This window comes from Nocardia sp. NPDC051570, assembly GCF_044454005.1.
In the GTDB taxonomy this organism is placed as follows: domain Bacteria; phylum Actinomycetota; class Actinomycetes; order Mycobacteriales; family Mycobacteriaceae; genus Nocardia.
Map to the genome: position 1 here is coordinate 1 of NZ_JBITDI010000030.1, position 54,673 is coordinate 54,673.

The 54,673-nt window shown below is 66.3% G+C and carries 70 protein-coding genes and 1 pseudogene (1 of these 71 cut by a window edge); 22 read left to right on the plus strand and 49 right to left on the minus strand.

All coding sequences use genetic code 11. From position 1 onward, the window contains the following. Together ACIA76_RS40745 and ACIA76_RS40750 are read left to right on the plus strand one after the other, a co-directional pair. Positions 1 to 851 (plus strand): lipase family protein (locus ACIA76_RS40745; RefSeq protein ID WP_397160449.1); only part of this gene is annotated, 851 nt, incomplete at its 5' end. 62 nt (positions 852 to 913) lie between these two features. Beyond that, positions 914 to 1,123 (plus strand): hypothetical protein, encoded by a 210-nt coding sequence (locus ACIA76_RS40750; RefSeq protein WP_397160451.1) that lies wholly within the window; start codon positions 914 to 916, stop codon positions 1,121 to 1,123. Here the strand turns inward: ACIA76_RS40750 and ACIA76_RS40755 are convergent. The 11 genes and pseudogenes from ACIA76_RS40755 to ACIA76_RS40805 all read right to left on the minus strand — a co-directional run. Next, positions 1,124 to 1,330: pseudogene (locus ACIA76_RS40755) on the minus strand (Fe-S cluster assembly protein HesB); the annotation flags it as partial. It lies immediately after the preceding gene. 25 nt (positions 1,331 to 1,355) lie between these two features. Further along, entirely contained in the window at positions 1,356 to 1,973 is a 618-nt protein-coding gene (locus ACIA76_RS40760; protein WP_397160453.1) for a hypothetical protein, read from the minus strand. After that, entirely contained in the window at positions 1,957 to 2,601 is a 645-nt protein-coding gene (locus tag ACIA76_RS40765; RefSeq protein ID WP_397160455.1) for a hypothetical protein, read from the minus strand. Before ACIA76_RS40765 ends, ACIA76_RS40760 begins: the two co-directional genes overlap by 17 nt. Positions 2,602 to 2,644: 43 nt before the next feature. Then, positions 2,645 to 3,751, minus strand: a complete 1,107-nt coding sequence (locus ACIA76_RS40770; protein WP_397160457.1) for an LGFP repeat-containing protein — start codon at positions 3,749 to 3,751, stop codon at positions 2,645 to 2,647. 34 nt (positions 3,752 to 3,785) lie between these two features. Beyond that, entirely contained in the window at positions 3,786 to 4,088 is a 303-nt protein-coding gene (locus ACIA76_RS40775; protein WP_397160459.1) for a hypothetical protein, read from the minus strand. Positions 4,089 to 4,679: 591 nt separating this feature from the next. Continuing rightward, a complete protein-coding gene (locus ACIA76_RS40780) occupies positions 4,680 to 5,537 on the minus strand; it encodes a hypothetical protein (RefSeq protein WP_397160462.1) in 858 nt (285 codons plus the stop codon). A gap of 82 nt (positions 5,538 to 5,619) precedes the next feature. After that, a complete protein-coding gene (locus tag ACIA76_RS40785) occupies positions 5,620 to 6,030 on the minus strand; it encodes a hypothetical protein (RefSeq protein ID WP_397160464.1) in 411 nt (136 codons plus the stop codon). After that, positions 6,027 to 6,290 carry a hypothetical protein gene (locus tag ACIA76_RS40790; RefSeq protein WP_397160466.1) on the minus strand — a complete coding sequence of 88 codons (264 nt, stop codon included), beginning with the start codon at positions 6,288 to 6,290 and terminating at the stop codon, positions 6,027 to 6,029. Before ACIA76_RS40790 ends, ACIA76_RS40785 begins: the two co-directional genes overlap by 4 nt. A gap of 5 nt (positions 6,291 to 6,295) precedes the next feature. Continuing rightward, the gene (locus ACIA76_RS40795; RefSeq protein WP_397160468.1) at positions 6,296 to 6,658 is read right to left on the minus strand and encodes a hypothetical protein; all 363 of its coding nucleotides are present in this window, start codon (positions 6,656 to 6,658) and stop codon (positions 6,296 to 6,298) included. Beyond that, positions 6,655 to 7,224, minus strand: coding sequence for a hypothetical protein (locus tag ACIA76_RS40800; protein WP_397160470.1), 570 nt, complete (start codon positions 7,222 to 7,224; stop codon positions 6,655 to 6,657). Before ACIA76_RS40800 ends, ACIA76_RS40795 begins: the two co-directional genes overlap by 4 nt. Beyond that, the gene (locus ACIA76_RS40805; RefSeq protein WP_397160473.1) at positions 7,221 to 7,469 is read right to left on the minus strand and encodes a hypothetical protein; all 249 of its coding nucleotides are present in this window, start codon (positions 7,467 to 7,469) and stop codon (positions 7,221 to 7,223) included. The genes ACIA76_RS40800 and ACIA76_RS40805 overlap by 4 nt, the downstream gene beginning before the upstream one ends. A gap of 352 nt (positions 7,470 to 7,821) precedes the next feature. On the opposite strand from ACIA76_RS40805, the gene ACIA76_RS40810 reads away from it, so the two are divergent. Beyond that, positions 7,822 to 8,280 (plus strand): hypothetical protein, encoded by a 459-nt coding sequence (locus tag ACIA76_RS40810; RefSeq protein ID WP_397160476.1) that lies wholly within the window; start codon positions 7,822 to 7,824, stop codon positions 8,278 to 8,280. 23 nt (positions 8,281 to 8,303) lie between these two features. On the opposite strand, the gene ACIA76_RS40815 is transcribed toward ACIA76_RS40810, so the two are convergent. From ACIA76_RS40815 to ACIA76_RS40855, 9 genes are all read right to left on the minus strand, one after another. Then, positions 8,304 to 8,657 (minus strand): hypothetical protein, encoded by a 354-nt coding sequence (locus ACIA76_RS40815; RefSeq protein ID WP_397160478.1) that lies wholly within the window; start codon positions 8,655 to 8,657, stop codon positions 8,304 to 8,306. A gap of 165 nt (positions 8,658 to 8,822) precedes the next feature. Next, positions 8,823 to 9,200 carry a hypothetical protein gene (locus ACIA76_RS40820; RefSeq protein WP_397160480.1) on the minus strand — a complete coding sequence of 126 codons (378 nt, stop codon included), beginning with the start codon at positions 9,198 to 9,200 and terminating at the stop codon, positions 8,823 to 8,825. A gap of 82 nt (positions 9,201 to 9,282) precedes the next feature. Beyond that, entirely contained in the window at positions 9,283 to 10,665 is a 1,383-nt protein-coding gene (locus tag ACIA76_RS40825) for a phage major capsid protein (RefSeq protein ID WP_397160483.1), read from the minus strand. Positions 10,666 to 10,823: 158 nt separating this feature from the next. Then, positions 10,824 to 11,621: an HK97 family phage prohead protease gene (locus ACIA76_RS40830; RefSeq protein WP_397160485.1), complete on the minus strand. Its 798-nt coding sequence runs from the start codon at positions 11,619 to 11,621 to the stop codon at positions 10,824 to 10,826. After that, on the minus strand, positions 11,608 to 12,858 hold the full coding sequence (locus ACIA76_RS40835; RefSeq protein WP_397160487.1) for a phage portal protein: 1,251 nt from the start codon (positions 12,856 to 12,858) through the stop codon (positions 11,608 to 11,610). The genes ACIA76_RS40830 and ACIA76_RS40835 overlap by 14 nt, the downstream gene beginning before the upstream one ends. Beyond that, positions 12,855 to 13,022, minus strand: coding sequence for a hypothetical protein (locus ACIA76_RS40840; RefSeq protein ID WP_397160489.1), 168 nt, complete (start codon positions 13,020 to 13,022; stop codon positions 12,855 to 12,857). The genes ACIA76_RS40835 and ACIA76_RS40840 overlap by 4 nt, the downstream gene beginning before the upstream one ends. Then, complete coding sequence (locus tag ACIA76_RS40845; protein ID WP_397160491.1) at positions 13,019 to 14,467, minus strand: terminase large subunit domain-containing protein; 1,449 nt, start codon at positions 14,465 to 14,467, stop codon at positions 13,019 to 13,021. The genes ACIA76_RS40840 and ACIA76_RS40845 overlap by 4 nt, the downstream gene beginning before the upstream one ends. Positions 14,468 to 14,540: 73 nt before the next feature. Continuing rightward, complete coding sequence (locus ACIA76_RS40850; protein ID WP_397160493.1) at positions 14,541 to 14,837, minus strand: hypothetical protein; 297 nt, start codon at positions 14,835 to 14,837, stop codon at positions 14,541 to 14,543. Beyond that, positions 14,837 to 15,265, minus strand: a complete 429-nt coding sequence (locus ACIA76_RS40855) for a hypothetical protein (RefSeq protein WP_397160495.1) — start codon at positions 15,263 to 15,265, stop codon at positions 14,837 to 14,839. The genes ACIA76_RS40850 and ACIA76_RS40855 overlap by 1 nt, the downstream gene beginning before the upstream one ends. Positions 15,266 to 16,028: 763 nt before the next feature. On the opposite strand from ACIA76_RS40855, the gene ACIA76_RS40860 reads away from it, so the two are divergent. From ACIA76_RS40860 to ACIA76_RS40875, 4 genes are all read left to right on the plus strand, one after another. Further along, on the plus strand, positions 16,029 to 16,310 hold the full coding sequence (locus tag ACIA76_RS40860; RefSeq protein WP_397160497.1) for a hypothetical protein: 282 nt from the start codon (positions 16,029 to 16,031) through the stop codon (positions 16,308 to 16,310). Positions 16,311 to 16,337: 27 nt separating this feature from the next. Beyond that, positions 16,338 to 16,646 carry a hypothetical protein gene (locus ACIA76_RS40865; RefSeq protein WP_397160499.1) on the plus strand — a complete coding sequence of 103 codons (309 nt, stop codon included), beginning with the start codon at positions 16,338 to 16,340 and terminating at the stop codon, positions 16,644 to 16,646. Positions 16,647 to 16,984: 338 nt separating this feature from the next. Further along, positions 16,985 to 17,206 carry a hypothetical protein gene (locus ACIA76_RS40870; protein ID WP_397160501.1) on the plus strand — a complete coding sequence of 74 codons (222 nt, stop codon included), beginning with the start codon at positions 16,985 to 16,987 and terminating at the stop codon, positions 17,204 to 17,206. Between the two features lie 234 nt (positions 17,207 to 17,440). Further along, positions 17,441 to 18,013, plus strand: coding sequence for a hypothetical protein (locus tag ACIA76_RS40875; protein ID WP_397160503.1), 573 nt, complete (start codon positions 17,441 to 17,443; stop codon positions 18,011 to 18,013). A gap of 326 nt (positions 18,014 to 18,339) precedes the next feature. On the opposite strand, the gene ACIA76_RS40880 is transcribed toward ACIA76_RS40875, so the two are convergent. From ACIA76_RS40880 to ACIA76_RS40970, 19 genes are all read right to left on the minus strand, one after another. Then, a complete protein-coding gene (locus tag ACIA76_RS40880; RefSeq protein ID WP_397160505.1) occupies positions 18,340 to 19,590 on the minus strand; it encodes a DNA modification methylase in 1,251 nt (416 codons plus the stop codon). Between the two features lie 166 nt (positions 19,591 to 19,756). After that, a complete protein-coding gene (locus tag ACIA76_RS40885; RefSeq protein ID WP_397160506.1) occupies positions 19,757 to 20,035 on the minus strand; it encodes an HNH endonuclease in 279 nt (92 codons plus the stop codon). An 894-nt stretch (positions 20,036 to 20,929) separates the two neighbouring features. Beyond that, entirely contained in the window at positions 20,930 to 21,526 is a 597-nt protein-coding gene (locus ACIA76_RS40890) for an ABC transporter ATP-binding protein (RefSeq protein ID WP_397160508.1), read from the minus strand. 129 nt (positions 21,527 to 21,655) lie between these two features. Continuing rightward, on the minus strand, positions 21,656 to 23,716 hold the full coding sequence (locus ACIA76_RS40895) for a hypothetical protein (protein WP_397160510.1): 2,061 nt from the start codon (positions 23,714 to 23,716) through the stop codon (positions 21,656 to 21,658). A gap of 269 nt (positions 23,717 to 23,985) precedes the next feature. Beyond that, positions 23,986 to 24,249, minus strand: a complete 264-nt coding sequence (locus tag ACIA76_RS40900) for a lactococcin 972 family bacteriocin (protein ID WP_397160512.1) — start codon at positions 24,247 to 24,249, stop codon at positions 23,986 to 23,988. Positions 24,250 to 24,363: 114 nt separating this feature from the next. Continuing rightward, positions 24,364 to 25,179, minus strand: coding sequence for an ATP-binding protein (locus tag ACIA76_RS40905; RefSeq protein WP_397160513.1), 816 nt, complete (start codon positions 25,177 to 25,179; stop codon positions 24,364 to 24,366). Further along, positions 25,176 to 26,726, minus strand: a complete 1,551-nt coding sequence (gene istA, locus ACIA76_RS40910) for an IS21 family transposase (protein ID WP_397160515.1) — start codon at positions 26,724 to 26,726, stop codon at positions 25,176 to 25,178. The genes ACIA76_RS40905 and istA overlap by 4 nt, the downstream gene beginning before the upstream one ends. A 618-nt stretch (positions 26,727 to 27,344) precedes the next feature. Beyond that, positions 27,345 to 27,710, minus strand: coding sequence for a hypothetical protein (locus tag ACIA76_RS40915; protein ID WP_397160517.1), 366 nt, complete (start codon positions 27,708 to 27,710; stop codon positions 27,345 to 27,347). Beyond that, positions 27,707 to 28,456 carry a hypothetical protein gene (locus tag ACIA76_RS40920; protein ID WP_397160519.1) on the minus strand — a complete coding sequence of 250 codons (750 nt, stop codon included), beginning with the start codon at positions 28,454 to 28,456 and terminating at the stop codon, positions 27,707 to 27,709. Before ACIA76_RS40920 ends, ACIA76_RS40915 begins: the two co-directional genes overlap by 4 nt. 64 nt (positions 28,457 to 28,520) lie before the next feature. Then, positions 28,521 to 29,360 (minus strand): BRO family protein, encoded by an 840-nt coding sequence (locus ACIA76_RS40925; RefSeq protein WP_397160521.1) that lies wholly within the window; start codon positions 29,358 to 29,360, stop codon positions 28,521 to 28,523. Positions 29,361 to 29,498: 138 nt separating this feature from the next. Beyond that, the gene (locus ACIA76_RS40930) at positions 29,499 to 30,011 is read right to left on the minus strand and encodes a hypothetical protein (protein WP_397160523.1); all 513 of its coding nucleotides are present in this window, start codon (positions 30,009 to 30,011) and stop codon (positions 29,499 to 29,501) included. Next, positions 30,008 to 30,916 (minus strand): hypothetical protein, encoded by a 909-nt coding sequence (locus tag ACIA76_RS40935; RefSeq protein ID WP_397160525.1) that lies wholly within the window; start codon positions 30,914 to 30,916, stop codon positions 30,008 to 30,010. The genes ACIA76_RS40930 and ACIA76_RS40935 overlap by 4 nt, the downstream gene beginning before the upstream one ends. Next, on the minus strand, positions 30,916 to 31,074 hold the full coding sequence (locus ACIA76_RS40940; RefSeq protein WP_397160527.1) for a hypothetical protein: 159 nt from the start codon (positions 31,072 to 31,074) through the stop codon (positions 30,916 to 30,918). The genes ACIA76_RS40935 and ACIA76_RS40940 overlap by 1 nt, the downstream gene beginning before the upstream one ends. Next, a complete protein-coding gene (locus ACIA76_RS40945; protein WP_397160529.1) occupies positions 31,071 to 32,405 on the minus strand; it encodes a DNA cytosine methyltransferase in 1,335 nt (444 codons plus the stop codon). The genes ACIA76_RS40940 and ACIA76_RS40945 overlap by 4 nt, the downstream gene beginning before the upstream one ends. 141 nt (positions 32,406 to 32,546) lie before the next feature. Beyond that, positions 32,547 to 33,452, minus strand: a complete 906-nt coding sequence (locus ACIA76_RS40950; protein ID WP_397160531.1) for a hypothetical protein — start codon at positions 33,450 to 33,452, stop codon at positions 32,547 to 32,549. Further along, positions 33,449 to 33,826 carry a hypothetical protein gene (locus ACIA76_RS40955; protein WP_397160533.1) on the minus strand — a complete coding sequence of 126 codons (378 nt, stop codon included), beginning with the start codon at positions 33,824 to 33,826 and terminating at the stop codon, positions 33,449 to 33,451. Before ACIA76_RS40955 ends, ACIA76_RS40950 begins: the two co-directional genes overlap by 4 nt. Next, the gene (locus ACIA76_RS40960) at positions 33,823 to 33,987 is read right to left on the minus strand and encodes a hypothetical protein (protein ID WP_397160535.1); all 165 of its coding nucleotides are present in this window, start codon (positions 33,985 to 33,987) and stop codon (positions 33,823 to 33,825) included. Before ACIA76_RS40960 ends, ACIA76_RS40955 begins: the two co-directional genes overlap by 4 nt. Positions 33,988 to 34,165: 178 nt before the next feature. After that, positions 34,166 to 34,489 (minus strand): helix-turn-helix domain-containing protein, encoded by a 324-nt coding sequence (locus ACIA76_RS40965; RefSeq protein WP_397160537.1) that lies wholly within the window; start codon positions 34,487 to 34,489, stop codon positions 34,166 to 34,168. A 3-nt stretch (positions 34,490 to 34,492) separates the two neighbouring features. After that, the gene (locus ACIA76_RS40970; protein WP_397160539.1) at positions 34,493 to 34,762 is read right to left on the minus strand and encodes a helix-turn-helix domain-containing protein; all 270 of its coding nucleotides are present in this window, start codon (positions 34,760 to 34,762) and stop codon (positions 34,493 to 34,495) included. Positions 34,763 to 35,067: 305 nt separating this feature from the next. On the opposite strand from ACIA76_RS40970, the gene ACIA76_RS40975 reads away from it, so the two are divergent. The 4 genes from ACIA76_RS40975 to ACIA76_RS40990 all read left to right on the plus strand — a co-directional run bounded on the left by ACIA76_RS40975 (position 35,068) and on the right by ACIA76_RS40990 (position 39,293). Beyond that, positions 35,068 to 35,586 (plus strand): hypothetical protein, encoded by a 519-nt coding sequence (locus ACIA76_RS40975; protein ID WP_397160541.1) that lies wholly within the window; start codon positions 35,068 to 35,070, stop codon positions 35,584 to 35,586. Between the two features lie 22 nt (positions 35,587 to 35,608). After that, a complete protein-coding gene (locus ACIA76_RS40980) occupies positions 35,609 to 36,121 on the plus strand; it encodes a DUF6932 family protein (RefSeq protein WP_397160543.1) in 513 nt (170 codons plus the stop codon). Further along, positions 36,115 to 37,029: a hypothetical protein gene (locus ACIA76_RS40985; protein ID WP_397160545.1), complete on the plus strand. Its 915-nt coding sequence runs from the start codon at positions 36,115 to 36,117 to the stop codon at positions 37,027 to 37,029. Before ACIA76_RS40980 ends, ACIA76_RS40985 begins: the two co-directional genes overlap by 7 nt. A gap of 683 nt (positions 37,030 to 37,712) precedes the next feature. Further along, positions 37,713 to 39,293, plus strand: a complete 1,581-nt coding sequence (locus tag ACIA76_RS40990; RefSeq protein WP_397160547.1) for an AMP-binding protein — start codon at positions 37,713 to 37,715, stop codon at positions 39,291 to 39,293. Here ACIA76_RS40990 and ACIA76_RS40995 read toward each other — a convergent pair. The 6 genes from ACIA76_RS40995 to ACIA76_RS41020 form a co-directional block, all read right to left on the minus strand. Next, positions 39,248 to 40,054, minus strand: coding sequence for a hypothetical protein (locus ACIA76_RS40995; protein WP_397160549.1), 807 nt, complete (start codon positions 40,052 to 40,054; stop codon positions 39,248 to 39,250). The genes ACIA76_RS40990 and ACIA76_RS40995 overlap by 46 nt on opposite strands. 55 nt (positions 40,055 to 40,109) lie before the next feature. Beyond that, positions 40,110 to 40,532: a hypothetical protein gene (locus ACIA76_RS41000; RefSeq protein ID WP_397160551.1), complete on the minus strand. Its 423-nt coding sequence runs from the start codon at positions 40,530 to 40,532 to the stop codon at positions 40,110 to 40,112. Between the two features lie 18 nt (positions 40,533 to 40,550). Next, entirely contained in the window at positions 40,551 to 40,952 is a 402-nt protein-coding gene (locus ACIA76_RS41005) for a hypothetical protein (RefSeq protein WP_397160554.1), read from the minus strand. A 203-nt stretch (positions 40,953 to 41,155) separates the two neighbouring features. Further along, entirely contained in the window at positions 41,156 to 41,413 is a 258-nt protein-coding gene (locus ACIA76_RS41010; protein WP_397160556.1) for a YlcI/YnfO family protein, read from the minus strand. Between the two features lie 119 nt (positions 41,414 to 41,532). After that, positions 41,533 to 41,841, minus strand: a complete 309-nt coding sequence (locus tag ACIA76_RS41015) for a hypothetical protein (protein ID WP_397160558.1) — start codon at positions 41,839 to 41,841, stop codon at positions 41,533 to 41,535. A gap of 239 nt (positions 41,842 to 42,080) precedes the next feature. Next, the gene (locus ACIA76_RS41020) at positions 42,081 to 42,407 is read right to left on the minus strand and encodes a hypothetical protein (RefSeq protein WP_397160560.1); all 327 of its coding nucleotides are present in this window, start codon (positions 42,405 to 42,407) and stop codon (positions 42,081 to 42,083) included. A gap of 202 nt (positions 42,408 to 42,609) precedes the next feature. On the opposite strand from ACIA76_RS41020, the gene ACIA76_RS41025 reads away from it, so the two are divergent. From ACIA76_RS41025 to ACIA76_RS41040, 4 genes are all read left to right on the plus strand, one after another. Then, on the plus strand, positions 42,610 to 43,107 hold the full coding sequence (locus ACIA76_RS41025; RefSeq protein WP_397160562.1) for a hypothetical protein: 498 nt from the start codon (positions 42,610 to 42,612) through the stop codon (positions 43,105 to 43,107). Between the two features lie 395 nt (positions 43,108 to 43,502). Then, positions 43,503 to 43,787: a hypothetical protein gene (locus ACIA76_RS41030; RefSeq protein WP_397160563.1), complete on the plus strand. Its 285-nt coding sequence runs from the start codon at positions 43,503 to 43,505 to the stop codon at positions 43,785 to 43,787. 287 nt (positions 43,788 to 44,074) lie between these two features. Then, positions 44,075 to 44,392, plus strand: coding sequence for a hypothetical protein (locus ACIA76_RS41035; RefSeq protein WP_397160565.1), 318 nt, complete (start codon positions 44,075 to 44,077; stop codon positions 44,390 to 44,392). Between the two features lie 73 nt (positions 44,393 to 44,465). Then, positions 44,466 to 44,750 (plus strand): hypothetical protein, encoded by a 285-nt coding sequence (locus ACIA76_RS41040; RefSeq protein ID WP_397160567.1) that lies wholly within the window; start codon positions 44,466 to 44,468, stop codon positions 44,748 to 44,750. A 105-nt stretch (positions 44,751 to 44,855) separates the two neighbouring features. Here ACIA76_RS41040 and ACIA76_RS41045 read toward each other — a convergent pair whose 3' ends face one another. The 3 genes from ACIA76_RS41045 to ACIA76_RS41055 all read right to left on the minus strand — a co-directional run bounded on the left by ACIA76_RS41045 (position 44,856) and on the right by ACIA76_RS41055 (position 47,294). Continuing rightward, positions 44,856 to 45,350: a hypothetical protein gene (locus ACIA76_RS41045; RefSeq protein WP_397160570.1), complete on the minus strand. Its 495-nt coding sequence runs from the start codon at positions 45,348 to 45,350 to the stop codon at positions 44,856 to 44,858. 35 nt (positions 45,351 to 45,385) lie between these two features. Next, positions 45,386 to 46,309, minus strand: coding sequence for a hypothetical protein (locus ACIA76_RS41050; protein ID WP_397160572.1), 924 nt, complete (start codon positions 46,307 to 46,309; stop codon positions 45,386 to 45,388). Positions 46,310 to 46,475: 166 nt separating this feature from the next. Beyond that, positions 46,476 to 47,294 carry a serine protease gene (locus tag ACIA76_RS41055; RefSeq protein ID WP_397160574.1) on the minus strand — a complete coding sequence of 273 codons (819 nt, stop codon included), beginning with the start codon at positions 47,292 to 47,294 and terminating at the stop codon, positions 46,476 to 46,478. A gap of 299 nt (positions 47,295 to 47,593) precedes the next feature. Between ACIA76_RS41055 and ACIA76_RS41060 the strand changes: the two genes are divergently transcribed. Beyond that, positions 47,594 to 47,995 carry a VOC family protein gene (locus ACIA76_RS41060; protein ID WP_397160577.1) on the plus strand — a complete coding sequence of 134 codons (402 nt, stop codon included), beginning with the start codon at positions 47,594 to 47,596 and terminating at the stop codon, positions 47,993 to 47,995. Positions 47,996 to 48,025: 30 nt separating this feature from the next. On the opposite strand, the gene ACIA76_RS41065 is transcribed toward ACIA76_RS41060, so the two are convergent. Beyond that, complete coding sequence (locus ACIA76_RS41065; RefSeq protein ID WP_397160579.1) at positions 48,026 to 50,728, minus strand: helix-turn-helix domain-containing protein; 2,703 nt, start codon at positions 50,726 to 50,728, stop codon at positions 48,026 to 48,028. A 21-nt stretch (positions 50,729 to 50,749) separates the two neighbouring features. Here ACIA76_RS41065 and ACIA76_RS41070 point away from each other — a divergent pair, with 21 nt between their 5' ends. The 6 genes from ACIA76_RS41070 to ACIA76_RS41095 form a co-directional block, all read left to right on the plus strand. Then, complete coding sequence (locus ACIA76_RS41070) at positions 50,750 to 50,935, plus strand: hypothetical protein (protein WP_397160581.1); 186 nt, start codon at positions 50,750 to 50,752, stop codon at positions 50,933 to 50,935. 585 nt (positions 50,936 to 51,520) lie between these two features. Then, the gene (locus tag ACIA76_RS41075) at positions 51,521 to 51,940 is read left to right on the plus strand and encodes a hypothetical protein (RefSeq protein ID WP_397160583.1); all 420 of its coding nucleotides are present in this window, start codon (positions 51,521 to 51,523) and stop codon (positions 51,938 to 51,940) included. A 293-nt stretch (positions 51,941 to 52,233) separates the two neighbouring features. After that, positions 52,234 to 52,452, plus strand: a complete 219-nt coding sequence (locus ACIA76_RS41080) for a hypothetical protein (RefSeq protein WP_397160585.1) — start codon at positions 52,234 to 52,236, stop codon at positions 52,450 to 52,452. A gap of 85 nt (positions 52,453 to 52,537) precedes the next feature. Further along, entirely contained in the window at positions 52,538 to 53,398 is an 861-nt protein-coding gene (locus tag ACIA76_RS41085) for a hypothetical protein (RefSeq protein WP_397160587.1), read from the plus strand. 551 nt (positions 53,399 to 53,949) lie between these two features. Next, complete coding sequence (locus ACIA76_RS41090) at positions 53,950 to 54,423, plus strand: transcriptional regulator (RefSeq protein ID WP_397160590.1); 474 nt, start codon at positions 53,950 to 53,952, stop codon at positions 54,421 to 54,423. Beyond that, positions 54,420 to 54,673, plus strand: partial view of a hypothetical protein gene (locus ACIA76_RS41095; protein WP_397160591.1) — the start only. The gene runs 304 nt beyond the window's last position; 254 of the gene's 558 nt are visible here — the first part of the coding sequence; it begins with the start codon at positions 54,420 to 54,422; its stop codon lies off the right edge, out of view. The genes ACIA76_RS41090 and ACIA76_RS41095 overlap by 4 nt, the downstream gene beginning before the upstream one ends.

Below are 54,673 nucleotides of genomic sequence, written 5' to 3' on the forward strand. Positions count from 1 at the left end.
CCGACATGGCGTTCGGATCGGGCCCGCTGAACGCACGGATCACCCTGGACAGCATTCGCGCGGTGGAGAACTTCGCGCCGATGGGCTTGAACGGGGCCGGCACGAAGGTCGCGCTGGCCGGATACTCCGGCGGCGCGATCGCGACCGGTCACGCCGCGGAGCTGCATGCCTCCTATGCGCCCGAGCTGAACATCGTCGGAACCTCGGAGGGAGGAATCCCCGCCGATCTGCGGGCCATGGTGCATCTGGCCAACGGCAACCTCGGCTCGGGAGTGGTGCTGGCCGGAGTGTTCGGCGCCGCACGCGAATACCCGGAACTCGGCGCCTATCTGGACCAGCACATGAGCCCGGTACTGAAGGCGCTGCGACCGGTGAACACCTCGCTGTGTCAGGTATGGCAAGGACTCGTGCTGCCGTTCCTGCCCTACGAGCAGATGTTCGACGTTCCCGATCCCTTGCACGACACGGTGCCGAGTCAGGTGTTCGACCAGATCCGCATGGGCCATGCGGTGCCGGATATGCCGATGTTCATGTACAACGCCAATCCGGACTGGATCGTCCCCGTGGGCCCGGTCAACGACCTGGTGAACACCTACTGCCGCGATCCGAAGGCGAGGGTGCAGTACACCCGCGACCACTTCAGTGAGCACGTCACACTGTTGTTCGTCGGCATGGCGCAGGAATTCATCTGGCTGAAGGACCGCTTCGACGGGGTCCCGGTGCAACCGGGATGCGATATCCGCGACGAAGGATCAATGCTGCTGGACCCCAAGAGCTGGCCGGTCTGGCTGCAGGTCGCCGGCACCGCGCTCGCCGCGGCCGTTCAACAACCCATCGGCCACCACTACTGATTTAGCAGTCGCTATGTCGTCACACGAAACGGTCGGTCAATGTCAACGCGGCCGCCTACGTCATGTGCCTGAAGGGCGTCACGCACTTCACCCCGTTCGACGACGTGGCGCACAACGCCACCTCCGGCATCAGTCTGGCCTGGCTGCGCTACCTCGTCGACGGCGACCCCACGGCCGCGAGCTACTCCGTCGGCCCGGACTGGAAGCTGCGCACCGACCCGGACGTCGACTACGCCCTGCGCAACGTCCGCGCCGCCCAACTGCCCGCCTGATCAGCCCTTCTTCGCGGCGGCCTTGGCCTGCTTCTTGAATTCGCGGACCTGGGACAAGGATTCGGTGTCGCGCACATCGGCGACCGAGCGGCGCGAACCCTGCTCGCCGTACGCGCCCGCGGCCTCGCGCCAGCCGTTCGGTTCGACGCCGAGCTGTTTACCCAACAGTGCCAGGAAGATTCGCGCCTTCGGATCACCGAAACCGGGTTACTCGACCGACTATCGCCAAAAGTCATGACATTCGCCGGACGTGGTTCCACGAAACTGTGTGTGCGAGTTCGCGGGCGGCTGCCTCCACCTCATACCGCTGAGCTCTATCTTCGAGCCAAAGCTGGTAGAGCCGGTTGCTTTCTGCGATAGCCGTGACTTCGGTTGTGATGGTGTCATCGTCGCGTACCACTGGATGTTTCATCATCGAGAGCCCAATGATGGGATGGACGATGTCGTCTCGGATGCGAGCTGTTATGACGCGGGCGTGAAGTGCCAGCGACTGCGCGCGTTCCGTCGGTGTCGGTCCTCCGAGTTCGTGAAGTACAGCTTTGGCACGGTCGTAACGATTTGAGAGGCCGTAACCTTCGGCGGTGACAGTCAGGATCTGGGCAACCGGCGTGGCCAGGTCCCGGATGGCTGCGTGTGGCTCACGGTCACGCGCCCGCACGAACGCCCCGAACATGGCCGCGAAGGCGTCGCGGCTCTTGTCGGCGAGCGAGTTCCCCGCCAAGTCGAGCAACAGGAAATCAGTGAAGTCACGTATCAGAGGCGATTTCCGGCGGAGTGCGTTGGCTTCACCGACCGTGACGGCACCGGCCAACAGCAGCGACCTGATCGCGAGCTCATCCTCGAGGTGCATGACCCTCCGTCGCATCCGTCGGTGGAGTGGCGGGCCAGGAAACGGTGTGCGCGAGCGCGAGAATGTCGACCTCCGCCTGTGACCGTGAAGTCTGCTGTTCGATCCACTGATCGCGTAGCCTGGCTCCTTCGTTGATGGCATCGATCTCCGGTGTCCGAGGATCGCGGTCGTGCTCCAATGGCCACGCCAGGTAGTCAATGCCGACGATCGGTGCGGTCACGCCGTCACGGATTCTGGCTGCCGCGACTCGCGTATGCAGTGCCAGCGCACACCCCCGGTCGCTTTCGGACGGGCCACCCAGCGTGCGGAGCACGTAGTCGGCCCGGCGTAGGCAATTGTCCAACGTGTAGCCGTCGGCGGCCGCGGCCAAGACCGCAGCCACCGACGTCGGCACCTCCTGAACCGCGGCTTGCGGTTCGCGTTGCAGCAGCTCGGTGTAGGACCTGAACGGGCCGACGAACAGGTTCTCGGCCGCTTCGCTGAGGGGTTGCATGCACAGCCGGTACAGCAGGGAATCCACGAGGTTCCGCTGTATCGGCGCACACCGACGCATCGACTCTGCTTCCGTCGCCGTCATCGCCCCGCGTTGCAACAGGCCGATGATCCGGCCGTCGTCATTTATCTCCATCACGTCCTACTCGGTCACCAGCCGTAAACGCACGGCGCCTATACTACTTTCTGTACCCTCGCGTGCACCCTCCCCAGTCCTTGCCGTCGTCCCCGCTCGGGAATGCCGTCACAATCCTGTTCTGCAGATCGTACACAATATACCCCCAATGCCCCTTGCGATTATCCCAGGCGATTCCCGAATTTCCATTTTTGGCGCCGTCCCATTTCAGGCCCCATGTGTAGGTGAGCGATAGGCACAACAAGAAATTGGATTGGTCGGCGTGCGCGTTGTGATTGTTATGTATATGGCGATACCTACCACAGGTTAGAGTGAGGTCACCCCATGCGCCGAGCTCGCCGACGGGCTTTAAAACCAGGACGATGTCGTCATCCCTCATGTAGCCATCCATACAAGCCTGCATATAGTAATAGGCATCGTGGTTGGGGTCAGGAGAACAATGAGCTGGGTCGTTGGCGTCGCAGTAGCCGTCGTGCGCAGGCTTGCGTGGATCCGGAGTGGTTCGGACCGCAAATGCACCCGACCTGGCCGCCCAAAATATGTAACCGTTCTCGAAACTGTTGTACCGTTTGTCGTCAGCCGGTTCTTCATCCGAAGTGGGGTATCCCAGCCAGCCTTGTTCCCACTTTTGTCGGCCCCATTCCCCGAAGATCGCACCGCCGATCGAGTAAGCATTGACAGGATTACGGGCGTTCCAGTAGATAGTGGAGCCAGTGAAATGCTGGCGGCGGCCGATTCTGTCGGGATTGGCGATCTCGTCGGTGGTGGGATAGCCGATGTAGCCGCCCTCCCAACCGTGCCGCGCCCAGGCGGCGAAGAAGTGGTTGACCACCGGGTGCGCTCCACCCTGGGGCGACCAGTAGATCGGGCCGTTCTGGAATTCGCTGCGTCTGCCGACACCGTCGGGATTGGTGAGCTCGTTCGATTTCGGCAGCAGTAGAAAGCTTCGGGGACCGCCGAGAGAGTTGTATTTGTCGCGGATCGCGCCGCATACCTCGAACGGTGCGGGCCAGTACACCTCACATCCCGGGGCGGCGCGCAGCATGCGCTGCTTCTCGATGCGGGCTTCCATGGTTTCGGCCTTGTCGGCGTCGGCCTTGGTGTATCCGTCGGGGATCTTCTCCCGGTCCGAGCGCATCTTTCCCGGCACGATCGTCTCGTTCGGGTGCTCGGTCGGCTTCCAGTCACCGCCTTCGGTCTTCGCAGGCGGGACCGAATTGGTGCCGGGCGCAGGCGATGTCGACGCGGGCGGGGCAGGCCTCGGTGGTGCCGGTGTAGCGGGCGCTGGCGAAGTTGTTGGTGGGACCGGGGCGTTGGTGGACGGTGCTGGTTGAGCCGGGGTGGCAGGTGCAGGCGGCGCGGGAGTGGTCGGTGCTGACGGTGTCGAGGTGACCGGCGGCTTGAGTGTGGTCGGCGGTGAGGTCGTCACCGATGGTGTCGGCGTGACCGACGGGGAGCCGGGTTCGGCGTGAGCGATGTTCCCGCACGCCAGAATCGTGAGCATGGCCGCGAGGGTGACGGCCTTCGCCGTCCACCTATGTCGGTGGACACGGCGCATCGGATGGTGCATGACAGTGATCAATCCTTGATGATTGGGTTGAACGCATGCAGGCCGCACCGATCCCCGCGCCGGATCCGCCTGAATACTGGAACACCGGAATTGATACCAACTGGACGAGCGATCAAGAAACCGGTTATGCCTCTACTAAACCTGGTTAAGCTGGACTAACCGAGAATCGACATGCCCTGAGGCCGAGAGCAAGCGCTGGCAACGACGGTGAGATTCCTTCTGCCGCAAGCGGAATCGCCAACCAAAGATTTTGGTCAAGATCGACCGGTGCGCTCATGCCGACACCCAAGAGTTCACCGGCGAACTAGATCATTGTTTCGCATCGTTTGGCATTGCGCACAAGGCCGATGCGCGGAGACTGTGCAGGCGTACCGGACAGAGCAGAAGCGGCAGGCTAAGACGTACATCAGACGCTAAGCACTCGGCAGGTCGCCGGGGTCGCAGCACTGGTCTGTTTCTGCGCTGTGGGTATCGGCCCCGGCGACCGACCATTACTGTAACTGCGGGATCAGGCCCCGGTCTTGGCTGTCGCAGCGGCGGTGACCGTGAGCTTCAGCGCCGTGCCGCCGGTCAGCCCGGACCCGCTACCGGTCAGCACACCGCCTGCCGACAGCGTGACCTGGTACGGGCCACCGGCCGAACCGGTGACGGTCACACCGCCCGCGCCCACACCCGGCAAGGCGGCCAGCGCGGAGCGCACAGCCGCGTTGACAGCGTCGAAAGCGATAGCAGCCGTGGGCTTTTCGTCGACCGCGAGGGTGAACTCGCCGCCGGTGGGTTTGCCGTCGAGGGTAACGGTCCACTGGGTCGGCGGGCGCCCGATGTGCACCCACTCGTACAAGGGGGTGCCGTCGACGTCTTCGAAGCACTCGACCGTCACCTGGTAGGCGATGGTCTCGGTGTGCACGATCTGCACGTCATCGATCGAGGTGATCTGCCCATCCGGGATCCAGATCCGCCGCAACGCGGTCGCCGAATCCAGGGTGTCGATCACCCACGAGGCGTGCGGCAGCGGTTTCTTGTTGTGGCGCACCTGGATCGAGGGCCCGCGGACGGTGACGTTGTCGTCGCCGTACACCGCGCGCAGCACCTCGGCGTTGATCGACTCCAGAAACGAGAACTGCAGGGTCAACGAATAGTCGGTCTGCAAGATCTTGACGACGTTGCCGCCGAAGGCTTTCTTCTTGTCGGTGTCACGCGACTCCGACATGGTGTAGCCGTCCTCGCCGATATAGCCGAGATCGACGAAGGTGGACGGTAATTTGCTGGTGGCGCTGGCCGGACCGGTAGTGCCGAGCGGAGCACGCAGCAGCGTGCCCGTCGCGCGCGGCATCGCGGCATAGACATTGGCGACCGAACTGGGCATGAAGCGGGGGATCCCTTTCCGAGGCGGCGGACCGGGCCTGCTCGAAAGGGGGTGCGGTGCCGAGGCATCCGCTGCTCGACCGCTAGGAAAGAACTCCGCGCAGGTCGAGAGAGATCGTGAATTGATACCGGGGACAGTGCGTATCGGGGTCTTCGTGGTTGACCGGTGCGCCGACGGTGGTGGCGGCGCGGATGCGGGGTTCGGTCGGGTCGCGGGCTGAGGCCAGCAGGATCGCGTGACACAGCTCGGCCAACTCGGCGGCGTCGGGTTCGCGGGTGTCCCAGCATTCGACGATCACCGTGCGCGCGGCGAGTACCAGCCGGTCGTTGCCGCCACCAGCGGCGGACACGCGCACCAGGCGCGGCGGGCGCGGATCGGGAATCCGTGTGGCGATCCACGCGGGATCGGCGCGGGCGCTCAGCTGTGCGGTGAGGTAGGCGACGACCACGGCCTCCACGGCCGGGAACACCACCAGCTGAGGCGATTCGGTCATCGTCCTCGCGCGGAATCGAGCGACTTGACCAGAGTGTTGTCGCGGGCATTGCGGCGCGCGGCCTTCGCGGTGGTGGGGAAGACCGTGACTCGCCAGCGGCCCTCCGGGCGGCGCTGGCCCTGACCCGATTTCATCGCGAACCCGTCCCCAGCAGACGCGATGACGCGGCGGCCGCGGGCTTCGAGATTGCGCACCAGCCCGCGCATGCGGCGCAGGTTGTAGTGGGCGTTGGGATCCCACTTCATCTTCGGTTTCGGCATTGCTGTTATCCGTCCACTTTCTTCAGTCGGATCACCGACCCCGGTGCCCAGTCGAACGGCCCGTGGCTGTAATCGGCTGTCTCGCCGATGATTTCGAATCGTCCGGCCAGACCAGCGGGTAAGTCGATGAGATCTCGGGGGCCGGGGGTGAACCCGGGTGCGGCGTACAGGTCGACCTCGGTGACCACGCGGGTGTGGCCGGGCAGTGCCGGCTCGGTCGAGGCGACCGGCGCCCACCCGTACACCCACGCCGGCGCGCCAGGCTCAGCCAGCGCGGGCTCGAACACCTCGACCGGATTGCCGTGGGCGTCGAGCGCGCCAGCGTGGTGTCGGTGGTGACCGATCACCTTGCGTGGTCGCATTCTCATGCGACCGGGACCACCCGGTAGGGGCCGAGCTGATCACGTTCGGCCACCGTCAGATTGATCCCGCCGATCGAGCCGTCGGCGGCGACGGTGAGCTGCTCGGAGAACGGGCCCGCAGTGTGCGCTTTCACGGTGGTGGCGGGAGTGTCCTTGGCGCGCTTGGCAATCCCGAGCACGACCCCGGTCACCACTGGCGGCACCATCGGCCAGCCGTGGGTCACCTGCACCTGCACACTGTTCTCGCGGCGGGTCCACCGGTGGCCGCGGTGCAGGTATCCCGCGCGGGACCATCGCACCCGCGCCAGCTCGACCGCCACGCCATGCTCGGCGACGGAGTGGACGGCGAGCAGCCGCAGGGTGGGCAGCATGAGGATGTGCTCGCCGGAGCCGTCCACGGTGAGGGTTTCGGTGACGGTCGGGGCGATGTGCCAGCCGCACCAGTCCCGCACCAGCGCGTTCGCGTTCGCGATCGCCAGCTCCGGGCTCCCGGCCTCGTACTCGGCCAGCTCCCGCACACCAGCCAGCGGCGGCAGCGGATCCGTAACTGGCAGGGGCTCAGTGGGATTCACTCTCGGTCTGCCGCCGTGGTCTCTGGTAGCGGCTCGGCCGCCGCGCGGGTCTTCGTGCCACGAGCGCGGCGCGGGGCGTCGTCAACCGGCGCCGGGGTCGCGGCGGCGGGTGCGGGGTCGTGGCCGAATCGTGCGCGCAGCACGGCGGCGATCCGGTCGGCCTCGCCGGTACGTCCGGCCGCGTGGGCACGCTGGTACTGCTCAAGGTAGGCGCGGCGGTAGTCGGCTTCGATATCACGGGACATCAGGCAGTGGCTCCCATCGTGGGGTTACGGGTGAGGTCAGCGATCGGCGTTGTTCCCGGATGCCGAGATGGCAGGTATGCCGCGAGAGTGTTTGGCGTCCAAGCCTTCTCGTGCTTGCGACGGAGACAGAGCCCACCTCACAGGCGGAGCAGACGGCGTTGCCGGGGAATTCACGTATCCGAATCGTCGCGTTCAGCGAAGACACCACGACTCGGCCGAACGACCGCCTACCGTGACGTGTGGCCGTAATAGTTTGGGCCAGTGGGGATTTCGCGGCTCAACCCGTGATCGCGGCCGGACACCGCACAACCCTCGTGCGTCTTGGGGGAAGCATGAAACCGAAAGGATTGTCGTGTCTCTTCGCGTGAAACATCTACTCGTCCTGGTGTTGCTGGCACTGTTCCCGATGCTGGCGTCACCCTCGCTGGCGAGCGCCGGGCAGCAGGCCGTGTCGGTCGGCTGGTCGCAACCGGCCGCCGAGCAGCCCCGTGTGCCGGAGCCGCCGTCGGCATGTCGTGGCTTCGTGCACTTCTACGCCTGGTCGGGCCAGCCGGTGGACAACTGGCAGGCGCGGGTGGCCGGTACCGACCTCGACAAGCTGGTCAACGACGACTCCGGCGTCGCCTTCATCGAGGTCACCGACAACAACGGCCGCCACGACCCGATCAAGATCTGGTGGGACAACCGCGGGCATCCGCTGAACTACCTGATCAGCATGTCCGGGCAGAACCCGTCGGTGTACGTCTCGGTCCTCAACCACAACGAGTCCTACGTCGGGTGCGGCGAAACCATCACCGTCAACCACCCCTGACCGATCGCTGCGCTGAACTCGGCTCAGTCGCCGGGTTCAGCGCGGCGCGGGGCAGAGTCGTCCAACGTCTGGATCATGACATCGGCCCCCACATCGCGGCCCAGATCCCACCGGAACGACATGGCGTGCGCCGACGCCTGCCGCACATGCGACTCGGCCACTTGCAATTTCGACTCATCGGTCGCGGGAAGTGTTGCACCACACTGGCGTTCGATCTCGGCCACCCAATCAGCCAGCGCGGACAACGACGCGGCCACCGCACCCATGCAGTCGTACAGTTCCCGGGGCGTGGCGGCGGCCTCGTCGGCCGGTACCCGATCCCGCAGCACCGCTTCCACCTCGGCGATCCTCTTGATATTGGGAACTGCGGTAACCATCTCGCATCCTCACGGTCGGGTCTCGGCGATCAGCATCCAGCGGTCCCCGCACACGATACCGGCGATACCCAGGACCGTCTCCACGATCTCCGGCCACCCCTGTCGCACCGTGCTGGGCCTTGCGGACCGGTGCAATCCGCAAGGCCACCAGCACAGCTCAGCCGATTACAGCGGCTCGCCGGTACTCGGGTCGACACCCGCCGGAGTCGTACCCGGTTCCGCGCTCGGCTGATCGGTACCCGGCTCGGTGCTGGGCTGATCGGTGTCCGGCTCGGTGCTGGGCTGATCGGTGTCCGGCTTGTCGGTGCCCGGCTCGGTGACCGGCTGGTCGGGCACGACGGCATCCAGGTCATCGACCAGCGCCTTCAGCGCGGTGAAATCCGCCTTCCCACCGGTCTTTTCCAGCTGGTCGATCTTGCCGAGGATCTCGGTCTTGACCTTGGTCAGCTGGGCGGTGATGGCGTCGATGGTGTCCTGATTACTCAATGGATCTCCTACCATTTCGATGGTCAGATCACCGGCGGTGATCATCAAATGCCGCACGGCATTTCCCTCCAGTCCTGTCGGGGGGCTTCAAGTCCCGGCCGCAGCCGGGCACACGCCTGCACCGGCGAGGTGCAGGGGATTAGTGGGTGAAGTCGGGTGTGGTGAGTCCGCCGATCTCGACGATCGACTGCGGATACCGGGCCGCGGTGAACGCGATGTACCCGTACACCTGCAGCCGAGTGGTGAGCGTGGCCGAGCGCGGGGACGGGAAAACCCTTGTGCGGATACCGGATTCGTACAGGCGCAGATCCGAGGCGCGCATAACGAGGATGGCGTCCTCATCGGTCTTCGCACCCAGATTCGTGGGCAGGTTCGGGTCGGTCACCACCGGCAGCCCATGCAGCGACCCGACCACCTGTTCGGCGGCAACGGCACCGAGGGTGCCGAGCGCGTTGGCGGGTGAATTCTGCGCCGGCGCCACCAGCGGGCGCATGTGCTCATCCAGTCGCGACAGGAACCACGCCCACCGTCGCGGGTGCATCGCGATCACAGTGGGTGGCTGGAAGCGGGTGGTGTGGATGCGCTGGATCGCGTCCGCGATCGCCCCGTACACCCCTTGAACCGTCGGTGTGGCGGTGATGGTCTGGATGCCTTGGGTGTGGCGGATGCCCAGGACCTGTCCGGCGGTGCCGGAGCCACCGATGGTCTGCATGTCGAGTTTGGTGGCGTAATCAGCGATCAGGTCGGAGAAGATGATCTGGTCGAAGGTGATCGGCGACTGATCGAGCAGCTGCACGGCGATGTCCTGCTGGCCCGCGATCGTACGTACCGGCGCGGACACGTAGGTGTCGGCCAGATCGGTGTCGGAGACCTGGGTGTTGTCCCCGGCCTGGATATCTGTCGACGTGCCGGAGGCGACCTTCGGGATGTTCAGCGAATCGGTCCCCGGCGGCAGCACATCCGACATGGCCAGGTTGGCCACTGCCCGGCCTGCGCGGGCCAGGTCGAGGAATTGGTTCATCAGCCACACGGGCGGGACGAAGAATCCGCCGTGGCCGTCGGTGCGATCCAGATCCCGGTACTCGGTGTTGCGCGCGACCTCGTCGCCATGGCGGCGCAGCCGGGTTTCGGCGGCGCCATCGGCGTCCATCCGGAAGCTGAATCGGATCAGGTCCTGGATATAGGAGTGGCCGCCACCGCGCGTATACGTGGCCGGTTCGCCGCCCACCTGCACGTGCGCTTGGGCCCGGCGCAGGGCGCGGGTGCCTTCCTCGACGCGGCGGGTGCGTTCGATCTCGTCGGTGATCTCCGCGATCCGCTCATCGATCGTGCACAGGTCGTCGTCGGTGGTCTTGAGTTGGTCGGTCAGCTCCCGGAAGGTGCGGTCTTCGTCCTCGGTGAGGTCTTCGCGGACCTCGTCGGCGACCGTGGACAAGATCGCGTTCCGCTCGGCCAGCAGCTGCTCGCGCTGACCGGCACGCTGTTCTCGGGTAGCAATAAGCAGGCTCAGCCGCTTATCCATAGAAAACGACTCCTGGAAAATGTGGAGAAACAGGGGAATGGCGGCCAGTGCCAGGCCATTTCCGCCCAGTGCCAGGGCTTCGAGGGAGCCCCGCTCCAGTGCCAGGAGTCGGGAAAAGCGCTTGCGCGCTTGGGGATTAACTTGTGGACAGCTGTGGATTACTTCAAGTCGGTACCGTTGCCGAGGGTGATCAGCTCGGCGAGGCGCAGCGTCCGCTTCAGCGGCGTCACCACCGGCTGCGGCTCGGGTGAGGGCTCAGGTTCGGCGGGCCCTTCGGCCATAACAGGTTCGGGTGCCGGGGTGGGGTGCAGTTCGTGGTGCAGCCGCGCCAGCAGCTCGTGCGCGTCACCGATCCGATCCGGTCCCAGCGCACGGGCCTCGGTCAGAATCGACTCGAATTCCCTGCGGCTCAACATATCCAGCACACTGCGCAGGCTTGCCGCCCGCAGCGACGCGGTGGTGGCGGGGTTCGCGCCGAAGTTCACCACTGACACATCGCCCTTGTGCAGGCTGATCTCGGTGATGCGGCGCTCGGTCTGATCCTGGCTCCACACATCGTCTTTGACCCGGAACGCGAAGCTCATTTCGTCCATGTCGCCGCGCGCCATCTTCGTCTCCAGCCGCTGCACATCCGGATCACGCCGATCCAGATCCGCCTCCACCTGCAGACCGGTGCCGTCGGCCGCCAGGCGCAGAGTGCCGGATTTCGTTCTGGCCAGCGGCATCCCGTCGTGGTTGATCAGAAGATGCACGTCCGCGCGTTCTTTCAGCGTGCGGTCGAACGCGCCGGGGGCGACGATCTCGCTGAAACCGCCCGCGGCGGGGCCGCCGAAGATGTCATAGGCGTGGTCGAACACGCTCGCGTAGCCGCGTAGGACCAGGGTGTCGCCGGCACTGCGGAGTTCGACCTGGCGGGCGCTGTAGTCGCGGACTTCCCGCGAATCACGCAGTTTCATCTGAAGATCCACTCGGATCGTCCTCCTGTTCTGGCTGCCCGGCACCCGGCCCTGCGGGGTCGGTGGGGGTGGCGCCGAGGGGCCCGTAGTTGAGGGGCTGGATGTAGGTGTCGCCGCCCTCGATGGGTGGCAGGTCTTCCAGGGCACGGATCTCGTTCACCGACATCCAGCCCGCGGTCCGCGCCGAGGCATACGCGTCGTAGCGGGCCTTTTGATCACCCCGCAGCAGGCCACCGACGTTGAACCGCACGAACTGCCCGCGCGGAGTCAGATCCGACAGGGCGTCCTCGATGCAGGCCAGCCAGGGGCGTAGGGAGTAGGTGACGAATCCGATGCCCTGGGCCTCGATCCCGGCACCCCAGCTGGTGGAGCGTTCGGTGTCGCCGATCATGTGCGGCGGGATCCCGAACAGCATCGCGATCTCCCCGCGCTGAAACTTCCTGGTCTCCAGGAACTGGGACTCTTCGGGGGTGATGGAGATCGGCCGCCACTTCACCCCACCGGACAGGACGGCGGGGTGGCGGCGTCCGCCGTGGGAGGAGATCCATTGCTTCTGCAGATGGGTGGCCGCGTCTCCGGACAGCGCTTGATCGGTTTCCAGCACCGAGCTGGGGTTGGCGGATTCGCCGAACCAGCGGGCCCCGAACCGCTCTGCCGCGAGCCCGAGGCCGATGCCCTGGCGGGCTTGTTCGATCGGTGATATCCCGATCACGCTGCCCGGCAACACGAACCGGCGCAGATGCACGATCTCGGCGGCATCGACCGGCGTCCCGCACACCATGTAGGACAGGACGGCTCCGGTGGGGATCCCGCGGGCGTCGACACCGTGCACGACGACATCGTCGGGGTGCAGCGGGACCAGCCCGGTCGGATAGCCGGTCACCGGCTCTCGGGACATGACATACAGGTAGGCGTTGCCGCGCAACGCCAGCGACGCCACCAACTGCCACAACCACTCGAAACGCGTCCACCGCCGATCCGGCCGCGTCACCCACGCCGGTGGCGAAGGAACCTCTTGGCGGGTCGGGCCGCGCCGCCGGTACGCGTCCAGGGGCAGGGACGCGACCGCATCAGCGAGGATCCGCACACACGCGTACACCGTGAGGTGCTGCAGCGCAGTCCGTTCCGACACCGCCACCCCCGACTCCGACGCCCCCACCCAGTTCGGTGGGATCGCCGAGTCGGTCAGCGCCCGCTGCTCCATGCCCTCGTGCAGCAGCCACGACAAGAAGGTCACCGGCGCGCGGCCCCGCGCTTGACGCGCACCTCGAGGACCAGCAACAGGGCCCCGATCGCGAGCAGCGCGCCAACCCAGCCGAGCAGGCCCAGGCCCGCGCCGATCAACGCGAATCCGGCGATATCGAGCAGCAGCACGGTTTTCGGTCGCGTAGCGGTTGTCACTCGGGGTCCTCCCACAAGTCGTCGGGCCAGGCATGGATCTCGGGCAGCGGGTCACCGGGGACACCGAGCGCCCACAGCGCGGCGATCGCCGCGATCAGCGGGGCCGCGTCATGTGGGGACCGGCGCCGGTCGATTACCCACGCGTCACCCGCGGGTTTCGCCGCCGCCGTGGTGGCGGCCTTGTCCAGCCCGGGGTGCGGCAGATGCCGCAGGGCGCGGCGCTCGATCAGGTCGTAGGTTTGTCCGGTCGCGCGTCCGAGATCGGGTCCGGCCCAGGCGATCACCGGCAGCCCGGCCGTGGCGAGTTCGGTGAGCAGGCTGGAGACCGGTGCGCCGTTGGCTTGCAGCACGACGGCGTCGATGCGGTCACAGCGCTCGGTCAGCCAGCCGAGCACCCAGTCGGTGCCGGCGCGGTCGGCGGTGATCTCCACATGCGCGACACCGTCGGCGCGATGCCCGGCCAGCGCGATGTAGGCGCGGGATCGGTTCCAGGACACATCGATTCCGACGACATGCCGTGACCCGGGGGCGATGGCGGAGCGGGCGTCGAGGGTGGCCGCCCACGCGGTGGCGTCGAACGGTCCGGTGTCGACGGTTTCGATCCACCGGCACAGCACTTCGATCGAGAAGATCGCAGGCGGGTCGGTACGCAGCGCGGCGGCGATCGCACGTTCGGTGATCGTGCCCCACCCCATCGACGGATTCGCCTGCGCCCACGCATCCCGATCCCGGCGATCCGCGTTCGGGGGCGCGGACCACTCGAACAACCCGAGCGACTCGTCCTCATCCTCATCGTCGAGTTCGGTGTCGGCGGTGAGGTCCTCGCCCGCCAGATCGAGTGCGGCAGCGTCGGCGTCGCCGTCGGGCCACCCCAACGCCTGATGCGCGAGCGCACGCAGATACCGCAGCACGATCGACAGCGAGTCCCCGGCGTTGGAGAACCCCCACACCTGCGCGTGCGGGCGAGCCAGGGTGGTCTTGGTGGATGCACCCCACGCGTCCCACGATTGATGCTCACGCAGCTCATCGAGCAACACCAGGTCGCCGGAGAAACCGCGAGCGCCACGCCGTGAGGCCGCAGCGACCCGATACTGCTCCCCAGCCGTGAGGATCAGGGCCTTCTTGCCGTTGACCTTCGACACGTGCCGGATTCCCGCGTTCAGGTCGGGGACGGATTCGGCGATCTCGACCGCCTCACCCCAGGCTTTCTCGGCGTTGGCCAGGTCTTGGGCGGTGCCGATCACCGTGCGCGAACCGCGCACGTAGATGTGCCACAACGCCAAGATCAACATGCACAGCGTCTTGCCGTTCTGTCTCGCTATGAGGACGAGAACGGTGCGGAATCGGTACAGCCCGTCGGGCCGCAGCTCGAGGGCGTGGATGAACAGCCATTTCTGCCAGGGCAGCAACCGGATGCCGAGCGTGTGTTCGGCGAACTCGATCACCGAGAACCCGTGACTGGTCTCAGGCGTCAGTTCTCGCAGTGGCGGGGTGAAGATCCTCGGCTGTTCGCAGCCTCTACGCGGAGTGTCCAAACTCCCGGCGCAACCGGGTCAGCGTCGACTCGACCCGCCCGGAGTTGTTGTGCCCCAACGCGGTCCGCCCACCCGGAGTGCCCCCGAGCTCGGCGAGGGCGCGCAGCAGGTGCGGGCCCAGATAGAGGGCTTTGGTGGCGTCCTGGCCGCCTCGGGCGATCCCGGCCTCGATCTGCATCGCATACCGCAGCGCCAGATCCACACTCGCCTGGTCGGCCGGGGTGAGCCAGTCCATCTCGGCCACCGCGGCCGCGACCGACTCCGGCAACGAACCCGCCACTAGGAATCGACCGCCCGCAGCTGAATGGTGTTGTCGGCCTGCTGGTTTTCCTTGTTCTCCCGGGCGGCGGCCTTCACCGCCGCCAGGTAGTCCCCGACCCCGGTGCCGTCTCCGGCGGCGGCGCGGTCGGCGAGCACGTCGGCGCGCATCCGCATCACATCCAGGCCCTGGGCGACCGCTTTCGCGTCGCCCTGGCCGATCCGTTTCCACAACCCCAGCAGCATCGAATCCAAGCGCTCCAGATCCAGGCGGGCGCGGATGTCGGCGGTCTCCTCCCGCGCCCGCAGCGCGGTGGTCACCAGGTCGTAGGCCCGCGCCTCGGACACGCGCAGCTGCTCGGCGATCTTCGCGTAGGACACCCCCGCCTTGCGTAGTTGCAGAGCGTGTTGTGCGGCAACGGATTTCGGCGAATTCGAGATCGGTGTCACCCCTTCCCATGTCGGGCACGGCAGAGCTAACGTGGTGACCAGCAACAAGAACGGCGTGACGGGCGGCCAGCGCCCCACCGGCAACCACGGGTGCCGGGGTCCTCCGGTGCGAGTCCGGACACGTCGGCAGGGGCCGGGTCCGCCGGTCGAAACGGGTAGTGCCGTCGACCGGTGACGTGACTGTCGGTCGGCCGTGCCGGGCTCACCACCCGGACACGGTGTCACCTCCCGCGAGGGACGTGAGCCCGCCGGAACCGCAAGCACTGCTTCGGCGCCGGCGGTGACCTCCTTGACCAGAACCACGCAGGACCACAACGGTGATCACCACCGACGCCGAGATCACGGCACCGCCATCGGTGTGCGGAAACGACTCGACGAATCCCGTTGAACCGCTGGGGCATCCCCGGTAGCGTCGTCCACAACGGCCGACCGCCCACTCCCGCACCGGGGAGGGACGGTCGGTTCTCGTGTATCCGGGCACCACCGCTGCGGTGCGATGCGGTGCCCCGAATCGGTGTGGGGTCCGAGACTCGAACTCGGCGCACCACCCTGGAGGGCGGTTCCACCCCTGGCCCACCCCACCGTCCATCGACGGCGGGTCCAGCCCCCGGCCCAGGTTCCGGGAGCACGACGACAATAGCTCTGAATTTCGTTGCGCTACACCGATTTTCGCTATCACAAAGGTGTTGACTTCACCCGCCGGTCAGAGCGTTCATGGTGCGGCAAGCAACCACCCAGCAATGACCGAAGGAGCTGACACACCATGGACCTCGACCGCATCGGCATCATCCCCGACCGCGACCTCACCCTGGCCCGCCGCGCGGTGATCGACCGCGCGATCGCCCACCTACGCGGCACCGACCCCGCGGTCGTGCTCGCGCAGCTGGCCGACCCGGACCTGCGCCTGCACGACCACCTGCGCCGCGACCCGCAAGCTCTGGCGGCCTCGCTCGCCGACGGCCGCTTCGCCCGAGGCGGGCGGTTGTTCGGCGCGTACAAGGGCGCACAGCAGGTCCTGCGCGCTGCGGGCCTGCCCACCAACTGACCACCACCGACGTAGGGAGGGAACACGATGACCGAGAACCCGGACCGCGACCGGCGCAGCCAGGAGCGCGACGTCGAGTGGCGCGACGAGCCCGACCCCGACCGAGGGGACTGGATGGACTGGGAAGGCGTCACCATCCCCGACTGGGGCCACGCCCTGGTCGACGTGCGCGGCGGCACCGTACGGGTCGGAGTCTACGACGACATCAACGAGCGCGAGGCCCTGCTCACCCTGCCGCCCGAGCAAGCCATCGCGTTCGCCGACTGGGTCGTCTCGGCCGCCTACTCGGCGGCGGAGAACCTCGCCCGCATCCCACCCCGGCCACAACCGGACTGACCGACCCACCACGCCGCGTACCCCCGGGTGCGCGGCCGTCGCAGGCCGGATACTTCCGCGACGCCGAGGCGGTGGCGGTGGCCGCCTGGACGGTGGCCGTCGCGCGCGGTGGCCACCGGAACCTGCTGCACCCCGAGTAGCCATGCGTGCCTCACACCCGCCCGGACCGGGCGGGTGTTCTCGTCGGCTTCTTCGCATCAGATATCGGAATCTGTTTGCTACCAAGATATTTCGTCAATACGGTCACCCGGTTCCCACTTCACTTCCGGCAATACGAGAGCTATCGTTTCATCACCCAAGAGAAACACGAAACACACTGGAAGAGAAGGGAATTGGATATGCAGGTCGGTGGTCTGGTGTATTGGATCGGTGAGACGGGCGTCGATACCACAGTCGGCAAGATACTGGCGTACCCGGCGGTCGATCCGGACGGGGTCGCCGACTACGACGTCGCCGAGGTCCGGTGGGCCGACGGGGAATTCGAGGTGTGCCTGCTGCACGAGATCGCACCGGTGCCGGACCCGACCCCGGAGCAGCTCGCCGCCGTCGCCGCGTTCTAGCTAGTGGCTGCCTCACCGGCACCGGCCTGCACCCGATCACCACCTCGCCATGACGACTTCACGAATTGAAAGGTCTGCTGTCGGCCGACACTCCGAGCGACCACGGCGGGGTAACGCCACTCTCCGCGTACGATCCGCACCGCGTAGCTTGCTGCTTCTGTCGGCAAACCACGGATCGTTGCATTCTCGTCAAATGACCAGGGATTTCCGAGATCTGGAGGTTTCATGTTGCATATGCGGTCGGTATTCATGGCGGCGTTCATGGCGACGGCGGCCCTGCCCTTCGCGGCGGCAGGACACGCGGTTGCGGCCCCCACCCCGTGTAAAGCCGCTGACTCGATCACAGACCCCAAACTGGCGGATGCCCGCAGCGACATCCAAACCCTGTGCGACATGCCGGGCGTGAAGGCAAGCGATATCCCCGCCATCGTTTCCCATGCCGTTCGCGTTGATCTCCCCGAGTCCGTCAGCAGCACCGACCCCGCTGTTAGAAACGACAGAGATGTCGTGGATATTATCCAGAAAGATATGTTCGTCCCCATGTTCGCTATAGGGGTCGAGAAAAAGCTCAGCGGAGAAGAGTACGCACCACAAGACCTCCAGAACGACTTGGGGTATTTCGGGGAATGCAAAGGCAAAAAGGTCAGCTTTCCTGCTGAAACCGTAACGAAATTTTACCACGCGTTGAGGGCGCTGCCAGCTGTTCCCCATTTCAGTAGCTCAAAGGACGACGACCTCCTCCAGAAGATGATCGCACGCGGTGAGCATTCTGCTGTGGCGGACTGTGGCCAGAAGACGAGGTCGTAGGAGGATGTCGGTCGGCGCGCAGGCCTCGGGCAGGGTGGGGTCGTGAAGCGCGGATGTGGCGAGGGTGTTTCGGTGTGGCGCCGGAGCGGGCACGGTTTCTTACGGTAACGATCTTGGTTACTGGGGCTGACCTATGTTTGCGTGGTTGACCGATCAGCGCGAATTGGACGTTCTCCGTTCGCGGAGGTGAACCCAGCCGGTCTGATTCACCGTACGACCAGGTATTCGGACCAGCACGTACCTCGGATCGGACACACCGCAGCACCACACCGCAGCCAAGAGGCCGCCCATTCGACCAACTGCCGTTGCAGTACTTGCCGCCAGCGCTACCCCCGCGAGGCCGTGAAATCCACGGTCTCGCCGTCGTCGCGGACCGGGACAAGGCCGGTGTGCTCCTGGAAGCGGCGGCAGATCACGTCCGCGTAGCGCGGATCCAACTCCACCAGCCGCGCCGCCGACCCGTGCCCGTGGGCGGCCATCAGCGTCGACCCCGAACCACCGAACAGATCCAGCACCACCCCGCCCGGCCGCAGCGAATTCGCGAGCATGGCCTCGATCAGCGCGACCGGTTTCATCGTCGGGTGATCCCGGTTGGCGACCGGCTTGTCCACCTCGAACACCGTCGCGGCCGCGTCGTCGCCGAACCAGCGGTCCCCGCCACGCCCCAACCGGCCTTCGCCGCCGGGGATGAACCCGTACAGGATCGGCTCGTGTTTGTAGTGGTAGTCGCTACGGCCCATCACGATCGAGTTCTTCATCCACACCAGGTTCTGCCGCACCAACACCCCCGCCTGCCGCAGCGCCGCTTCGAATCGCACGCGTTCGGAGTCCGCGTGCGCGACATAGACCGGCGCACCAGGTTTCGCGACCGCGACCATCGAGGCGAACGCGCCGGAGAGTAGGTCGTCGAGGTCGGCGTTGCCGTCGTTGCGGATCCGCAGCGCGTCCTTGGTCTTACCGACGTAATCGACGCCGTAGGGCGGGTCGGTCCACACGCAGTCGGCCTGCCCACCGGCCATCAGTGCTTCGACCACCGAGTAGTCGGTGGCGTCACCGACGGCCAGGCGGTGGGGGCCGAGCTGCCAGATATCGCCCGGCACGCTGATCGCGTCCTCGGGCACATCGGGGACTTCCTCGGGATCGGTCTGGGTCTCGCGCGGGATGATGTCCGCGGCCAGCTTCTCGAAATCCTCTGGGCTGTACCCTGTCCCGGCCAGGTCGTCCAGCCCGTCGAGGAGTTCGTACAGGGCGCTGTAGTCGTAGTCGCCGAGGTCGGCGGTCCGGTTGTCGGCGGCCACGATCCGGCGCGCGGTCTGCTCGTCGACGTCGATCACCCCGGCCTCGACGCGCTCCCAGCCGAGCTGGCGGGCGGCGAGCAGGGTGTGGTTGCCCGCCAGCACCTCCATCGCCCGCCCCGTCAGTGTGCCCTCGTTCACGACGATGGGCCGGTACTGGCCCGTGTTCTGCAGCGAGGCGGCGATGGCGTCGATGTTGCCCCGGCGGGGGTTGCCGGCGAAGGTCTTCAGGTCGGTGACCGCCAGCGCGGCGAACCGGATCCCCGTCACAGGGGTACTCACGTATCGAATGTCCTTGTCAGAAGGGATATCTGTGGGCGCTCGCGCGCGCGTCGCGCGATGGGGGTAGCCCTCCGGGGGGAGAGTTCACTGCCGACGGGGAGTCGAGGAGCCGACCACGCCGAACTTTCGACCCGCCCCTCCCCCGCTGCCCCGAGGCTCATGGCGGTCAGAACTCCGATCGCACCCACGCACCTTCCGGTACGGGCTCAGCATTGCCGCGAGATCTGTTGCAGCGCACATGACTCGGCCGCACGTTGGCTGGCTCGAACGCCAGATGCGGGTGCGTGCTGACCGGATAGTAGTGATCGGCCTCGAACCCGTCCGGATCGAACCGCTTGGCGGTGTAGTCGATCGGCTGCTCGCACACCCAGCACGACAGTTCTTTCGTGCGGAGGTCGGCGACGAGGACCCGCCACCGGTAGGTCTGGCGCGGGTCCTTCGCCACCGGCACGGTCAGCCGAAGGTGACCGCGCTACCCAGCTCCACCGGTACACCGCCCGCGGAACCGCTGGCCAGCTGACCGGCAGCGATCAACCAGAGAATGAGCTGCAGAAACGCAGGCATGACAACACCTTTCACAGGAACTGAATTGAAAGAAGTCCCGGGCGAACCGGATCCGCGAGGACACGACGGGCAATCGACGCCGGTGTCACTGAGACCCGCAGGTGCAGCACGGTGGACACGGTCGGGCCGGAGATGTTCGGCGGCAGCAGGTTTCCGCCCAGGACATGCGAAAGGCCCCGATCCACACGAACAGGGGGAGGGGAGATCAGGGCCGTAGGGGCACACGTGTGCCACTCGCCCGTTCAGCGTCCCTGAAACGGATACGCTTGTCAAGCTACCTATACGTCGGTGGTGGGCGTCGGGTTCGACTGCACGCCAACAAATCCCAGGCAGCAGGTCACAACCGCTCACCGTGACGAGGTGGAAATATTCTTCTCATACGGGCGTGGCGGCGTCGCCCGCTCAGGGGACGCGCCGCCGCAGGATCTTTCCGGCGGCGTCTGGTACCGCCCCCGCCGGTATCGCCGATGGCTGCCCCGACGCCCCGCATGGACCTCGGTGATCATTCCGCCGGTCAAGCAGGGCGACCACCCGAGATCGGCGATCCAACGACTACTGACCAGCTCGCGGGCCGACCGGGGAATCACTCCCCGCCACCGCTGACCGCGACCAGCGGCAGCCGAGTCGGCCTCAGCGGTCCGGTTTCGCCGCGCCGCGTCCGTGCCGGCCAGGACCTCGCGCACGAGGTAGACCGGGGTGCCGCCGGGCCATGCCTTACCCGTGATCTCTTTAGCGGCAGGTCACGAACTTCCGCTGGAATATCAGTGCATATGAATTACCGGATGCGCTGTTCCTGCCTCAAGCTGACTTGGGGAGGGGTGAGTTCGTGTTCGATGTCTGCGTGGGTGCGGATGCGGTCGTTGTGGGTGGCGACAATGACGGTGGCGCCTGCGGTGGCCAGCTTGCGCAGAGTGTCGATGACCATGTCGGCGTTGGCGTTGTCGAGAGCTGCGGTGGGTTCGTCGGCGAGAAGTATCGGCGGATTCTTCAGCAATAGTTGGGCCAGAGCCACACGCTGCTGCTCCCCACCGCTCAGTTGATAGACCCTATCTTTCTCGCGGCCAGCCAGTCCGACTCGATCGAGAGCCTCGTGGTAACGGGCCGAGCGATCTCCCCGGGTGGTCAGTGCCAGACGCAGGTTGTCGGCGATGGTGGCGTCCTCGATGAGGGCGTAATGCTGGAACAGGTATCCGATGTTGTCGCGGCGGTAGCGGCGGCTACCACGGCGACCCAGCGCGGTCATATCTGTCCGGTCGTGCAGGATGCGGCCCTCGGTGGGGCGGTCCAGCAGAGCGAGGCAGTTGAGCAGGGTGGTCTTGCCCGATCCGCTGGGGCCGGAAATCGTAGCCAGCTGCCCGTCCTCGACGGTCACATTCAGCTCCGACCACAGGGTCCGTTCTCCGAAAGACTTCCCCAGGTTCTCGATTCGGATCATGAAGCGGTCTTTCGCAGTGGCTGGAGGTAGATCATGGGTGCTCCTCATAGTTGGGGTGCGGATGGGTTACGTGTCGTTGAGACCGGTGGTGATGATCCGGCGGTGTGCAACAGCCAGAATCGTGGCGAACGCCGCAATCGCAACGACGGCTGCGGCGGTGGCGGGCAGCAGGCGCCACCAGTCAGGCACCGGTGTGAGTGGGGGCGCCGGAATGCCGAGGTCGTTGTAGAACGTGAGGTCGCGTGCCCGCTGCCAGTTGTTCACGCAGATCCACACGAGAACCCCGATGGGAGTGAGGATTTCGAGCAGCAACATCCGCCGGTGGATACGCCAGAACGAGCGACCGGCGACGTGGCCGGCGTAGATGGTGCGGACATGTTTGCGCGTGTACAACAGGCAAGTGGTGACTGCGGCCAGGACCAGCACCACGAGCGCCAGCCCTAGCACCACCTGATTGGAGATCAAGCGTCGGACCGCGGTGGTGTGGTTGTCGGCGAGCAGCCCGGTGATCGGGAGCATGCCCAGGAGGTGATCGGCGGGCAGTTCCCGGCCCAGCGCCGAGGTGACATCCTCGGGGGAGAGGACGATACCGTACTGATTCGCCCACGCGGCGAGACGAATATCGCTGATCAGAGGTGTGCCGTTGGGAATCGAGATGATCACCGGGTCGTGAACCAGCGGCCGGGTCATCTGAGAACCGTCGATATCGACAACCTGCCCCTTGGTGGCGTAGGCGAAAACGGTTTGCCCATCTGCGGCCAGCAACTGCTGCACGTGCGGTGGCGGCACTCCGGCCGGAAGGTTAACAGGGGTGAAGCTTTTCAAGACGCTGGCCGTGATGGCCTCGGCACGCGGCCGTAGATGTTCGGGAATGATGATACGAACCGTGTTCTCCGGGGCTGGCCCGTAGCGGTGCCCGGCTGTGTCCAGGACTGACTGGCTGGCGAGGAAGGTGTCGTTCACCCACAGCACTTCCTCGGTGACCGGCGAGGCCTGGGGCGGGAGATGATCTTGCAGCGAGTCCCGTTTCATGACGGTGACGCGGCCGCGAGCGTCCAGCTCCCGTAGCCACCGGCCGGTTTGCGCATCGTTTCGATCCATCGTCTCCCATGTGCGATAGCCAGGGAAAGCCAGGTTGACCGCATCGCCCACGCGGGCAGCGTACGGACGGGCCGCATTCCGATTGGCCAGATCCGCATAACCGGTGACGGTCGCGGCCACGGCGGCCACAACCAGCAGAACGGCAAGGATCCGCAACGGATACAACAGCGTCATCACCGGCCCCAGCCGCAGTCTGCCCTTCAGCGCCTCCACGACAGGAGTCGCACACACCGCGAGTAATGCGATGCCATAAGCCAACGTCACGATCGCCACCATCGCCACCGCCGCGGTCGCGGCGATGCGTGCGAACACAGAGAACTGCGCCCACCCGTTGTACCAGCGAAGGAAACCTGACACTCCCACCCCGGCAACCACACTGGTGATCGTGCAGAACAGAGTCAGGCTCCGGACATCCCTCCACATCATCCGTACCACTGACGCCCCATGTAACCGCCACACTGCATACCGGCGCGCGCTCAGCAACACCGAACCGGCGGCAAGCGCGACCAACCCGACCAGCAACGCGGCGACCAGTTCCCTCGACCGCAGCACGTACATGAGAGCCACCTGCTCAAACGTCAGCGACGAAGTCTGCGTGCCGAATAAGCCCATCTCCTCGAACCGCGTGGTCAATTCCGTCGCTGCGGCCTTCGACCCCAGTACCCGATACCCAGCCCGCGGGTCGAGCCTGTCGCCCCGATCAAAGGGTCTGATGTCCAACCGCAGCGCAGGTGACCGCCCGAACGGGGTCAACAGATCTCGCGCCCACGCCACATCGTCGGATCGGTGATCACCGGCGACAACATAGACATGCCTGAGACGATCCCCGTCGTAGAAATCCCTATCAGTACGCAGGATCGCCACGCGATGCCGCTCAGCGACCGCGGTGACCGTCGCCGCCACGCGATCCCACGACACCCCACCCCGATTGTCGTCTATCTGTATCAGAGAGCCCCCTCGCCAGCCTGGGTACTTGTCCAGATCCTCGGCTATCAGGAACCCCAGCATCGCTGCCGTCGCCAGCACAGAGCAGATTACGAACTTCAATCCGAGATACCGCACACCAGACCTTTCGAACACGCCCGCTTCAACGACAGTCAATGTCAGCCGATCACCCCAGCCGTATACGGTGGCGAAAAGTGCTGGCGGGAGATGTCTTACCGCCCACCAGCACCTCACATCAGGACCGCAGCCTGCGGCGTACATCAGTCCGCAGGCTCCCGCCCACCAATCATGATGCTCGCCAACGCTATAACGGAGCTAGCAGCTCACGTTCTGAACAAAGCTGCTTTCGATCAGTCGTTGACTCGCCAATACGATTGCATCGTCCCGCCGAAGAGTGATCGATAGAGCAGTGTGGTGGCCCATACACCGGCGTCCGCATCCCGCCTATCCTCGCTATCTCCTTGCTTCGTGGTCGCGCCGTGATTCTTGTATTGGTGGAAGTAATTCGACCAGCCTTTGTCATTATCTGCGCCGTAGTCCCAGGTCCCACCCCCTACGTCCACTCGACCTCTCGTGCTGACACCTCCCGTGTTGACGCCCGCGGGAATGATCACCGATCCACTGTCGCCTGCCAGCCTGAAGGGACCACCGGTTTGCCATGAGCTTGGGACCGGATTGGGTCCGGTCGCGGGCCGTGTGCTGATGGTGGCCGACGACTGGGCTGGTCGTCAATCGGTGTCGGTCGGGACCGGTGGTTTGCCGAGTCGTGGTTTCTGCCGTTGCCGATAGGACTCGCCCTCGACGACGAGTTCGTAGGCGGCCGATTGAAGCCGGTCCATCGCCGACTGGGCGAGCAGTGGGTCGGCCATCATGGTCAGGATCTCCGGCGGTTCCCGGTTGCTGGTGATGATCGTGGAGGCTTTGCGGTGGCGTTCGACGATCAACTCGTAGAAGTCGTTGGTCTCGGTCGCTTCCAACCTGTGAAGCGCCAGGTCGTCGAGGACGAGCAGGTCGACTCGGTGCAGTTTCCGCATCTCGTCTTCGTAGCTGCCGTCGAGGCGGGCGCCGCGCAGTCGTTTGAACAGTTTGTCGGCGCGTTCGGTGTGGACGGTGTGGTGGCGGCGGACCGCGATATGGCCAAGTGCGTTGGCCAGGAACGTCTTTCCAACGCCGACGGGTCCCATGATGAGGATGTTGTAAGCATCGGCGAGGAACCGCAGCGAGGTCAGCTCGGCCCAGAGTTCGGCGTCGAAGGTGACCGACGCGGAGTCGTCCCAGGCTTGCAGTTGCATCTGCGGGTCCAGATGCGCGGTCTTGGCCCGTCGTTGCGCGGATTGCCGGTCGCGGCGGGTGACTTCGTCGGAGAACAGCATCTCCAGGAAGTCGTGGTGCGGCAATCGGTTCGACCGCGCCAGCGCGAGTCGTTCCGGGAGGGTGTCGAGCAGCTGGCCGAGCTTGAGGCGTCGCATCAACGACTTCAGCTCGGGTGAGACCTCGATCGGTTTGGCCGCCGGTGTCGTGTCGGGTCGCCGTGCTGGGCTCATGACGGCCTCCTGACGGCGAAATCGGTAGTGGCGCGGACGAACCGGGACGGGACCGGTGGCGGCGCCAGCAGGGCCAACTGTTGGCCGGTGGTGCCGCGGGTGAGCATGCGGTCGATGACACTGACGTCGATGACCTCGGCCTCCAGCGCGCGGCGGCAGGCGTCGTCGACGGCGTCTGGGCCGTGGCGGCGCACCAGGCCGAGCAACCGGTAGACCTGCCGCATCCTCGTCCATGGCAACGGATGTTCCAGCACCGCTGCCGCGTAGACGCCGACATGGTTGCCATGCGCTTCGGCCTTGCGCTGCAACGTATTCAGATCCCGCATCGCGTAAGCGGTCAACTCCGACGGCAGGTCCGCGGGATCGGTCTGCCGCCGACCGGCGGGAACGCGGGGGTGGACTTTGATCAGTTCACCGCGCCGATAGAGCTTCACCGTCCGTGCGTCGAGGCGAGCGGTCAACCGTTGCCCGACCAGCTCACCGGGAACGCTGTAGAGCGCCTTGGCGATCTGGACGTGCCGATCCGGCGCGACCTTCGGGTGAGTCCAGGCCGGGATGTCGAACACGGTGTCGGGCAACGGTTTCAGCTTCGGCGCCTCGTCGGCGGCGAACACTTCGGCCGGACGCAGCCGGGTGGTGCCGTGTATTCTCATGCCCGCGACCTCCCGGCACCACCGTTGCGCGCGTTCTCGGCAGTCGTCGAGATCCCGGAATTGTTCTCCGGCAAAGAAATTGGATCGTGCGTAAGGAACACAGCGTTCGACCCTCGGTTTGTCCTGCGGGCTGCGGACACGGGCCGGATCGACCACGAACCCGCGAGCCTCGGCATACTCGCGGAACGAGTCGTTCAACCGCGGGTCGGTCGCATGCGCCTGGTCGACGATGGCTTTCATATTGTCCGGGATGACCACGGCGAACACGCCGTCGAAGTACACCCAGGCGGCCTCGAACCCGGCGATGACGTCGTTCAGCGTCTCCCGGTAGGTCGGATAGACGAACAGGTGTCGCGAATAGACCGCGGTGAAGATCAGTCCCTTCACCACCCGCCGCCGACCCTCGACATCGGTGAGCAGGCCGAGCCGGCCGAAATCGACCTGCACCTCGGCGCCGGGCTCGCAATCGGCCACCCGCACCGTGGTCCGGCGCTTCCCGAATCCCAATTCCGTTGTCGCATACCGGTGCAACGTCCGATACGACACCACCACACCGCGGCGGCCGAGCAGGATGTGCACCTTCGTCAAGGTCAGGCCCTGATCCAGCCACGCCTTGATCTGTTCTCGTTGTCCGGCAACGGTTTCCCACGCATCACTGCGGCCGCCCGGACGCTTGCCGCGCACCCCCGCGATCACTGCGGTCAGCAACTCATCGGTCAACTGACCGATGTCACCGTCGCGGTCGACACCGCACGATTGTGCCCACTCGACATACCGGCGCACGGTCTTGCGATCAGTGCCCGATAGCCGGGCCACCTCCCGCAACCCGCGACCCTCCAGCCACAGCCGGAGCATCTCCCTGATCTCGATCACCGAAACCTCCCGGTAGCTCATTCCGCCAATACAGCGGCCGAGCGACCGGACATCCCGAAGCCACGCCGGGTGGTCCCATGACTGGCAAAACCGCTAGTCAGGTGGTCCCATCAGTGGCAAACGGGTGGTCCCATGCACTGGCAAAACCAGCTCCGAGGTGGTCCCTTCCAGCTGGCAGCCGACAATCCACCAACGACTTCACCAGCTGCGTTGAGCACATCCGGACCCTTGATCACCCTGCTGTCGCCCGTCGGGGCCGGGCTGTCCGGGCCTTCGGCCCAGGCTGCCGATGCACCCACGAATCCCGGGATGCCCACCGCTAAACAGCCGATAACCAGTGCGGTCTTCCACTTCATCATCCGAACCACTCCTAGCTAGATGTTTGACCGACAACACATCGGTCCTCACCGGCGGGGTGTGGGAATGCTGCTGACTGGATGCCATCATCCCCTCCTTGTCCCCCTCATTCCGGGAAGCCTCTCCCCTGGGCCTCGAAATCCCCACTGGCCCAAGTGAACTGCTTCCCGGGATCACCGTAGGTGGTCACGCACCCAGTACGTGACGTATCAGGCAAATAGAACGAATCGACCAGGTGAACTGTCGATCCGTGAAGCCAGGCGCGTAACACACTGTGCTGGTTCATTTTCCGGTGCCGCCAGCTTGCCTGGCCAGGACTTCCCGCACCAGGTACACCGGAATCCCGTCCGGTCCTTTGCGCCGGATGATTTCCTCGCGGTGCGCCCATGTGCGGATGGTTGAGGCGGGGATGCGCCAGAAGTGTTCGATATCGGCCGCCGACAGCTCCGCGTCCAGGGCGTGCTCGGCCAGGTGCGCAGGCAGCTCCACCGGCGCCACCCAGCCCTGCCCGAGATCAACTGCGCGCCGGTCGAGTTCGGCGCACCGCACCGGGTCGACCTGGTGCAGCGCGGCACGGTAGGCCAAGCCGGTCTTGCGGGAGCGCTGCAGCTGGGTGTCGCCGGGAAACGGCCACGGATCAGTGGTCATGCGCCTCGCTTCGAGTCGGGGGCTTCGAGGAGGCCGACACCGTTGAGGCGGGCGAATTCCTCTTTCGCCCAGACGGATCGGCATGCCTGGCAGGTGACGGTCTCCTGATCCGGCGCCGAAGTCAACGCCTTCACCCCGCACACGTGGCAGGAGTCGGGCAGCCAGATCCGGATGTCGGCGAGGCCGAGCACGGACTGGGTGTGCCGGTGCAGATCAGCCAGGCCGAGCACGGCGTCGACCCCGTCGAGACCGACCCGAACCAGGTCGTCGCCGCCGTCGGGATGCGCGCTGAATCGCCACCGCAACCGGCGTGGCAGATCCACCAGTGTCCCCAGATGCGTGGACAGGATATCGACGCAGGCGGCCACGCAGGCGCGGCGGTGTTCGGGCAGCGGGTCGCCGTGGGTGAGAATGCTTGCCCAGGAGAGTGTTTCGTCCTCAATCGCGGACTGGATGGTGTCGATGTCGAGGCGGATCGGCACCGCGTACAGCGCCGTCCGAGTCACCTTGGGGGCGCGGTCACGTGGGGGCGGTGAGAGTTTGGCGTCCTCGAGCTGGCACCAGTCGTCATACAAGCAGCGGATCGCCGCGAACGCCTCGCGCTCGCAATCCTGGCACAGCGTGTCGGGGCGCTCGACACCGTGGCCGTGCCAGCGGCCCTCCTCGTCACGGGCGCGGGCGTGGCAGCGGTGGCCGCGCCGGCACTCGTGCGTCGGCGCGGCCGGGTCGGTGGGAGCCGACGTCATCGGGTGAGACCTCCACAAGATTCGGTAATTCGGCGGGCGGACACGATGTTTCGCAGCGCCATGGTCAGGCTGCGTGGGCAGCGGCGACAAGGCGAGCGATGGCTTCCGCGCCGGCGGGAGTGACCTTGAGGGTGTGCATGACCTCACCGCGGAACCTCGGGGATTCGTGGACTTCGACAGGCCTGAAGTAGTTCCGCTTGTGCGCGTAGGCGGAGTAGCGGCGGCGGGTTTCCTTGCCGCCCTTGGAGTCCGACCAGCGGGTCTCGGTCTCGGCGTAGATCCAGCCCCGCTCGGTCAGCAGTTCGCGCAGCCACGCCTCGCCGACGCCGTTGGCTGCCGCGACCACCCGTAGCTTCAGCAGGTCGGCGTCGGCGACGTACTGGTCGTGGTAGGCGACCTTCGGCGCGTTCTCGGCGATCGTGTCGGTGAGGGTGGCGATCGCCTGGCCTTTGGCTGCCAGCAGGGTGTTGGCCTCGATCACCGCCAGTGCCAGCAGCTGCTCACCCGCGGGTGCCGGTTGCACGGAGTAGGTGCCGGTGCGGCGAATGGCGGGGAGTACCTCGCCGGTCACCCACCGCCGGAACTCCACCGCCCGCGGTTTGTCCGACCGCAGCACCAGCGCGTACAGCCCGGACTCGCTGACGATCGCCATGTCCTGGGCACCGCCAGGGGTGTCAATTCGATTGACCCCCTTCTCATCCGGGGCGAGTCGCCGCAGTGCCATCGACACATTCGCCAGGTCGAGGATGGTGCAGACGTCGCGCGCCACGAACCACGGGGTCCCGTCGATCACGAGGGCGCGCACTGCCGCGCCCTCGAAGAGGAACGGCGTCGGCGCCTGCAGGGCGACGCTGAGCTCATCGCCCTCGGCGCGGGCAGTCACGATAGCCGGATCCAGGGTCACAGAAATACCTCCATCAGCGAAAGAGCAGATCAACGAACGTGGGACGGCAGCCCTGCGGCACCGGGTGGGGCGCAGGGTGTTGTGCACACACCGCGCCATGCCCGCATCGGCGGGCCGGGGGGTTGTGCAGGCAGGGGGTCAGGCATCGGCGAGGACTTCGTTGACGGTCCTGACGATTCCGGCGAGTCCGAGCGGCCGCGACGGTTCGGCGGCGAGGGCTTGGCGCTCGGCGAGACGCTGGCGGAATTCGGTGAGCTGTTCGGCGGTGAGGCCGATTTCGGGTGCGCGTCCGAGTGCGACGTGTCGGGACCATCGGTGGGCGACCGGTGGAGTGACGCCCATGTCCTGGAGGATGTGGTTGGCGGACTCCATCAGAGCCCGCTTGTCCTCGGGCAGGGCCTTCAACGCCTCGAAGTAGGCTTCGCTGCCCGCCCGCACGATCGCGGCGGGCAGCGGTTTGAACCCGTCCGGGGCGTGGCGGTAGGCGCGGGTGACACCGGCGAGCAGATCCTGGCGGGACAGGCCGGAGTCGGCGAACACCTCGGCCCACGCCAGGACGGTGGACTCACCGCCGTGGGGGAACCAGGGGTCGTTAGCGGCGCACTTGGCCAGCACCAGGGCCGCGGTTTCCACATCGTCGTCGCAGATCACGCGAGCTCCTTCATCGGGTGGGGCGCAGGGGGCGCGGCGGTGGACAGGCGGGTGCCGATGCGGGTGGGGATGTCGAGGTAGTTCTGGACCTTCTCGTCGGTGCGCGAGAGCCCTGCCGGGGCAGGCCCGGACCCGGGACGTGGTGCGCGAGCAGGGGTTTCGGTGGCGCGGCGGATCCAGTTGCGCCAGGTGGCGTCCCAGTCGGCTTTGCGGCCTTTGGCGCCGGGCTGGGATTTCCAGTGGTCGACGAATTTCGCGTGTTCGGCGCGCAGGTCGACGTGCGGGCACTCGACGCGCATCGCCCGGATCACGTCCTCGCCCGGTTGCCAGCCCTCGGGCAGGCGGTGCCCGCGCGCCGCCGCACCGGTGGCGGGCAAATCTCTGTGTGAAGTCCCTTCAGGGACTGGATCGGGTCGGGACGGGCCGGGACGGGTCGGGACGGGTAGCGCGGACTCCGGGTGTGACGGTGGCGGGACCGACGCCGGTGTCCCGCCGGGACACTCCTCCCCCGCGACGCCGGGACTCTCGCCGGACTCCGGTTCGTGCGCGGCCGAGCCCGGGCCCTTGGTCTTGCGGGATTCGCGCCATCGGCGTTTGCGGTCGGCTTCCTTGTCTCGCTCGGCGAGCACCTGCGCGCGGGTCGGCTGGTACTTCTCCCAGCCGATGAACCGCCAGCCGCCCTCGACGACTTCCCACAACTCCGCGGTGACTAGCAGCGCGGCCAGCCGTGTGGTGCCGCCGAGTTCCTCGAGCAGATAGTCCGGAACGAATCCGTCGGTGAGTTCTTTCGCGCACCAGGTACCAGCCAGCGTCCACAACCCGATCGCCGCCGCTCGATGCCGGCGCGGAATTCGCAGCACCGGACGGGAATTGGCGAAACCGTCATCGACCTTGAACCACGGCATCACCACACCGCCCGACTACAGCACCGCCCCCGGCGGTGCTCGGCGGCGGCGTGGAACGCCAGCCACGCCCGCACCGACGTGAAACCGAAAGCCCGCGCGACCACTTCGAGATCGCCGGGCGGGATCGGGGTGCCGTCGGCGTACCGCAGGCCGGTCACGACGCGACCTCGATCGGGGTGCGCGCGAACAGATGCCGGTACGCGAGCACCGCGCACGGGGTAACTACCGCGTTGCCGATCGCGCGCAGCTGCTCCACTCGAGACAATCCGATCGCCGGATCGGTCACCCAGCCGGGTTGCATCATCATCATCCACTCCGCGAAAGCCGTGGACAGGCGAGGCTTTCCGTTGCGGTTCGGCTCGGTCGGCGCCGGCGCGGGACGGGTCAGCTTCTCCTGCCGCGCGATCGCGGCCTGGTAGATCCCCCACCGCGACGAGCCGTGGACCAGGGCGTAGTCGGCGAGCTGGCGGGTGCGGCCCGCGCGGCGGTCCGGATGCACTCCGCCACCGGTGCCGTCGCTGGCGGTCGGAGTCGGCAGCAACTGTCCGTCGAGCTCGTCGAACATCATCAGAGTCGGATCCAGGCCCCTGCTGTTTGGTGATGCCACCGCAGCGGTCGTCGAGGACGACAGCAGCGCGTACACCGCCGACGGCAGCATCAGGTCCCCACCCGAACCTCGTTGGTTGGGTGAGCCTTTCGCGCCGTCGCTGGCTCGCGGAGTCGGCAGCAGGGCGCCGGTGGCGTGCGCGCGGGCCAGCCCGCCCAGCAGCAGCTCGCCCTGGCGGGTGCCGGAGCGGGTGACGTGCCCGCCGGTCGCGTCGGCGACCGACGGGGTGGGCAGCAGAGTTACCGGGGTGATGCTGTGTCCGGTGGTTCGCTCGCCGGTGCCCGGACCGGGGCCGTCACGTCGAGGTCGGTCGGCTCCGGTGCGGGTGGCGGCGATGAAGATTCGGGATCGCCGGTGGCAGGCGCCGATGTCGGACGCTCGTAGGCATAGCCACTCTGCATCGAACCCGATCTCGGCCAGCGCGCCGAGAACGGCACCGGCAGCCCGCTCAACATGTCCAGATCGCTGCTCTCCCATAGCATCCGCTGGGGATTCCATTGCGCGAAGGGATTTGGCACTCAGTAGTCCTTCTACATTCTCGATGAGGATGTAGTGGGGCTCGAGTGCCACGATCGCCGCCACCATATGGGCCCACTGCCCGGAGCGGGTGCCTTCGGCGAGACCGGCGCGGCGGCCCGCCAGCGACACGTCCTGGCAGGGGAACCCGCCGACGAGAACGTCAACGGGTTCCAAAGCGGCCCAGTCTATCTCAGCGACGTCACCGTGATTGGGAACGCCGGGCCAATGGTGAGCAAGCACACGCGCGGCAGCCGGATCGCTGTCGGCGTGCCACACCAGCCGCGACTCCGGAAATACTTGCAGTGCAGCCAGATCCAAGGTGCCGACACCGGAGAACAAGGAGCCGATACGGATCTCAGGCACTCGTGCCTCCTCCCGCTCCGCCTGTCCCGCTGGTCGTCCTGGCAGCATCGGCCGTCGCGGTGCCGCCCGGTGCCGGCCTGGCCGTACTTGTTCCGCCGCCGGTCGTCGGGCCCGGGATGACCGATGGTGCTGTGGCGGTGCTCATTTGGGCTCCGGGAAGTTCTCCGCAGTCCACATCCCGCCTCGGGGCCGCTGGAATTTGGTGACCGGTTTGGTGCCGGTCCAGGCGTTCCAGGCTTGGGCGAAGATCGCGAGCTGGTCGCGGGTCGGCATCTTCAGCGATTCGCGGCGGACGCGGGCGAATCTTTTGTGCAGCGCGAGGATCGCGCTGCCCTCGGCCAGTCCGGTCAGCCCGTGCAGGTGCTGGAAGAACAGCGCGGTGCGCCGGGGCGCGACACCCGCGGTTTTCATGGCGAACGCGATGGCCACCGACGGGGCCGCGTCACTGGACAGGATCGCGGTGCGGTGGGTGTTGACGAAATCGACCAGGCCCGGGTTGCCCGAGACCCACTGCTCGATGACCGGGACACTGATCTGCACAGCCAGCTTGTTGTCGCGGAACAACAGCCCCGACTCCCACAACAACAACACCTTCGCACCCGACGCGATGTTGAACGCGTTCTTGACCCCGAGCATCGAGAGCTGTTGTCCGGCATCGCGTTTGCGGCCCTGGTCCATCACCAGCTGGGCTTCGGTAGGCAAGCCGCGGACCACCAGGAACGGCAATGTCACCGGAGGATCGCAGTCGGCCAGGGCCTTCGCGCGGTGCTGGCCATCCAGGAGTCGCCCGGCGGTGTCGAACCGGATCGGGTCGGCGGCGAAGGTCCACAACCCGGCTTGCATGTCGGAGCGGTAGCGGGCCACTATCGCCGGCGAGATCGGCCGGTTACGGGCATTGGCTTTAAGCCACGCACGGGCGTCAGCGGCCGTCACCGTCTCGATGCGGGTGGTCACGGTCTCGTGCACGGGGCGGGCGAAGGTCGTCACGGGTAAGTCCTCGAGGGTGTGGGAGAACAGGGAGTGGGTGGCCGGGGGACGGCGGGTCATGGGCGGCCTTCGGCGACCGCGGACAACTCCATGCCGAGCCGATGCATCGGGGTGCCCGACGGGTTCGCGAGCAGTTGCCGCGCCAGTCGCGCGACCCGCTCGGCCATCCGCGCCGACTCATCAGTGTCGGTGTCGGGTTGGGCGAGTTGGGCTTTGATGTGCTCGGTCTGGTACATGGCGTGGGCGAGGGTGATCGCCATCGACGCCTCGGCCAGGTGCCGGTGGCGGTCGAGCACGCCCGCGACCGCGTCGAGGTTCTCCCCGAGACCGCGCCCGGGTTGCGGGCCGTGGACCGAGGCGGCCAGCGCCAGGCGCGTCGACCCGATCGCCGCCGATTCCAGCAGCTCCGCGGTCGCCCGCAGATCGGTGGTCATGCCGCCGCTCCCCCGTCGTCGTGGCTGTGCCGAGGCGGTGTCTGCGCCTCGGCCGGGTGGTCGTCGCGCGGGTCGGTGCGCAACTGCAGGACAGTGATCGCGTCGGGGCGGTCCAGATGGTGGCGCCCGCCGGAGTCGGCGGCGTGGTTGGAATTCGACATGTGTACTCCTGCACAAGGATTCGAAAGAGTGTGGTGCGCGTCCCGGAGGGCGCGATGCTCGAGGAAGCAGCGCTGGCCAAAGGCCCTCCGGGACGCGCGAACCCCGGCGGTGATGGCAGTCGGCGACCACCATCCAGGGGAGACCCGGAAAAGGGTGAAGAGAAAGGGGTTGGCGCGGTCAGCGCGGCAGCGGTGTGCGGTGCCGGGCGCGCGAGCGCGGGCGCGGCGTCAGCGCGGAAAGGTCCGGAAGCGGTGCTCCGGCAGCGACTTTCGTGCGTACCTGGGCCTCGGCGAGATCCGACGCGGTCAGATACCAGGACCGGCCCGCCTTGTGGCCGGGCAGCTCCCCGGAGCGCAGCCGGGTCAGATACCAGCGCTCACTTTGGCGCAACAATGCCGCGCCCTCGGCCACGGTATAGGTCGCCTCCACCATCGGCGCGACCTCAGCCGCGACCGCGGGTGCCTCCGGCGCGGAGGTGGGGGTCGGGTCAGCGGCGGTCATGGGTCACCGCGCACCAGCACCAGCGAGTTCACTCGAGCAGCGCACACAAAACGCGCTTCCTGCGCGACCTCTGGGCACGAAAAGAAGATCGGCGGGCACGGCGAGCGCCTCCGTGATCTTGGCCGCGAGTTCGGGCGAGCACGAGTTGCGTCGCCCCGAGCGCAGCTGGCTCAGGTGACCGATCGAACAGCCAGTGGCCCGCGCCAGGGCATCCAGGGTCATCCCGCGCTGGCGCATCAGTGCCTTCAGCGTCTCGTGCGAGGTCAAGTGCATCGAAAATCGTCCTCCCCGTAAAGAATCCGTCATCGAACGAGTCCGATACTGCCAGGCGGAAGCGCATTCCACAAACAGAAAGTTCGCATTTTGTGCTCTCCCAGTGAAGTTTTCACGCACAATCTGCCGCACAAAACTCGGTTGACGAGTTGTATATAACCGCGCAGCCTGCGTAGTCTCGCGTGTGCGCTTGTGCGTCCCGAGTGCAAGAAGGCAGTGAAAAACTCGACACGGCGGCCGCCAACGCCGGATCGCATCGAGGCGATCCTCTGGCGCCGCACCGACATCGGATCGGAGGCGACCCCATGGGCCAACTCATCGACCTCATCCAGCGCCACCTCGACCGCTACGGCGTCAAGCACGCCGAGTTCGCCCGCCGCATCGGCGCCACCCCGAGCGCGGTCTACTCCTGGAAGCGGCGCGGGGTGAAACAGCTTCCCGACAAACAGATTCTCGAGGGCATCACCGAGGTGACCGGGTTCCCCTACTGGCAGGTCCTCGAGGCCGCGCTGATCGACTCGGGCTACCGCGATCCCCGCCCCAACGCCCGCGAGTTGTGCCAGCGGTTGCGCGACATGCCGATCGAAGATTGCAGAGAAATCGCTGAATTCGTCGCCGCGCTGGTCGCCGAGCACGACGCCGAGTTGCCCGACCGGTTCCATGATCCATCCCACACCGCAGGGTCTGCAACTCGTGTTAAAACTTTGTCAAGCCCCGAGACATCTGGTGTTTACCAACCGAGTCCGTGGGTGGAGGACCTGCTCGATGCCGGCGAGCGGGGAATCACCAGCGCGAACAAGGGGGAGCGCGCCCGTATGTCTTGACTCATCGATTGGGAGGGAATCAATGGATTTGCCGGGCTGGACCGATGAGGGCCTGCTACCGCCCGGATGCTGGCCAGCGACGATCGAGCAAGTGCACCAACGGCTCGTCCTCGAAGCCTGCGACCGCGAAACCCGCCAGGTGGTGTACCACGGCCTGGCCGCCTACGCCGGGCAGATCCGGGAGTACCTGTCGGCCGGGCGGATCCGGCTCCACGGCCGGTTCGTGACCCGCGACGGCAGTCCCCGCTCCGCCGATGGGCCCCCGCTGATCCTGACGGTCTTCCCTGCCAATCGCGGCGAACTGGAATTGCTCAGCGCAGCGGAAAAACTCAGAGTGAGAGCACTATTCACCATGACCGACCTCATCCTCGTCAGCGACACCCGCACGCAACCTCGTTTCAAGGTCGTGCACCCGATGGGCCATCACATCGCGGCCCACATGGTCCGCGACACCGACGAAACCGCCTACGATCGCGGCCGATTCGCCGCCGACCACACTCTCGCCGAGCGAGGGGTGGTGGAACTGTCGTGGTGAACAACCCACCGGGCGCCAACCCCTTCGGCGAGGCCGCCGCGCAGTACATCGGTGACAGTTTCACCGAGGACCTGCTGCGCTCCTCCCTGCGGGCGGCCGAAGCGCACTACTTCCCCGGCGCGCACCCGCGGCTGATCGTGCAAACCGACGGCCCGATGCCACCGGACGCCGCCACCGCGCTCGCGCTCAGCATCGCCGCCGCCGCAACCCTGTTCACCACCGGCCGCGACATGTTCTCCGCCGGACCCCCGCAACCCCACCACGACGAGCACGGCAACCGCGCGACAGTCCCCGCGCTGCTGTCACCGCTGGCGGTGACCTCGCACACCCTGCTGTTCGCCATCGCCACCACCGCGCCCACGCCCGATCCTGGACCGGCGGTGGCGGACTGGTGCCCCGGGGGCCCCGAGTGCGCGATCTACCAGCTGTGCTCGACCCTGCCGGCATCGGCCGACGACGAGTTGACCGTCGCCGCCATCGCCTCCCTGCCCCGGCCCCAGCGCCGTGCCGTCGCATTGCTCGCCGCCGCCGTCGCCGACCTCGACCGGTGTGTGAGCGTCGAGGTCGACGGGGCGGTCGGCACCGACCACGCCGTGCTGTCGCGCGCCCACGCCCGTGCCCTGCGCGCGGCCCCGGACATCGACCGGCCGCGCGAGATCGTCACCGCCACGGGGATTCTCGACGCCGACCGCACCCGGCGGCGCACCTTCTACCTGTCCCGCCCCGAGGGCGACCTGCACGGCTCGGTCGACGACGACGTGCTGCCCCGGCTCCCCGAGCTGATCACTCGGCGGATCACCGTCCGCTTGGAACATGCCCTACCGGGGCCCGATCACCCCGGCACCACCGACATCTATCGGCTGCTCGGCATCGTCGGAACCGATGCCACCACCTCGGCCACACCGTAATCGCCTACGCCGCCACCGCATTCCGGCGTGGCGGCCACCGCCGCGAGCATCGACATCAGCGACCGCCTCCCGAGCTTTAGCACGAGGCCCGGCGACCAACTCGACCAAGGCCCTGTCACGGGGTAAGTCCTTGGCGCGTAACATGTTTACCCGTCGGCCCCTCCCCCCCGGGTCGACGTCTGCGGGCCTCGGCAAACTCCCCCCCTTCGCCGAGGCCCGCGCCCATGTCCCGAGCCGGGCGGGCTGTCAGCGCACGACCTCTCACCGGCTCACGACCAACGAGTCCATTCCGGTCCGCGACGCCCCGGACGGCCTCGGAATCATCGCAGCGGCCATGGCGGATGGGGAAGCGGGCCACTCCCCTCCTTGTGGCCCGATTCCCCACCACCCCGACCGCCTGCCGGTCCCGCACCTGCGGCACCGCCTCCACATTGCTGGCGCGCATGGATGCCGCCAATGCGCCACACTCCTTTTCGCGATCATTTCTGATCTTCAGAGGAAAGTAAATCATACGATCGGAGGTGAGGAAAGTTCCCGGCACCCGGCGAGCAAGGGACTGCTCGACCTGTCGGTTGTCAAGTGTGCCTGGGGATCTGCTGATCGTCGGCGGGTGAAGGAACGGTCCGCCTCCGAAGACCGACCCCGCGCTCACAAATGATCGCGTCAATGGCAGACTCGGTGCCATGACCGATGCCTCACCGAAGACCCCCACCCTGACTTGCGGCAACCGACAGAGAACTCAGCCCGACGCGCTCGCGCGTGCGGGACGGCTCGGATCGGCGATCCTGGCCGCCGGGATCGGGCGTGGTGACAAGTGTGTGATCATGGCCCGCAACGACATCGAGTTCCTCGAGGTGTCGGTCGGTATCGCCTCCACCGGCGCCAATCCGCTGCCGATCAATACCCGCTGGACTGCCCCCGAGGTGGCGCACGTCCTGTCCGACGCGAACGTGCGAATCATCTTCGCGCACACCGAATTCGTGCCCGTCGTCGAGGCCGCCCGTGACCTCGCCGCCAGTGACGCCCGCATCGTCGAGATCGCCATGCCCGTCGAGCTGCTCGCCGAAGGCCGGTGGAACCCGCGCCTCGCCGAGCCCACCGGCCGCCACGGCCTGCTCGAGGAACTGATCGCCGCGCACCCCGACCCGGTCGGACACATCGAGGGAGCCATCGCCGACAGCATGGGTGTCATCTACACCTCGGGCACCACCGGCAAACCCAAAGGCATTGCGCGCGAGAAGATGACACCGCAGCAGCTGCACACCATCGCCGCAGCGAACGCGCAGCGCGCGGGCCTGGCCCCCGGCGTGCCGATGCTGGTGGCCGGGCCGCTGTATCACACCAGCCCGAACGCACTCGCCGTGATGGGGCTGCGCATGGGCGCCGATATCGTGATCATGCCGAAGTGGGATGCGCGCAGGTTCCTGCAGTTGGTCGACGCGCACCGGATCCGGCAGGTGAAGATCGTGCCCACCATGGTCTCTCGCATTCTGAGTGTGCCCGCGGAAGAACGCGCGACCTATGACCTGTCGAGCCTGACCCATGTCATTCATTCCGCGGCTCCGTGCCCGCCGGCCCTCAAGCGGGCCGCCATCGAGTTGTTCGGTGAAGCGCTGTGGGAGTTCTACGGGTGCAGCGAAGCCGGCACCATCACCTGGATCGGCGCCAGTGAATGGCTCGCCCACCCGGGCAGTGTCGGCCGCCCCGCCGACGGGTCCGCGGTCACCATCGCCGACGAGCACGGAAACCCGCTGCCCGCCGGAGAGATCGGGCGCGTGTATGTGCGCGGCGCGGACTACTGGCCCGCGTTCGAATACCTCAACCTCGGTGCGCCCGCCTCACCGGTGCCGGGCATGCTGTGGGTCGGTGACCTTGGCTACCTCGACGGCGACGGCTATCTGTTCCTGACCGGCCGTGACTCCGAAGTGGTGATCCGGGGCGGGGTCAACATCTATCCCGCCGAGATCGAGAACGCCCTCATCGCGCTCGACGGTGTCGAGGACGTCGCGGTGTTCGGCGTCCCCGACACCGGCGACCTCGGCGAAGTGATCGCCGCGCACATCCAGCCGCGTCCGGGTGCGGATCTGTCCGAAACCACGGTGCGCGAAGCGCTTTCCGCTCAGCTGGCCACCGACAAGGTCCCCACCCATATCCGCATTGTCGAGGCGCTGCCCCGTGACGACAGCGGCAAGGTCTACAAGCGTCAGATCCAGACCGCCTACGCCGCAGGCGAATTCGCCGAATCCGGTGCCGGGGTGGTGTGACGTTCGTCGTCGGCGCGGCGAGCCAGCGTGTACTCCCGGGTTTCGCGGGCTCGCCGCAGCGCACCACCGATCTGCCCGGCGAGCAGCCCGACCACCAACAACGCCAGCGCCGTCACCCCGCTCGCGACGCTGACCGGTGATTCCAGTGCGATGACCTTGCCGGTGACGTAGCGGACCGCGGTCCCGGCCACCTTCCACCCCGCCCAACCGACACCGAGCACACAGCCCACGACCGTCGCCCAGCGCGTGACCCCACGCTGGAAGCGGAACACGAACATCCCCAAGATCCCCAGCGGCAGTCCCAGCCACGCCGCGAAGATCAGCTCATAGACCACCACGCGAAGATCGCCACCGTAGGCATTGAGAAAGTCGTTGCTGGGCGCCAACTCCGGGCCCGGCAGCCAGGTCACCGCGCGCAGCACCACCACACTCGCGACCGCCGACCCACACAGCCCGACCATGCGCCGCCGGTGCGTCGTGGCCGAGTCCCGCTGCTGCTTCCTGATGCTCAGCAGCAATGCCATCATCGCAGTCCCTGCGGCGACCACGAAGGTCGCCGCCCACACCCGCTGCTCGGTGGTCATCGGCACCCGCACACCCGAGACTCCCAGACGCGCGAACAGCCGCATTCCCAACGCGTAGAACGCAATCGCGATCCCCAACAACTGCTGGGTCGTCACGCCCCGCCACATTCCCCGCCCGAACACCACCAACCCGACCACGAAACCCAGCCAGGAAACCCCCGAAATCGTTTCGCCCACTTGCTATGTGATCCCGACTCTCGTTTCCGTCATCCGCAGGCGCCGGGACTACCGGCTACACCGCGCCGTACGCTTCGGCCAAACCCCGCGCCGCCTCCGGCACCGGCACCGACGTGCCGACCTGTTGCCGCTTGATCTGCAGCCCGACCTTGCGCGCGAACCGCTCGCACAAGGCTTCCTGCACACGGGCTTTCATGGTCGCGCGGTAGCCGAGCAGCTTCTTCTGCGTACAGTGGTGCCCCTGCAGCAGATGCCACAGTTCATGCGCCAGCACGTGCACCTGGAACTCCTCGGTCGCGTCATCGGGTACCAGGATGACCCCGCAATCCCCGTCACGCACAACCATTCCGGTCAGCGGAGTACCGCGCCGCACCTTCGGGAGCACGATCAACCGCATACCCAGCACCTGCCCGGCCCGCTCCACCAGACCCGCCATCGTGTACGGCGTGGGCACGATCCGCACCGCGAGATCATTCATCCGAGACCGCGTGCGCATCTATCTCTCCGGTCCCACTTCGTCGTTGAGCACCTGCCGCGCAATCTCCAGCAACCCACGCAACTCGGTATGTGCCTCCGGCGTCAGATCGCCCATCGTACGCAAACCAGCCAACTGCAACCGCGACTCCCGCAGCACCGCCGCCACCTCGTCATCACTGGTAGCGGAGAAATACCCCAACGGCTTACCGAAGAACTGCGCGATCGCCTCGAGCACCGCGCCATCGACCTTGCGGACCTTCCCGGCACGAATCCGGTAGATGTACTGGCGGTCGATGTCACGACCTGTCACCCGGGCGACGAACGCGGCCACCTCCACGGTGGCGGTACGACTGCCCGCGGGCCAGCGTTCGGAGAACAACGCGTCGATCTTGTCGGCCAGAGATCGGCGGTCACGACTCATATCGACCACACTCCACCCGACACCCGGACTCCGCCTCTCACCGCGCTCACGGTACCCACCCCAATCTGTTCACCACGCCTACGCTCGCATCCGAGACGCCACTCCTACCGAGATTAACGACCTCGGCCACGCATGAGGAAACTCGGATCGCTGCCTCGGTAGCGTCTCCAGCCTGGAGGCCGCCTCTCCGGGCCGCTACACAATCAGGCTGCGGCGTCACCGGATTCCAGCGTGGCGGCCACCGTGTCGAGCATCGCCAGCGACCCGCCGAGCACCTGCATCGCCGCCCGCACCTGCGCCGCGACGTGCGCCTGCGCCGCTCGCGGATCGCCCTCGCGGACATAGCGTTCCAGCGCGTCCACGATCACCGACGACACCGTGCGGCCCTCGCTCTTGGCCCGCGCCATCGCCGCGTCCCATACCTCGTCGGGCACCCGCACACTGCGTCCCTCACCCGGCACCGCCACACCTTCCTTTCCACCGACCAGCGAACACGTACCGTAACCCCGGACCGCATGCCGGGCCCGCCCCGGCGCGACCCGGGAAGGGCCGGGCGTACCCGGCCCCCGATCATCGCGGTCTACATCTCGGCCACTCGCAGCCCGGTCCAGTAGGTGATCAACCCCCGGCCCAAACTCTCGCAGTGCTGGCTGCCGGTCAATTCCGTGAGGTACTCGCGCACCGCGTCCAGGTCGTAGCCCAGGCCCTCTTCCTGCTCGGCCAGCGCGCAAGCCAACTCGAACGCGATCGCTGTCGCCGCGCCCGGGGTGTCGGTTGAAAACCCTACGCACCCCGTGCCGTTCATGCCCCGGCCGCTGTAGTCGGTGTGCAGCCCCGCGTCGTAGAAGTCGGCGATCGTGTGCAGCGCCGCCGGGTTGATGGTGAACATTCGCGCTCTCTCCTTCTCCGGGCTCCCGCCCCTCACTTGCTTTTGTATATACACCATAGCTCTAAGTTCGACGCATTGGAAGTCGTGTTACAGGCTGAAAAAGTGCCTCTGAACACTACTTTCATTACCCTTGGCCAGATTGACTCCAGGACGGCATTCGTCTACACACTGGATCACTGCCGAGACGAGACGGCCCACCGCCACGGCGCTACCGCACCGCCGGTGGGCCCTCGGTCGCGTCAGGAGCGGACCAAACGCAGGTTGGGCCAGCCCACCCACACCTCACCGTCGCGCCAGACCCGGCGGCGCTCCCCCTCGGCGAGCGCGACCAAGTGGTCGCGGATCGCATCCGGGTCGCCGCCGTCACCGTCACCGGCGGCCAGCCGCCGTGCGATGTCGAACATGACTACCGCCACCTGGTCCTCTGTCGCGCACGTCATCGTCATCCCATCCTGGCCGCGCTCGGCTTCGGAGTCGTCGCGGCCGATGCAGCCGGTCATGAAACTCACCCCCGGGTTCGCCGCCCGGACCGCGTCCAGACCCGCCTTGCCGATCACCATCGTCATCGTTTCTCGTTCTCTCCCCCGACTCCGCCGGGCGCTCGATTCGTATACACAACATAGCTCGAAGTCGTCACGGATCAAGCCCTGCTATTCGATCTTAAAAAGTGCTCTGCACCACTGATGTTTGGCTATTTTCGAGACTTGACTTCATCGGGTCGTATCGAGCTAGCGTGTGTATACACCGAACGAGCCCAGGAGGAACCCGATGAGCATGAACCCCACCCACCGCTTCGAGATCTACGTCGACCTGGACACCGCGCCCGGGGCGTACCAGCAGATGGTCGCCGGATTCCAGGGCTCCTTCGGCGCGCAGGGCTACACCGGCACCATCGCCGAGACCGCCGGGTACACGATCGTGGCCGACGAGCCGCTCCCCTACACGGCCGCATGCGCGCTGATGGAAGAGTTGTTCGACGCAGCCGACCTACGCTTCCGCCGCTACGATGCCCCGCACGCCCTGGCGATCCCGATCTGCCCCTCGCGCATCCCCGACCGTATCGACGGCTGGCTGTTCTTCGGCTACGCCGCCTGCGTCCACACCGTCACCGATACCGCCGGTGACGAGCTGATCGCGACCCGCAACCACGACAAGATCCGACTCACCCTCGACGACCACAACGGCAACCACCAAGGCATCGACCTCGACCCCGACCAGATCGACGCCCTCCTCGCCGCCCTGACCCGCCACCGCCCCACCACCTGAACCCTCCCTGCCCCGGCCGCACCCACGCGGCCGGGGCGGCGGCCGTGCGGACCGCACTCCCGCCCCGTCGCGCCCACACCCCCGCCGACACCACCCACCCCGGCACCGAGACACCCCCTTCGCGCACACCGGCGCACCACGCGCACGATCCGCGCGCCGCTACCGCACTGAATCCAAATCTGTTCTCGCGCAACAATTTTCGTGCGAATCGCGACTTGACTTCCGGCCCCAACCCAGAGCTATCGTCGTGATACGAACAGCGGCACAAACCGGCGGGGACACCCACCGCCACCCGGCCCGACCGCCACCGCCTACCACGGCGCGGCCCCGGCCGACCGCCGAACCCGGTTGCGCCGCAACCGGAATCAACCCGCCCCCATTGAGGAGGAACAACTATGTACACCGTCACCTTCGCCGACGTCGCCCACATCAACGACCTCGACGGCTTCGAGATCACCTTCCCCTTCGACGACCGCGTGGGCATCGTGGTCACCGACCCCGCCAAGGCGGCCTTGGCGAACTACTACATGGCCTGGGCACTGGCCGCGCCCACCTACATCGAGGCGGTCGGCGACGTCGACCGCGCGATGATCGCCCTGGTCGCCGACGAGCTGCGCCTCCCCGGCCACGACGGCGCGACCATCGTGTGCTGGCCCAACACCGTCGCCCTCGGCGACTGACCACCCGACCACCCCGGCCGCCTTCCCCGCGAAGGCGGCCCTTCTCGTCGATAGAACCCGCCACCACCGCGCCGCACACGCCCGCAACAACCGGGCAGCACCCCCAAGCGCACCCCGGCCGCAACGCGCCCCGCAGATCGGCACACAGCCCGCAACGTGCTCCCACTGGCTAGTCGAAATACATTCGGGCACAACGATTTACGCCATTCTCCGCTTGACTTTCCGACCCGATCCCGGGCTAGTGTGTTGATACAAAGAACGACACAAACCGGATCGAGGAGGAACCCATGGCAGCCCAACAGTTCATCACCTACAGCCCCAACACCGACATCGCCGCCGCATTCGACGCGGCGATCGACGAAGCCCAGCACGAATACGGCCACGACGGCTACACCGGCACCATCGCAGAGAAGGACAGCTATGTGATCATCGCGGCCGACCCGGTCCGCGAACCCGTCGCCGAGGCACTCATCGAGGAGCTGTTCGACGCCCGCGATCCCCGCATCGAGGACAAGGTGGGCCCGGCGGGCGCGATCGCCCTCGCCGACCCCGACGACCCCGCGCTGATCGCCGGATGGGTGTTCTTCGGCTGGGCCTCCAGCTGACCACCACCCGCCAGAGTGCGGCCGAAACCGGCCGCACCACAACACCATTCACCACCACTGCAGGAGCAACCTCGTGTACAGCGTCACCCGCGCCGACGTCGCCCACATCAACGACATCGACGGCCTCGAAATCACCGTCCCCCAGCCCGGCTGCGTCGGCGTCCTCGTCGACCACCCCGCCAAGATCACCCTGGCCACCTACCACATCGTCTGGGCCGTCGTCCGTTCCGAGCACATCGGCGCACGCGCCGAACTCGACCGCGCCATGACCGAGCTCGTCGCAGGCGAGTTCCGCATCATCGACGACTGGGGCGACACTACCGTGTACTGGCCCGACATCGTCGTCCTCACCGACTGACTCCACTGCGCGGCCGACTTCGGATCGAATCGAAGGCGGCCGTGCATGTCAGTTCGATGGAGTTGGCGTCACTTTCGATCGCTCGGTGGACCTACGCCTGCCGAATCAGCGGGGGACGCCCATCCCACTAGCGACGGCGCGGAGATGACGTCGGTTCAGCAGGTTCACGAAATCAGTACTGCTGGTAAGTGCGGCTATCTCGTCAGTGGTGACCACGAGGACCCTGATCCCGCGGGCCGACGCCTGGATGAGCAGCGAGTGCGCATAGGTGAAATCGCGCGGATCGCCGGTGATCCCGTGACCGGCGAACATCAGTCCTACCTCGACGCTGCGGTCGCGGAGGGTGTTGATGAAGTAACCGAGGGTGTTGCTATCGACCGGCTTGCTCCAATCCTTGCACTCGACCAGTAACGTCGCTGGCAACAATGCGGGGCCGTCTGGCACCCGCAAGTTCCCCACGGCAACGTCGACCTGCTCACTGCCGAACGCGCTGATGACATTGGGCTCGGCGATGCAGCCTGGCGTCGACTCGAAGAGGTAGACGATCAACCGCTCGTAGGCTTTGCCCTGGGTATCGGTGTCCAGCGCCGATGCGGCCATGCTCAAATGATCGCGGACGACCGCTGGATCGAGTGTCATGTCAGGGCCCCGTGCACCGACCGGTTGCGAGCACGTAGCAGAAGTTCGGCCAACGGTAGGTGCTCGAGTTCTGCCAGCAACCCATCGACGGACAACACCAGCATGAAATAGGGCACTGAAACCTCGTGCGCACCCGAGATCAGTGAGTCGTACACCAGCAGGCCAAAGCTCGCGCGACCAGCGATCATTTGAGCTTGAAGTTGTTCCCGAGTGAGCTGAAGGTCGGTTTCTGTGAGCCGCCGGAGCTTGACTTCCACGATGATCGCTCCAAGGACGCTCTCCGTCCCTGGAACGTAGGCCACCGCATCGGCCTCGCTGGGAGGACTCGTCGACAACTTGACACCGGTCCACAGAACCGCTCCAGCGGTCGACAGGATGTCGAAGATAAGACGTTCCAATCGATACCAGCGGCTGTGCTCGACCCCTCTGCCCGTTGACCTTTCGTCGTACGCAGGGTTGCGGATCGCGTCCAAGCGTGTCCGGAATTCGGCAATCGTCGACGGCTCCAACACAGCCGGGGCAGCGGTCCGCCGCCTGGCACTGCCGGATACCGCCGACAGCGTGAACATCCGGAGATGCAATCGAAGCGCGTCGATGTGATCGAGCGGTGTCCTCACAATCGTCACACCGGCCAGAGCTGCCGGAGGCGCATCCGGGGGCTCGACGATCACCAGGGTCGGAAGTCCACGGCCGACGACGATCCCGATCTCAATGAAGACCGCCGCCAACCCCTCGGCCGAACGAGCCGAACCGGACGGCAGCACAGCCACAGCGCAATCGGCTCGATCAATCGCCGCGTCGGCCAACGTGACGCCCGCACCCAACTCAGCCGAGGAGAGAACCTCGTTCCCCTGCTCCGCCAAGACATCAGACAGCACCTGAACATCCACACTGGCGGGTGCAATCAACAGGCAACGCACTGGCCGACCATATCGCAACGACCTACAGGACGGAGCCCGTTGGACAGGGGTACCTATAGCCCGCGCTCGGCGCGGCGAGCACGGTATGCCTGTACACGGCAGATGGGCGAGCGGTACCGGGCAGTCTGCCCACACTCTGCGGCGCAACGGGATCGGGTGAGCGAGGTCAGTCGAGGCGGTTGTGTACTCCTCTGCGGCAGATGGTTTCGAGTAGGTCGGTGTTCCAGACGAACCCGAGATCCGAGTCGGGGCTGATGCGGCCGGTGTAGACGCCGACGAGCGAGGAGACCGGCCCGGTGGCGTAACGGGGCTGGCCGTCGGAGGCGGTGATCAACGAGCCGGGCCGGTGGAACAGGGCGACCGGGGAGCCCGATTGACCCTTTCTGGTGCGGCTGTCGATGAGGAACATCGGAAGGTTCCGGTAGCTCAGTGTGGGCTCGGTCGCGATCGTGCCGCGCGTCCAGATCGCGAGATCGCCGTCGCCCTTCAATCCAAGGGGGTAGCCGATGATGCTCAGTTCCTGCGTGACAACAAGATCGGTGACGTCTGGACACTCCCACGCCGCTACCAGGAAGTCCGGTGTCAGTACGACCGGGAGCGCGACGACATCGACGGCGCGCCCGAATTCGGGGTGCTCCAACCACATCGGGCACAGCTCTTCGTCGTAGAGCGGCCGGTCGATCCACTCGACCGCTTCCAGCCTGTCGGCGCGCCGCACATGAATCCGGACCGTATCGGGCTCGGTCCGGCAGTTTTCCATGAGTTTGTTGGTCTCCCAGTGCCGACCGGTGAGACAGTGGCGGGCGGTGACCAGGAAGATCGTGTGGTCACAGAAGTAGAAGAACCCTGTCCCGCATGCCATCTTGTGGTCGTTGAAGAACATCTCGATGAACACCGATCGGACCGATTCCGCGTTGACTTTGATCTTGACCGATGCGTGGTCGCTGAGACGAGCCGAGTCCTCGGCCGGATGCGGTTGGCCCAACGTTCCATCCTCCCTGTCGGGTTGTGCTCCGGCATATCGGCCGCGTCCGTTGCGAGCGGCTCAGTGAATTCTGCCTCCGCCGACCGACACTTGGCCGCGGTGACCCGTTGTCGAGAATCTGGTCGACTATCTCCGCGGTATCGGTTACTGATCCGACATGATCACAGCCTTACCGATAAGCGGCCGACGACACGGTGCTCTCGACCGCCTTCTACCCGGACCGCAATACAATCCGCTGAAGTGTCACGCAGTAGACGTAACGCGCGTCCGATCGGTTCAACCGAGCTACGCTCCGGGCCGTGAGCCATCGAAGTCGACTGTGTCACATCGTCATCGACGTATCGGACCTCGATCGAGCGGTCACGTTCTGGAGTTGCGCCCTCGACGCAACCGAGGAGACCGTGAACCCCGACAGCCACCGCGTCTACCGTCGCCTGCGACTCCCCGATTCCGAGATCCGGATCCTGCTGCAGGCGACCACCGACCACAAGGCGTCCAAGGAACGCGTACACATCGACATCGAGACCGACGATGTCGAAGCCGAGGTACGACGTCTCGAGGCACTCGGCGCGACGCGATGGGATCACCAACAAGAGCGCGGCTACGACTTCTGGGTTCTGCGAGACCCCTGGAGCAACGAATTCTGCGTGCTGCAAACCGAATTCCCCGACCTGCTGGCACAGGGCCCGTCCTGGGATTAGCGCGGCCCCTTCGGTCGGCTCGATATACCGCTAGTTGAAAAGATCATCCCATGTCCACGCTGCCGCAGGCTGCCCGTTCGGGTCCCGACCGAACCGAAACCGTTCTCGCTGACCGGAATACTTGACAAAGCTCTTGAACTCGCCCGCCGCCGGCATGCGGTGGATAAGTCCAGCACGTACATCCGCTTCCGCTGCTCCGAAAGCGTCCAGGACTATGACTGCGCCGACCAAATCTTTGGGGACATCATCTTCGATGTGCCTGATCAGTCGCGTACTCAAGCAGTTCGCCGCCGTGTCCATCCCCATCTGCCGTAACGCCTTCTGCACGCTGAACAGACCGAGCGGGTTGTCGAGAGCGATGTCGTAGATATGACTGGCGACCCAAGCGACCAGAGCTGTCAGTACGGTATCCATCCCCGCCTTCTTCAAGCGCGCGTACAACAGGGCAATGCCCCACAGGTCATTGCAGTCGAGGTCGTCGATGCGGCTGGCAATCCGGGTTGCGAGTGCGGCAGCCGCCGTGTCCAAGCCAGCATCGCATAGCGAGTCCAGCACCGCACCCACGTGCAACGGAGAGTCGAGAGCCACGCCCTCGGCGTAGCGGGTTACCCGATCGACCAGCGTGGTCGCGGCAGGGTCCATTCCTTCTTCCCTCAGTAGGTGCAAGAGGTCCCTGACGCTGGTCGGACCGTGACGGAAGTCGAAGTCATTGACACTGCTGGCGATTCGGAATCTCAACTGGGTCGCCGCGGTGTCCATGCCCGCCTCTTTCAGTGCAGCCAATAGATAGGTCGCGTCAGGCACCTCCAGTTGCCTCCCGAGGGCAGTCGGGCCGGATATATCGCTGAAGGCGAGTGCATCGATACGGGCGGCTATCCGAGTCAACAGCGCGGCAGCCGCGTTGACAGCTCCCGCTTCCGTCAGAGCTTTCCACAGGTCCGCGGCGCCGGACACACTACCGAGCTCGATATCGCCGATGTGACTGGCGATCCGGGACGCCAATGCTGTTGTCGCGGTGGTCATCTCCGCTGTACGCCACAGGTCCAGCAGGTAGGCCACACCGGCCGAGCTACCAAGTGCGACGTTTTCGACAGCCCACATCGAGGGACGATCGTCGTCGGGATGAACTTTGTGGAGAAGTGCGACCAGCTGGCCAATGCGCCCCGGATCGTGATTGAGGAGGGCGGCGTTCTTCCACAGCTGAGCGGCGTCACAGTAGAGGCCACGCGCGTGCGCTGCGGCCCCGAGCCCAGTCAGGCTATCGGGATGACCATGCCGAGCGACCGCCTCCCAGAAGCCGATCGGAGGAATCAGATCCGCGCGATGCATACGTCCGTACTGGTCGAGATAATCGGCCAACCGATACAGCGGCCCTTCCCCCGCGGAGAAGCCATCGCGGACCGGAGAGACGGAGCGGCGAGTGCTGCGTGGATGTGCGGAAAGGGAGTGGATTCGCGTAACTGGGCCCCGCGCTCCTTTGCACGGTTCGCTGGTTTGAGCCAGAGCCGACTCGAACCAGTTCTCCGCGAGACGATCGCGGTCGAGGCTGGTCATGTATGCCAACGCGCCGGACTCCAGCAACGCGTGTGGCAGCATGTCGCCATACCCCATACGGCTGGCGTCCATGGCCACCTCGATGATCGCCTTGGCTGCAGGCGAAACCTGTAACCGGTACCGGTCGACCAGTTCCGGACCACCGGCCAGATATTGCGTCACCTGACCGTCTTCGGCACGGTCGAGCGCCATCACCAGCCGGGGGTCACCCATGCGGGTTTGGCGCATGCTGGCCAGTTCGGCATCAGTGAACGTCGAGGGCACCTCGATGACCCTGTCTTCCAACAGCTTTCGCGACTGCGAGGCGGGATCGCGGCACAGTGCGTCGTAGTGCCGGCGCCAGAGGGTGCCCAGGATCAGCACCGGCGTACGCGAGGAGTCGGCAAGGAGGTTACGCAACGCGGCGGCGACCTGCTCGTCGCCGGCGCCGGTTCCGTCACCGAGATACTTTTGGGTTTCGTTGAGCCACAACACTGTTTGCGGGCCGACTCGATTCAGCTCGTCAACCAGGGCCTGGCGTCGTGTCGGGTACTGCGGATGCCATAGTCGCCACTCACCTGCGGTGCGCAGCGGTGTCAACGACTCCCACAACGCTCTGGTCTTCCCGGTGGACGACTCCCCCACCAGAACCGCCATGGTGCTCTTTCCAGCAACAGCGCGCTCCACAAGCACAGCCAGTCTGGTGTCGTGCCCCCGCGAAAAGTACGGCGGAAGCGGAGGTAGGCCACGCCCCTGATCCACGGTGATCGGCAGGTGCACCTCCAAGTCGTCGATCGGATCGACCTCATCCAGAAGTTGACCGGGACCGACCCGCTCCCCCGTGGCAACGTGTACGTCAGCGCTGCGCCATGCGAGGTCGGCGGTCTGCCACATCTCCCGGACTTCAGCGATCCAGACCGAGTCCGCGTCCAAGGCCCTGACGATTCGCTCAACCGTCTCCCAGGGGATGGGCCGTGCGCCGTTCATCAAATCGGACACAACACTGTCGGTGGAGTGCGCCACTGCGGCAAGCTCGGCCTGGGTCCTGATCGGGGAACGACGTCGCTTTTCCCTGACGAGGTTGCCGAGATTGCGGGCGGCCTCGGGACGGGCCGAGGCGCGCGCTGACGGTGAACTGGCCACTGCTGAACTGCTCCCGAAGATCTCCCGGAAATATCCTGCAACGTGTGGGAACACCATTCTTGCCCGATGGTCGATCCCATGAGTACGAATCAGCTGCTTGCCCTGCTCCTGGCGCTGTCACTGGCGCTGAACCTGGGGTTTCTCGTCGGGGCGATTGCCAAATCGCACGAGGTCTCCATCGGCGGATCGGTCCTTGTCGCACTTGGGGTGGCGATCCCCGCGCTGGGCGTCTACTTCGCCGCCGTGGCCGCCTACCACCACTAACTAGCGCGGCCCCACGCTCGTTCCAGCAGCCCGCAGCACTTCCCCGCACCGCCAGAGGCAAGGCCACAGCAGGCCCTTCCAGCGGATCGCCAACCGATTGCCGTGACCTCTCCGCCCCGCGACAGGCCACCTCCCGGCACTGCGGCCTCACGACCGCGAACACCGCCGTGACCCCGTCACGGCCCCAGGGTGCGCCCCACACCGCCGAGGGAGCGCCTGACGCAGCCAAGCAACCCGCCGACGCCGAAAATCCCTGCACAACTACCGATTCTGGGGCAAAATGACTCGCCCGATGACCTTGACCGCGTCACGGTCCAGAGCGAACGTTTGTGTCGTGAAATGTACTGAATTGTCCCGAAATGCAGCGAAAACGCACTAAAGAACACTCTGACCTGCGGAAATAGGTGGTTTCAAATCCCCTATCCTCCGCTGCGAAGCCGCAGGTCAGGGGCAACTTTCGGGTTGCTCCTGATTTGCGGTCACGTGCGGTCACGGTTTTCGTGGCATTCGAGGACAGTCGGCAGTTTCACCACGTCGAGCACGACGTGTGACCTGTTGGAGCCGATATGTACCTCAGAGGTTTTCATGGCGAAGATCCGCGAACGCACGCGGAAGAACGGCAGCACCTACTACCAGATCATCTACTGGTACCAAGGCAGCCGCCGCAAGCTGCTGACCGAAAACCCGTGCGCGCACACGAAACTGCCGCGCGTGGTCCAGACCGAGATGCACTTCCTCGAACCGGACGAGTTCGCGGCACTGCCAGCGGCGCTGCCGGAGCGGTGGCGGCTGCTGGTCGAATTCCTCATCGCCTCCGGTGCCCGGTGGGGTGAGGTGACCGCGCTGCGGGTGCGCGACATCAACCGCAAGAACCTGACGGCGCGGATTCACAAGGCGTGGAAGTACACCGGGAACAAGCCGGTGCTGGGTGCGCCGAAGACGCTCGTGTTAAAACTTTGTCAAGCCCCACGAAACTTGGTGTTTACCAACCGAGTCCGTGGGTAAAGGACCTGCTCGATGCCGGTCGGCGGGGAATCGCCAGCGTGAGCGAGGGGGAGCGCGCGTATGAGTTGACTATTCGATTGGGAGGGAATCAATGGATTTGCCGGGCTGGACCACCGAGGGACTACTACCCCCCGGACGCTGGCCAGCAACGACCGAGCAGGTGCACGAGCGGCTCGTGCTCGACGCCGAGTTCACCGACGCCCGCCAAGTGGTGTTCTGGGGGCCTGCTGGCCTACCTCGGACAGATCCGGGAGTACCTGTCGGCGAGGAGAATCCGACTCGACGGGACCTTCATGACCCGCGACGGCAGTCCCCGCGCCGCCGACGGGCCCGCACTGATCCTGACAGTGTTTCCCTCCAACCTGGCCGAACTGGAACTGCTCAGCGAAGCGGAAAAACTCAGAGTGAGAAGACTATTCACCATGACCGACCTCATTGTCGCCGGTGACACACGCACGCAACCCTACGTCAAGGTCATGCACCCGATGGAAACCACATCGCGGCAATCCTGATCCGCGACGCCGACGAAACAATCTGGGACCGTGGACGATTCGCCGCCGATCCCGGACTCGCCGAGCGAGGGGTGGTCGAACTGACATGGTGAGCAACCCCTTCCGAGACGCCGCCGCACACCGCACCGGCGGCGGATTCACCGAGGATCTGCACGCCTCCCTGCTGGCCGCCGAAGCCCACTACTTCCCCGGCGCACACCCGCAGGTGATCGTGACCGCCAACGGCCCACTGCCCCCCGACACCGCGTCCGCGCTCGCCATGAGCCTGGCCGCCGCCGCGACCATGTTCAGCGACGGCCGCGACATGTTCAACGCCGGACCACCCACCGCCCAGGACAACCACGCCGCGCTCACCGAGATAGTGTCCCCACTGGCCGCGACCTCACGCACCCTGATCTTCGCCGTCGCCGCGATCGCGCCCGATCCTGGTGCGGCGGTGGTGGATTCGTGCGCTGATAGTGCCGAGTGCGCGGTCTACCAGCTGTGCCGGACCCTGCCGGCATCAGCCGACGACGACTTGACCCACGCCGCCATCGCCTCCCTGCCCCCGAGCCAACGCGCGGCCGTCGCCTTGTTCACCACCGCTGTCGCCGAGCTCGACCGCTGCGTGAGTGTGGAGTTCGACGGCGCGGTCGGCACCGACCACGCCGTGCTCTCCCGCGCGCACGCCCGCATCCTGCGCATCAACCCGGACATCGACCGGCCGCGCGAAATCGTCACCACCACCGGGGTTCTCGACGCCGACCGCACCCGGCGGCGCACCTTCTACCTGAACCGTCCCGAGGGCGATCTGCACGGGTCGGTCGACGCGGACGTGCTGCCCCGGCTCCCCGAGCTGATCGTACGCCGGATCACCGTTCAGCTCGAACACCTGCTGTCGCGTCCGGACGCCTACCGGCTCGTCGGCGTGATCTCCGCCGACACGGCCCCGGCATCACCGCACTGACCCCTGCGACTCACCGTTGCACCGAGGGGCTCGAGCCCGGACATCCACACCAAGGCATCGAGGGTGCCCTACGCTCGACACGGGGCGCCCGAGTCAGCGGACAGTTTCGCCGGGCACAGCACTTCCGGGGGCGTGCCGATCTCTCCCCTCCGCGTAATTCAGATCGGTACGCCCCAGGACGTGTTGCGCCGCAGAACAACCCGCGCTCGGCGCCCCACCACCGAGCACCACTGTCACGACCGGCGCCCTCGTCGCCACCGCTCACCGCCCGCAGGTTCCGGCGGCGCCCCCCGCCGGAACCTGCGGCCTCGATCGTGTCCGCCGGGCCTGCACCCCTCGCACCCCCTTCACAGGAGCGTGTCACTTGCCTGCCCGATCTTCACACACGTGAACGTTCACGGGTGTGAAGTGTAGCCGCAGATATGTTTCCATGCGCAAACAGACCTCTAGGATGGGCATCACAGCGCACCCCCAACCCCCGGACCGGTAGGGGGTGCCGCCCGCACCGTGTGTAATAGACAGCGGACGCGAAACCGAGAGGCCCTGGACAGATGAGCGAGGACACCCGGCCCGCCCCCGGCGAGCCCGGCCAGGAGATCACCTTCGCCGACAAACTCAACAAGCTCCTGGAGGTGCTGGCCCGAGAGAACGGGCGGCCGATGTCGGGGGCCCGGTTTCTGGAGGACTTCACCGCCACCACGGGGACCTCGCTCAGCGCGGGATACCTATCCGAGCTGCGCAACGGTCACGTGACAGCACCGCGCATGGATCTGGTCGAGGCGCTGGCCTCCTATTTCCGGGTCAACCCCGCCTATTTCTTCCCCGGCCCGAAAGACCAGGAGAATCAGGCACGCCTGGAACTGCTGGCGTCGATGCGCGACAACCAGGCCCAGAACCTGGCCATCCGCGCCTCCGGGCTCAGCGCGCCGACCCTGCGACGGCTGGCCACAATCATCGAGAGCGCCCGGGTGCTGGAGAACCTCCCGGCCACCCCCGGCGACGAAGGATTCGAGGCCCCCTCGTGAGAGCCACGCGGCGCGCCCGCAAGCTCTACCGGCACCTCGCCGGTGCTGGTGTCATCCCCCAGCCATGGGACCTGGACGAATTCCGCCGCCGGGTCGACCTCTACCGGGGGCGGACGGTGCAGATCATCGGCCAGCCCGCAGAGTTCTGGGTCGATGACACCGGCTGTGCGGGGGTGTATGCGATGACCTTCGCGCTCGGCGACACCGACATCATGATCGTGCGCGACGACGGCAGCCCGGAGTGGACGTC

Coding starts and splice junctions, on each gene's coding strand:
- ACIA76_RS40815 (WP_397160478.1), bottom strand. CDS start 8,657: ATGGTTACCGCAGTTCCCAATATCAAGAGGATCGCCGAGGTGGAAGCG.
- ACIA76_RS40955 (WP_397160533.1), bottom strand. CDS start 33,826: ATGACCACCGATCTGCGGGCGACCGCGGAGCTGCTGGAATCGGCGGCG.
- ACIA76_RS40760 (WP_397160453.1), bottom strand. CDS start 1,973: ATGCACCTCGAGGATGAGCTCGCGATCAGGTCGCTGCTGTTGGCCGGT.
- ACIA76_RS40915 (WP_397160517.1), bottom strand. CDS start 27,710: ATGACCACTGATCCGTGGCCGTTTCCCGGCGACACCCAGCTGCAGCGC.
- ACIA76_RS41085 (WP_397160587.1), top strand. CDS start 52,538: ATGGTGAGCAACCCCTTCCGAGACGCCGCCGCACACCGCACCGGCGGC.
- ACIA76_RS40905 (WP_397160513.1), bottom strand. CDS start 25,179: ATGAGCCCAGCACGGCGACCCGACACGACACCGGCGGCCAAACCGATC.
- ACIA76_RS40960 (WP_397160535.1), bottom strand. CDS start 33,987: ATGTCGAATTCCAACCACGCCGCCGACTCCGGCGGGCGCCACCATCTG.
- ACIA76_RS41000 (WP_397160551.1), bottom strand. CDS start 40,532: ATGAATGATCTCGCGGTGCGGATCGTGCCCACGCCGTACACGATGGCG.
- ACIA76_RS41015 (WP_397160558.1), bottom strand. CDS start 41,841: ATGTTCACCATCAACCCGGCGGCGCTGCACACGATCGCCGACTTCTAC.
- ACIA76_RS40795 (WP_397160468.1), bottom strand. CDS start 6,658: ATGAGAATGCGACCACGCAAGGTGATCGGTCACCACCGACACCACGCT.
- ACIA76_RS41070 (WP_397160581.1), top strand. CDS start 50,750: ATGAGTACGAATCAGCTGCTTGCCCTGCTCCTGGCGCTGTCACTGGCG.
- ACIA76_RS40805 (WP_397160473.1), bottom strand. CDS start 7,469: ATGTCCCGTGATATCGAAGCCGACTACCGCCGCGCCTACCTTGAGCAG.
- ACIA76_RS40920 (WP_397160519.1), bottom strand. CDS start 28,456: ATGACGTCGGCTCCCACCGACCCGGCCGCGCCGACGCACGAGTGCCGG.
- ACIA76_RS41005 (WP_397160554.1), bottom strand. CDS start 40,952: ATGAGTCGTGACCGCCGATCTCTGGCCGACAAGATCGACGCGTTGTTC.
- ACIA76_RS40990 (WP_397160547.1), top strand. CDS start 37,713: ATGACCGATGCCTCACCGAAGACCCCCACCCTGACTTGCGGCAACCGA.
- ACIA76_RS40870 (WP_397160501.1), top strand. CDS start 16,985: ATGCAGGTCGGTGGTCTGGTGTATTGGATCGGTGAGACGGGCGTCGAT.
- ACIA76_RS40825 (WP_397160483.1), bottom strand. CDS start 10,665: ATGGATAAGCGGCTGAGCCTGCTTATTGCTACCCGAGAACAGCGTGCC.
- ACIA76_RS40830 (WP_397160485.1), bottom strand. CDS start 11,621: ATGAAACTGCGTGATTCGCGGGAAGTCCGCGACTACAGCGCCCGCCAG.
- ACIA76_RS40785 (WP_397160464.1), bottom strand. CDS start 6,030: ATGACCGAATCGCCTCAGCTGGTGGTGTTCCCGGCCGTGGAGGCCGTG.
- ACIA76_RS40765 (WP_397160455.1), bottom strand. CDS start 2,601: ATGGAGATAAATGACGACGGCCGGATCATCGGCCTGTTGCAACGCGGG.
- ACIA76_RS40865 (WP_397160499.1), top strand. CDS start 16,338: ATGACCGAGAACCCGGACCGCGACCGGCGCAGCCAGGAGCGCGACGTC.
- ACIA76_RS41075 (WP_397160583.1), top strand. CDS start 51,521: ATGGCGAAGATCCGCGAACGCACGCGGAAGAACGGCAGCACCTACTAC.
- ACIA76_RS41025 (WP_397160562.1), top strand. CDS start 42,610: ATGAGCATGAACCCCACCCACCGCTTCGAGATCTACGTCGACCTGGAC.
- ACIA76_RS41020 (WP_397160560.1), bottom strand. CDS start 42,407: ATGACGATGGTGATCGGCAAGGCGGGTCTGGACGCGGTCCGGGCGGCG.
- ACIA76_RS40860 (WP_397160497.1), top strand. CDS start 16,029: ATGGACCTCGACCGCATCGGCATCATCCCCGACCGCGACCTCACCCTG.
- ACIA76_RS41065 (WP_397160579.1), bottom strand. CDS start 50,728: ATGGTGTTCCCACACGTTGCAGGATATTTCCGGGAGATCTTCGGGAGC.
- ACIA76_RS40950 (WP_397160531.1), bottom strand. CDS start 33,452: ATGACCCGCCGTCCCCCGGCCACCCACTCCCTGTTCTCCCACACCCTC.
- ACIA76_RS41080 (WP_397160585.1), top strand. CDS start 52,234: ATGACCCGCGACGGCAGTCCCCGCGCCGCCGACGGGCCCGCACTGATC.
- ACIA76_RS40980 (WP_397160543.1), top strand. CDS start 35,609: ATGGATTTGCCGGGCTGGACCGATGAGGGCCTGCTACCGCCCGGATGC.
- ACIA76_RS41090 (WP_397160590.1), top strand. CDS start 53,950: ATGAGCGAGGACACCCGGCCCGCCCCCGGCGAGCCCGGCCAGGAGATC.
- ACIA76_RS40935 (WP_397160525.1), bottom strand. CDS start 30,916: ATGCCGTGGTTCAAGGTCGATGACGGTTTCGCCAATTCCCGTCCGGTG.
- ACIA76_RS41030 (WP_397160563.1), top strand. CDS start 43,503: ATGTACACCGTCACCTTCGCCGACGTCGCCCACATCAACGACCTCGAC.
- ACIA76_RS40790 (WP_397160466.1), bottom strand. CDS start 6,290: ATGCCGAAACCGAAGATGAAGTGGGATCCCAACGCCCACTACAACCTG.
- ACIA76_RS40975 (WP_397160541.1), top strand. CDS start 35,068: ATGGGCCAACTCATCGACCTCATCCAGCGCCACCTCGACCGCTACGGC.
- istA (WP_397160515.1), bottom strand. CDS start 26,726: ATGAGCTACCGGGAGGTTTCGGTGATCGAGATCAGGGAGATGCTCCGG.
- ACIA76_RS41035 (WP_397160565.1), top strand. CDS start 44,075: ATGGCAGCCCAACAGTTCATCACCTACAGCCCCAACACCGACATCGCC.
- ACIA76_RS40750 (WP_397160451.1), top strand. CDS start 914: ATGTGCCTGAAGGGCGTCACGCACTTCACCCCGTTCGACGACGTGGCG.
- ACIA76_RS40875 (WP_397160503.1), top strand. CDS start 17,441: ATGCGGTCGGTATTCATGGCGGCGTTCATGGCGACGGCGGCCCTGCCC.
- ACIA76_RS40965 (WP_397160537.1), bottom strand. CDS start 34,489: ATGACCGCCGCTGACCCGACCCCCACCTCCGCGCCGGAGGCACCCGCG.
- ACIA76_RS40780 (WP_397160462.1), bottom strand. CDS start 5,537: ATGCCCAGTTCGGTCGCCAATGTCTATGCCGCGATGCCGCGCGCGACG.
- ACIA76_RS41045 (WP_397160570.1), bottom strand. CDS start 45,350: ATGGCCGCATCGGCGCTGGACACCGATACCCAGGGCAAAGCCTACGAG.
- ACIA76_RS40970 (WP_397160539.1), bottom strand. CDS start 34,762: ATGCACTTGACCTCGCACGAGACGCTGAAGGCACTGATGCGCCAGCGC.